The sequence below is a fragment of the Edaphobacter bradus genome (assembly GCF_025685645.1).
Lineage (GTDB): Bacteria > Acidobacteriota > Terriglobia > Terriglobales > Acidobacteriaceae > Edaphobacter > Edaphobacter bradus.
The window spans coordinates 1-56,498 of the sequence record NZ_JAGSYF010000005.1; the positions used below are offsets into that span (position 1 = coordinate 1).

At 58.3% G+C, this 56,498-nt stretch carries 55 protein-coding genes, 1 tRNA gene and 2 pseudogenes (1 of these 58 running past the window's edge); 30 read left to right on the top strand and 28 right to left on the bottom strand.

Features of this window, described 5'->3' with window-relative positions; all coding sequences use genetic code 11:
• The 4 genes from OHL16_RS17630 to OHL16_RS17645 form a co-directional block, all read right to left on the bottom strand.
• The coding region (locus OHL16_RS17630; RefSeq protein WP_263368519.1) for a hypothetical protein at positions 1–256 on the bottom strand (256 nt) is incomplete at its 3' end.
• Between the two features lie 7 nt (positions 257–263).
• Complete coding sequence (locus OHL16_RS17635) at positions 264–1,223, bottom strand: AraC family transcriptional regulator N-terminal domain-containing protein (RefSeq protein ID WP_263368520.1); 960 nt, start codon at positions 1,221–1,223, stop codon at positions 264–266.
• A 151-nt stretch (positions 1,224–1,374) separates the two neighbouring features.
• Positions 1,375–1,776: a Rid family hydrolase gene (locus OHL16_RS17640; RefSeq protein ID WP_263368521.1), complete on the bottom strand. Its 402-nt coding sequence runs from the start codon at positions 1,774–1,776 to the stop codon at positions 1,375–1,377.
• 235 nt (positions 1,777–2,011) lie between these two features.
• On the bottom strand, positions 2,012–3,028 hold the full coding sequence (locus OHL16_RS17645; protein ID WP_263368522.1) for a zinc-dependent alcohol dehydrogenase family protein: 1,017 nt from the start codon (positions 3,026–3,028) through the stop codon (positions 2,012–2,014).
• A gap of 305 nt (positions 3,029–3,333) precedes the next feature.
• On the opposite strand from OHL16_RS17645, the pseudogene OHL16_RS20395 reads away from it, so the two are divergent.
• A pseudogene (locus OHL16_RS20395) lies at positions 3,334–3,462 on the top strand (helix-turn-helix domain-containing protein); the annotation flags it as partial.
• Between the two features lie 102 nt (positions 3,463–3,564).
• On the opposite strand, the gene OHL16_RS17650 reads toward OHL16_RS20395, so the two are convergent.
• Entirely contained in the window at positions 3,565–4,593 is a 1,029-nt protein-coding gene (locus OHL16_RS17650) for a helix-turn-helix transcriptional regulator (RefSeq protein ID WP_263368523.1), read from the bottom strand.
• Positions 4,594–4,860: 267 nt separating this feature from the next.
• On the opposite strand from OHL16_RS17650, the gene OHL16_RS17655 reads away from it, so the two are divergent.
• The 10 genes from OHL16_RS17655 to OHL16_RS17700 all read left to right on the top strand — a co-directional run bounded on the left by OHL16_RS17655 (position 4,861) and on the right by OHL16_RS17700 (position 18,545).
• The gene (locus tag OHL16_RS17655) at positions 4,861–5,205 is read left to right on the top strand and encodes a hypothetical protein (protein WP_263368524.1); all 345 of its coding nucleotides are present in this window, start codon (positions 4,861–4,863) and stop codon (positions 5,203–5,205) included.
• Positions 5,205–6,437: an efflux RND transporter periplasmic adaptor subunit gene (locus tag OHL16_RS17660; RefSeq protein ID WP_263368525.1), complete on the top strand. Its 1,233-nt coding sequence runs from the start codon at positions 5,205–5,207 to the stop codon at positions 6,435–6,437. The genes OHL16_RS17655 and OHL16_RS17660 overlap by 1 nt, the downstream gene beginning before the upstream one ends.
• 38 nt (positions 6,438–6,475) lie before the next feature.
• Positions 6,476–9,688, top strand: a complete 3,213-nt coding sequence (locus OHL16_RS17665; protein WP_263368526.1) for an efflux RND transporter permease subunit — start codon at positions 6,476–6,478, stop codon at positions 9,686–9,688.
• Positions 9,681–11,123, top strand: coding sequence for an efflux transporter outer membrane subunit (locus OHL16_RS17670; RefSeq protein WP_263368527.1), 1,443 nt, complete (start codon positions 9,681–9,683; stop codon positions 11,121–11,123). The genes OHL16_RS17665 and OHL16_RS17670 overlap by 8 nt, the downstream gene beginning before the upstream one ends.
• A 29-nt stretch (positions 11,124–11,152) precedes the next feature.
• Entirely contained in the window at positions 11,153–11,809 is a 657-nt protein-coding gene (locus tag OHL16_RS17675) for an RNA polymerase sigma factor (RefSeq protein WP_263368528.1), read from the top strand.
• A gap of 75 nt (positions 11,810–11,884) precedes the next feature.
• Complete coding sequence (locus tag OHL16_RS17680) at positions 11,885–12,778, top strand: NmrA family NAD(P)-binding protein (RefSeq protein WP_263368529.1); 894 nt, start codon at positions 11,885–11,887, stop codon at positions 12,776–12,778.
• A gap of 158 nt (positions 12,779–12,936) precedes the next feature.
• Complete coding sequence (locus OHL16_RS17685) at positions 12,937–13,500, top strand: carboxymuconolactone decarboxylase family protein (RefSeq protein ID WP_263368530.1); 564 nt, start codon at positions 12,937–12,939, stop codon at positions 13,498–13,500.
• A gap of 557 nt (positions 13,501–14,057) precedes the next feature.
• Positions 14,058–15,239, top strand: coding sequence for a tRNA epoxyqueuosine(34) reductase QueG (gene queG, locus OHL16_RS17690; protein ID WP_317891098.1), 1,182 nt, complete (start codon positions 14,058–14,060; stop codon positions 15,237–15,239).
• A gap of 104 nt (positions 15,240–15,343) precedes the next feature.
• Positions 15,344–16,381: a YihY/virulence factor BrkB family protein gene (locus tag OHL16_RS17695; protein WP_317891087.1), complete on the top strand. Its 1,038-nt coding sequence runs from the start codon at positions 15,344–15,346 to the stop codon at positions 16,379–16,381.
• Positions 16,368–18,545, top strand: a complete 2,178-nt coding sequence (locus OHL16_RS17700) for a PP2C family protein-serine/threonine phosphatase (RefSeq protein ID WP_263368532.1) — start codon at positions 16,368–16,370, stop codon at positions 18,543–18,545. The genes OHL16_RS17695 and OHL16_RS17700 overlap by 14 nt, the downstream gene beginning before the upstream one ends.
• 15 nt (positions 18,546–18,560) lie before the next feature.
• Here the strand turns inward: OHL16_RS17700 and OHL16_RS17705 are convergent, their stop codons facing one another.
• The 13 genes from OHL16_RS17705 to OHL16_RS20400 all read right to left on the bottom strand — a co-directional run bounded on the left by OHL16_RS17705 (position 18,561) and on the right by OHL16_RS20400 (position 30,718).
• Complete coding sequence (locus OHL16_RS17705) at positions 18,561–19,712, bottom strand: YncE family protein (RefSeq protein WP_263368533.1); 1,152 nt, start codon at positions 19,710–19,712, stop codon at positions 18,561–18,563.
• A 290-nt stretch (positions 19,713–20,002) separates the two neighbouring features.
• A complete protein-coding gene (locus OHL16_RS17710) occupies positions 20,003–20,140 on the bottom strand; it encodes a hypothetical protein (protein ID WP_263368534.1) in 138 nt (45 codons plus the stop codon).
• Entirely contained in the window at positions 20,137–20,865 is a 729-nt protein-coding gene (locus OHL16_RS17715) for a cytochrome c biogenesis protein (RefSeq protein WP_317891088.1), read from the bottom strand. The genes OHL16_RS17710 and OHL16_RS17715 overlap by 4 nt, the downstream gene beginning before the upstream one ends.
• 64 nt (positions 20,866–20,929) lie before the next feature.
• Positions 20,930–21,619 carry a heme exporter protein CcmB gene (locus tag OHL16_RS17720; RefSeq protein ID WP_263368535.1) on the bottom strand — a complete coding sequence of 230 codons (690 nt, stop codon included), beginning with the start codon at positions 21,617–21,619 and terminating at the stop codon, positions 20,930–20,932.
• The gene (gene ybaK, locus OHL16_RS17725; RefSeq protein ID WP_263368536.1) at positions 21,616–22,116 is read right to left on the bottom strand and encodes a Cys-tRNA(Pro) deacylase; all 501 of its coding nucleotides are present in this window, start codon (positions 22,114–22,116) and stop codon (positions 21,616–21,618) included. The genes OHL16_RS17720 and ybaK overlap by 4 nt, the downstream gene beginning before the upstream one ends.
• Positions 22,113–22,835 (bottom strand): ABC transporter ATP-binding protein, encoded by a 723-nt coding sequence (locus tag OHL16_RS17730; RefSeq protein ID WP_317891089.1) that lies wholly within the window; start codon positions 22,833–22,835, stop codon positions 22,113–22,115. Before OHL16_RS17730 ends, ybaK begins: the two co-directional genes overlap by 4 nt.
• Before the next feature lie 31 nt (positions 22,836–22,866).
• Positions 22,867–23,322, bottom strand: a complete 456-nt coding sequence (locus OHL16_RS17735) for a cytochrome c maturation protein CcmE (RefSeq protein ID WP_263368537.1) — start codon at positions 23,320–23,322, stop codon at positions 22,867–22,869.
• A 429-nt stretch (positions 23,323–23,751) separates the two neighbouring features.
• Positions 23,752–24,555 carry a hypothetical protein gene (locus OHL16_RS17740; protein WP_263368538.1) on the bottom strand — a complete coding sequence of 268 codons (804 nt, stop codon included), beginning with the start codon at positions 24,553–24,555 and terminating at the stop codon, positions 23,752–23,754.
• Positions 24,556–24,659: 104 nt separating this feature from the next.
• Positions 24,660–25,172, bottom strand: coding sequence for a hypothetical protein (locus tag OHL16_RS17745; RefSeq protein ID WP_263368539.1), 513 nt, complete (start codon positions 25,170–25,172; stop codon positions 24,660–24,662).
• Positions 25,173–25,463: 291 nt separating this feature from the next.
• On the bottom strand, positions 25,464–27,383 hold the full coding sequence (gene ftsH, locus OHL16_RS17750; protein ID WP_263368540.1) for an ATP-dependent zinc metalloprotease FtsH: 1,920 nt from the start codon (positions 27,381–27,383) through the stop codon (positions 25,464–25,466).
• Positions 27,384–27,638: 255 nt separating this feature from the next.
• Positions 27,639–28,730, bottom strand: coding sequence for a tRNA lysidine(34) synthetase TilS (gene tilS / locus OHL16_RS17755; protein ID WP_263368541.1), 1,092 nt, complete (start codon positions 28,728–28,730; stop codon positions 27,639–27,641).
• 58 nt (positions 28,731–28,788) lie between these two features.
• Positions 28,789–29,997 (bottom strand): GAF domain-containing SpoIIE family protein phosphatase, encoded by a 1,209-nt coding sequence (locus OHL16_RS17760; protein WP_263368542.1) that lies wholly within the window; start codon positions 29,995–29,997, stop codon positions 28,789–28,791.
• Between the two features lie 202 nt (positions 29,998–30,199).
• Positions 30,200–30,718, bottom strand: coding sequence for a carboxypeptidase-like regulatory domain-containing protein (locus OHL16_RS20400; RefSeq protein ID WP_396127219.1), 519 nt, complete (start codon positions 30,716–30,718; stop codon positions 30,200–30,202).
• A gap of 104 nt (positions 30,719–30,822) precedes the next feature.
• Here OHL16_RS20400 and ispD point away from each other — a divergent pair, with 104 nt between their 5' ends.
• Genes ispD through ispF form a run of 3 tightly spaced genes read left to right on the top strand, consistent with a single transcriptional unit; the run spans position 30,823 to position 32,656 of the window.
• Complete coding sequence (ispD, locus tag OHL16_RS17765; RefSeq protein ID WP_263368543.1) at positions 30,823–31,551, top strand: 2-C-methyl-D-erythritol 4-phosphate cytidylyltransferase; 729 nt, start codon at positions 30,823–30,825, stop codon at positions 31,549–31,551.
• Positions 31,548–32,048 carry a GxxExxY protein gene (locus OHL16_RS17770; RefSeq protein ID WP_263368544.1) on the top strand — a complete coding sequence of 167 codons (501 nt, stop codon included), beginning with the start codon at positions 31,548–31,550 and terminating at the stop codon, positions 32,046–32,048. Before ispD ends, OHL16_RS17770 begins: the two co-directional genes overlap by 4 nt.
• The gene (ispF, locus tag OHL16_RS17775; protein WP_263368545.1) at positions 32,039–32,656 is read left to right on the top strand and encodes a 2-C-methyl-D-erythritol 2,4-cyclodiphosphate synthase; all 618 of its coding nucleotides are present in this window, start codon (positions 32,039–32,041) and stop codon (positions 32,654–32,656) included. Before OHL16_RS17770 ends, ispF begins: the two co-directional genes overlap by 10 nt.
• Positions 32,657–32,811: 155 nt before the next feature.
• On the opposite strand, the gene OHL16_RS17780 is transcribed toward ispF, so the two are convergent.
• Positions 32,812–33,519 carry an O-methyltransferase gene (locus tag OHL16_RS17780; RefSeq protein WP_263368546.1) on the bottom strand — a complete coding sequence of 236 codons (708 nt, stop codon included), beginning with the start codon at positions 33,517–33,519 and terminating at the stop codon, positions 32,812–32,814.
• Positions 33,520–33,633: 114 nt separating this feature from the next.
• Between OHL16_RS17780 and OHL16_RS17785 the strand changes: the two genes are divergently transcribed.
• The 6 genes from OHL16_RS17785 to OHL16_RS17810 all read left to right on the top strand — a co-directional run bounded on the left by OHL16_RS17785 (position 33,634) and on the right by OHL16_RS17810 (position 41,043).
• Entirely contained in the window at positions 33,634–34,749 is a 1,116-nt protein-coding gene (locus tag OHL16_RS17785) for a WD40/YVTN/BNR-like repeat-containing protein (protein WP_263368547.1), read from the top strand.
• Positions 34,746–35,051 carry a MoaD/ThiS family protein gene (locus OHL16_RS17790; RefSeq protein ID WP_263368548.1) on the top strand — a complete coding sequence of 102 codons (306 nt, stop codon included), beginning with the start codon at positions 34,746–34,748 and terminating at the stop codon, positions 35,049–35,051. The genes OHL16_RS17785 and OHL16_RS17790 overlap by 4 nt, the downstream gene beginning before the upstream one ends.
• 43 nt (positions 35,052–35,094) lie before the next feature.
• Positions 35,095–35,511: a VOC family protein gene (locus OHL16_RS17795; RefSeq protein WP_263368549.1), complete on the top strand. Its 417-nt coding sequence runs from the start codon at positions 35,095–35,097 to the stop codon at positions 35,509–35,511.
• Between the two features lie 149 nt (positions 35,512–35,660).
• Complete coding sequence (locus tag OHL16_RS17800) at positions 35,661–37,538, top strand: M14 family metallopeptidase (protein ID WP_263368550.1); 1,878 nt, start codon at positions 35,661–35,663, stop codon at positions 37,536–37,538.
• An 80-nt stretch (positions 37,539–37,618) separates the two neighbouring features.
• Entirely contained in the window at positions 37,619–39,031 is a 1,413-nt protein-coding gene (creD, locus tag OHL16_RS17805) for a cell envelope integrity protein CreD (protein ID WP_263368551.1), read from the top strand.
• A gap of 47 nt (positions 39,032–39,078) precedes the next feature.
• Complete coding sequence (locus tag OHL16_RS17810; protein WP_263368552.1) at positions 39,079–41,043, top strand: CocE/NonD family hydrolase; 1,965 nt, start codon at positions 39,079–39,081, stop codon at positions 41,041–41,043.
• Positions 41,044–41,192: 149 nt separating this feature from the next.
• On the opposite strand, the gene OHL16_RS17815 is transcribed toward OHL16_RS17810, so the two are convergent.
• The gene (locus OHL16_RS17815) at positions 41,193–43,247 is read right to left on the bottom strand and encodes a M13 family metallopeptidase (protein WP_263368553.1); all 2,055 of its coding nucleotides are present in this window, start codon (positions 43,245–43,247) and stop codon (positions 41,193–41,195) included.
• A gap of 278 nt (positions 43,248–43,525) precedes the next feature.
• On the opposite strand from OHL16_RS17815, the gene fbp reads away from it, so the two are divergent.
• From fbp to OHL16_RS17845, 6 genes are all read left to right on the top strand, one after another.
• Positions 43,526–44,533, top strand: a complete 1,008-nt coding sequence (gene fbp / locus OHL16_RS17820) for a class 1 fructose-bisphosphatase (protein WP_263368554.1) — start codon at positions 43,526–43,528, stop codon at positions 44,531–44,533.
• An 8-nt stretch (positions 44,534–44,541) separates the two neighbouring features.
• On the top strand, positions 44,542–44,799 hold the full coding sequence (locus OHL16_RS17825) for an alanyl-tRNA editing protein (RefSeq protein ID WP_263368555.1): 258 nt from the start codon (positions 44,542–44,544) through the stop codon (positions 44,797–44,799).
• Positions 44,800–44,830: 31 nt separating this feature from the next.
• Positions 44,831–45,826, top strand: coding sequence for an aldo/keto reductase (locus tag OHL16_RS17830; RefSeq protein WP_263368556.1), 996 nt, complete (start codon positions 44,831–44,833; stop codon positions 45,824–45,826).
• Positions 45,827–45,852: 26 nt separating this feature from the next.
• Positions 45,853–46,329 carry a lipocalin-like domain-containing protein gene (locus tag OHL16_RS17835; protein WP_263368557.1) on the top strand — a complete coding sequence of 159 codons (477 nt, stop codon included), beginning with the start codon at positions 45,853–45,855 and terminating at the stop codon, positions 46,327–46,329.
• Positions 46,330–46,384: 55 nt separating this feature from the next.
• Complete coding sequence (locus tag OHL16_RS17840) at positions 46,385–46,780, top strand: (R)-mandelonitrile lyase (RefSeq protein ID WP_263368558.1); 396 nt, start codon at positions 46,385–46,387, stop codon at positions 46,778–46,780.
• 198 nt (positions 46,781–46,978) lie between these two features.
• A tRNA-Ala gene (locus tag OHL16_RS17845) sits at positions 46,979–47,054 on the top strand.
• A gap of 78 nt (positions 47,055–47,132) precedes the next feature.
• Here the strand turns inward: OHL16_RS17845 and OHL16_RS17850 are convergent.
• Together OHL16_RS17850 and OHL16_RS20405 are read right to left on the bottom strand one after the other, a co-directional pair.
• Positions 47,133–47,912 (bottom strand): tyrosine-type recombinase/integrase, encoded by a 780-nt coding sequence (locus OHL16_RS17850; protein ID WP_263368559.1) that lies wholly within the window; start codon positions 47,910–47,912, stop codon positions 47,133–47,135.
• A 358-nt stretch (positions 47,913–48,270) separates the two neighbouring features.
• Positions 48,271–48,489 carry a helix-turn-helix domain-containing protein gene (locus OHL16_RS20405; protein ID WP_396127220.1) on the bottom strand — a complete coding sequence of 73 codons (219 nt, stop codon included), beginning with the start codon at positions 48,487–48,489 and terminating at the stop codon, positions 48,271–48,273.
• Between the two features lie 293 nt (positions 48,490–48,782).
• Here OHL16_RS20405 and OHL16_RS17855 point away from each other — a divergent pair, with 293 nt between their 5' ends.
• The 4 genes and pseudogenes from OHL16_RS17855 (at position 48,783) to OHL16_RS17870 (ending at position 50,486) form a co-directional block, all read left to right on the top strand.
• Positions 48,783–49,127, top strand: a complete 345-nt coding sequence (locus OHL16_RS17855; protein ID WP_263368560.1) for a LysR family transcriptional regulator — start codon at positions 48,783–48,785, stop codon at positions 49,125–49,127.
• A gap of 13 nt (positions 49,128–49,140) precedes the next feature.
• Positions 49,141–49,731, top strand: a complete 591-nt coding sequence (locus OHL16_RS17860) for a LysR family transcriptional regulator substrate-binding protein (protein WP_263368561.1) — start codon at positions 49,141–49,143, stop codon at positions 49,729–49,731.
• Positions 49,732–49,928: 197 nt separating this feature from the next.
• Positions 49,929–50,210: a hypothetical protein gene (locus tag OHL16_RS17865; protein ID WP_263368562.1), complete on the top strand. Its 282-nt coding sequence runs from the start codon at positions 49,929–49,931 to the stop codon at positions 50,208–50,210.
• A 14-nt stretch (positions 50,211–50,224) separates the two neighbouring features.
• Positions 50,225–50,486 (top strand): annotated as a pseudogene (locus OHL16_RS17870) (VirB3 family type IV secretion system protein).
• Between the two features lie 553 nt (positions 50,487–51,039).
• Here OHL16_RS17870 and OHL16_RS17875 read toward each other — a convergent pair.
• The 6 genes from OHL16_RS17875 to OHL16_RS17900 form a co-directional block, all read right to left on the bottom strand.
• Positions 51,040–51,621: an Nmad3 family putative nucleotide modification protein gene (locus OHL16_RS17875; protein WP_263368563.1), complete on the bottom strand. Its 582-nt coding sequence runs from the start codon at positions 51,619–51,621 to the stop codon at positions 51,040–51,042.
• Between the two features lie 480 nt (positions 51,622–52,101).
• Complete coding sequence (locus OHL16_RS17880) at positions 52,102–52,623, bottom strand: DUF6998 domain-containing protein (protein ID WP_263368564.1); 522 nt, start codon at positions 52,621–52,623, stop codon at positions 52,102–52,104.
• Positions 52,624–52,867: 244 nt separating this feature from the next.
• Entirely contained in the window at positions 52,868–53,284 is a 417-nt protein-coding gene (locus tag OHL16_RS17885; protein ID WP_263368565.1) for a hypothetical protein, read from the bottom strand.
• A gap of 610 nt (positions 53,285–53,894) precedes the next feature.
• Positions 53,895–54,767: an NmrA family NAD(P)-binding protein gene (locus tag OHL16_RS17890; RefSeq protein ID WP_263368566.1), complete on the bottom strand. Its 873-nt coding sequence runs from the start codon at positions 54,765–54,767 to the stop codon at positions 53,895–53,897.
• Between the two features lie 68 nt (positions 54,768–54,835).
• Complete coding sequence (locus tag OHL16_RS17895) at positions 54,836–55,735, bottom strand: SDR family NAD(P)-dependent oxidoreductase (RefSeq protein WP_263368567.1); 900 nt, start codon at positions 55,733–55,735, stop codon at positions 54,836–54,838.
• Between the two features lie 42 nt (positions 55,736–55,777).
• On the bottom strand, positions 55,778–56,498 hold the 3' portion of the coding sequence (locus tag OHL16_RS17900; RefSeq protein ID WP_263368568.1) for an SDR family oxidoreductase. The gene runs 8 nt beyond the window's last position; only the last 721 of its 729 coding nucleotides appear in the window; its start codon lies beyond the right edge, outside the window — the gene reads right to left on this strand; it ends in the stop codon at positions 55,778–55,780.

The following is a 56,498-nucleotide window of genomic DNA, read 5'->3' on the forward strand; positions in this document are numbered from 1 at the left end:
TGATCCAGGATGGGCGCACGCATTTCGCGGCCGCGCCGCCTTCGAACATGGCCAAGTCCTCAAACTGATCGCTGGCCTTCGCTAGCTCGTAAAGCTTTCCGGTTTTGCTAGCTCGTGATCTGTCGGCTTCTTTCTTGTTTTCCCGGGGCATGCCCCGGGGGAAAAATTGGTCGCCGCGTGGTGAAGCAGGCGAATGGAGCTGGCTCAGAGTGTCATAGCGGCCCACTCCTTCAATCTGTCGAAGACGGGCTTGCATGCCCAGTTCAAACGGATTGCTTTTGATACTGCAGCGGACTCATTCCTGTGAGAGCCCGGAATTGATGGTGAAGGGTTGAAACGCCCATCCTTGCTGTAGAAGCGAGTTCTTCCATGCGCAGAGGCTTTGCATAGTTCTCTCTCAGCCGCGAGATCGCTCGTGCTGTTTGTTGAACCAGATCACCGCTTGTTGCAATGGCGCGCAGTCTGCCTGCCTGCGGTGTCCGAAGAATGCGATACAGGATCTCGCGGTGAGCCAAGGGACCGAGAAACGGTATGTCCTCCGGCGTGTCGAGAAGCTCAAGCATACGCATCGCGGCACCGAGCAACCCGACGGTGGCCTCACCAACGACGAGCCCTTGACGATGCGTAGAGGGCGGCCTCTCTGGAATGTCATCCCGGCTCAGAACTTCCCGGACCGTTGGCATGTCGAGGCGAAGGAAGATTGACAGCGGCGGTGTCTTCTCCGAGGCTTCGACGATCTGGCTCTGCGCGGGTACGTCAATGGACGAGAGCAGGAACGAGGAACTGTCGCATAGGTATTCCGTTCCACCGAGCAGGATGCGCTTCCGTCCCTGGACAAAGATGCTTAGACCCGGCTCATAAGAAGCCCGGAAGCAAGGGGTTGGACTGGTCCGGTGATAGAGCGACAGTCCCGGAATCGGCGTCAGATGTTCTCCAGGCTCCTGTGCCAGCTCTCTAATTCTTTGCGCAAGGGAGCGCCTCATTTCGACCACGGCCAAATCTGGCGATCCCGCGTCTCTTTTTGGCTTCAGCATCCTTTGCCTCCCAAAAATAGCGTGACTCCAGGCAACCAAACATGTGCACGAAATCCAAGAATGAGACAGGCGATCTCTTAGTGACTCTGGGCCGCTTGAATTTGCCATTTTCACTGAATAACCTGCGCCTCTTAATTTTCTGATAATCACTGCACCAATATCTCCAGTTCCGATTACGCCAATGTTCATAGATTCTCCTTTTCCTTAGTGATAGCGGATTCCCTGATTCGTGAGTTGGCTAGTGAGCGTTCAAATTCGCGCTCAAGGATCCCAGGAACTTCCTCGCCGCGGTCCTACTCGCCGCACCCCGCCTGTGGCTCAGAGCTTGTGTGTCCAAGCCCTAGTCGCGAACGACGACCACGGCTGATACTTCGAGGAGCGCCCCCGGCACCCCGAGTTGTGTCACCCCGACGCCCGTCCAGGCCGGGTGTGGCACCCGGATCCGCGTTGCCTTTATGTCCACGAGTTCGCGCAACTGGCTATGTATGTCGCCGACGTGATAACTGTTCAGGCTCGCCACATCATCAAGCGTCGCTCCCGCTTCGTTGAGAATGGCTTCGAGCGTCGTGAAGACGTTCTCAGCCTGACTGCGAAAGTCGGGAGGAAGCCGTCCCTCGGCGTCGGCCCCGACGATGCCGGAGACGAGAATCTGGTCACCGATCCGGACTGCCGGCGAATACTGGTACGTTTCGGAGGGGGCCTTAAACGAGGGCGTTACGATGGTCGTGAACGGCTTTGGCATCGAGTTGCTCCTCTCAGGTGAGGCGCGGCTTCGCCTCGATGGAAATGTTGATTCTGCTTACGGCAATATGTGCTACCGATCGCTTGACCCAGAGCCCGATCCAGTCTGCAGCGACGTCTGATCCGGCATTCGCATGCCTCTTCACCTCTTGGCACATCCAAGTGACGGATCATGGTTCAGCTCATAGCGGTGGACAACCGCGTGCCGGGTGATGCGGACTCGAGTTGGATCGCGCTCAGTCGCCGACCTTGATCACGACCTTGCCGAAGTGGTTGGCCGATTCCAGATACGCGTAGGCTTCGCGCGCCTGATCGAAGCTGAAGACCCGATCGATCATCGGCCGAATCTTTGCGGCGGTGACGAACCGATTCAGGTCTTCGAACATCGCACGGCTACCGACGAAAATGCCCATCACGCGTGCGGATCGCATCAAGATCGACTGAACCTCAATCGCAGTTGACCAGCCGCCGACACCGCCAACGATGGCAACCGTGCCACCGGGGCGTATGGAGGCTAGCGAACGACCCAGAGTTCCGTCGCCGCCAACCTCGACGACGACATCGACACCCCGTCCGCCGGTGATCTGTCGCACCTCCTGCTGCCACTCGGGATTGTGGCGATAGTTGATCGTGTGGTCCGCTCCGAGGGAGCGCGCGCGTTCGAGCTTTTCATCACGGGAGGAGGTGATGATGGTGCGCAATCCAGCGGCTTTGGCTAGTTGGAGCGCCCATATTGAGACTCCGCCGGTTCCCAGAAGCAGCACGGTGTTGCCGGGCTTAGCGGCACCCCCAACGAAGAGAGCGTTCCACGCCGTGACGCCCGCACACGGGAGTGTCGCCGCCTCAGTGAACTCCATCCAGGAGGGAACCGAAATTAGTGTGTCTTCGGGAACGACAATTTCTTCCGCCAGCATGCCGTCAATGGCGGCACCCGGCACCCTATGGGTACTTTCAGGCGTCGGCTCGCCATCGATCCAATCGGGGTAGTAGGGGATGGCGACGTGGTCGCCGACTTTGAAGCGAGTCACTTGCGGGCCGATTGCGATCACCTCACCCGCACCATCAGCAACGGCGACGGGCGGCGGATCGCTTGGGATCGGGTAATTGCCCCAGGCAATCATTAGGTCGCGATAATTGAGGGATACCGCGCGCACGCGCACCCGGACCTCGCGCGCTGTGGGGTTTGAAACCGTGTGCTCGATGAGCTCGAGTGCATCCTGCTTTCTGCCGGAATAAATTCGATACGCTTTCATCCAAGATTCTCCTGTTTTTTTTGAGCCGCAAAGGAACGTCGGCCAATCTCAGTGCCGATCTTGTCTACGGTAACGAATGGGAGACTTATAGTAACTAGCACGCGGCGTCAATATACTTGCAGAAGCCACCATTCCTAGCTGTCATTGCGCACTATTCGAATGCGCCTTTGTCGGCGGCACACGAACTGAACCTGCGCCATAACCAGACCTGTCTACGTTGCGAACAATCGCGATGATGCACAACATATTTGCAAGGCTGGCTCGGTTACTCCTCGGACTGAGGGTCAACGAACCTTGGCACACATATCCATATTCCCTTCGTGCATGGCGAAATAGGGCTGTGCATCGGCACGACGCGCGAGACAGTCACGGGTATCTTGGGAAGCTTCCAACGTCGGCGGATTGAACATATGAGCGGCCCGGTTCTGACAATCAGAGATCGGTCGCGCTCAAGCGTTTTGCCGACATCTGAGCGCCAGATGCCCGCAGCTAAACATACGGTTCATGTCGTTCACTTCTGGCAGGGGACTATGGGCCTAGGACAAACTGGAAACCCCGGTCTCTTTCCAATCGGTTCTCCACTGCGATGGTGTGGTCCCCTCCCAGTTGCGAAAGGCACGATAGAAGGAGTTTGTGTCTTCGTAGCCCAGTTGGAAAGCCACCTCGTTGATTTGTATTCCAGGCTGGGCAAAGTATTTTCTCACTAGTTCCTGGCGTACCGCAAGGAGAAGATCCCGGAACGTGGTCCCTTCCTTAACGATGCGGCGCTGTAAAGTCCGAACGCTCAATCCGAGTTCGCGCGCAACATCCGTGATGTCGGGCCGGCCGCCGGCGAGCATCTGTTTCAAGAGCCATTTCACCTGCTCGCTCGCAGATGTTTCCTCTCGACACCCTCTCGCCTTCTTCTCCAATGCACTTTGTACCATCTCAAGGAGTTCGGCATTGTAGGTTACAAACGGGCGATCCAAATCCTGGCTGTGGAGGACGATCGCATTGCGCGCCGCGCCGAAATTGACCGGACAATTGAAATACGCTTCGTGGGTATTGCCGCGCTCGCGCCGCTGTTTCAAATCGATCCGTTTAGGCCTAATAGGAACTTTGGCTCCCCTGCGCCCCAATTCAACAAGAATGGCCAAGCACGCATCGACCAACAGGGGTGGCTCCTCCTCGGTAGCGTACAGCCATTTTTTCGAAATCACGCATTCGTCTCTTCGCTCCTGAATACGCATCTCCGCCGGCGCGCAGAGTTGATTGAATCGTGCATGCCGGGTAAGCGCGTCTCGATAATCGCGAGCATAATACGACGCCAGCGTCGCCAGCGGGAGAGCCGCAAAATCGACCTGCGAGACAAAATTCAAACCAAATGCATGATCCGGACACATTTCACCGATGCTCCGCCAAAGAGCAAAGAACTGCGCCGTAGTGAGAAGGTACGCCTCGTCTTCGTAAGCGACGAGAGGCAGATGCGCATGGTGCAACGCCGCCGCGGGTGCAAGGTCATATTTCTGAAGCTGTGTCCAGAACTGTCGGGGCACTTTGATGCGATCTGGTATCGAACAGGCCATGGGCAAACTCGCGCAATTGAAGGCACTTATGGCGTAGCCTGAACTCCATTCAGAGCTCAGTCCGCAGACCTCATTGTTGCCCTCCAGGGGTGCCTTTGTCACTCGCAAAGTGTGCCAATTTTCATGCGAAATATGCCAAGAAGCCTGCACAAATACGAAATTTAGTTCGGCATCGTTGGCAAGAACTTCGGCATGGATTGCTAGTTACGAGTGCAGACGATTTCGCCACAATCTCAAATGTCGTGCCATTTCGGAGGTGAGGACGCGATGTTGCAGGTCACGGTTCACGAAGATGGCGACTTCTGCAGGCTGGAACTTGCCGGTAGGCTCGCGGGCCCATGGGTGCTTGAAATCGAATATGCCTGGCGATCCGCATTGCACTCAGGCCGGCAGATCGAACTAGACATGAGGCAGTTGACGGGTGTCGACGATGCAGGGCGCGAGCTCTTGTTGGCCATGCATCTGGCCGGGGTGCGCCCCGTGGAGGGCGTGTGGATGAAAGGCATTGTCGAGGAGATAACGGAAGACCGGCCGATCGACGACACGATGCGGGTTTCCCGAAACAAGAGGGCCTCGAGAGATCAACGTTCCGGAAGCAGGAGAAGCAACTGATGAAAATCAATTCCTTTCTGAAACTGAAGCACCTGGCATGGGCCTCTGGTGCCCTGGTCGCGGCCATCCTGGTGAATGTAGTCACTCGTTCAGGGGCTAAGGCCTCGGTGCGGCCGTCCTCGGCGCCCGTGGTGGAGGTTGCAGCCGTTGAAGAAAAAGACGTTCCCGTTTACGGCGAATGGATCGGAACCCTTACCGGGCAGGTGAACGCTGATGTGAAAGCGCAGGTCACGGGCTACCTGCTCAAGCGGGACTATAAGGAAGGTTCCTTTGTACACAAGGGCGAACCGCTCTTCGAAATCGATCCTCGCCCATTCCGGGCCGCACTCGACCAGGCAAGGGGGCAGTTAGATCAGGCGCAAGCGCAGCTGATTCAGGATGAGGCGCAGCTCGCAACAGCGGAAGCGAACCAGATCAAGAGCCAGCTCGATGTTGAGAAGTATGCTCCCCTGGCAAAGGCTGATGCCGTCAGCCAGCAGGATTTCGACAATGCAAACCAGACTAACCTCGCGAATAAGGCGCAGGTGAAGGTGGCAGAGGCATCCATAGCTTCCGCGCACGCACAGATTCATGCCGGTCAGGCCGCAGTCGAGACCGCCAGCATCAACCTCGGTTTCACCTATGTTGTCTCTCCAATAGACGGTATTGCCGGCATCGCACAGGCACAGGTTGGTGACTTGGTCAGCACCAGCAGTGGAGTACTCACCACGGTTTCAACGGTCGATCCCATCAGGGATTATTTCAGTGTCAGCGAACAGGAATATCTTGCCCTGCAAAAGCGGTTTTCGGGTTCGGAAAAGGATCGCTGGAGGCTGCAGCTCATTCTTGCCGACGGATCCGCATATCCGCATGAAGGGGAGTTTTACTTTGCCGATCGCCAGGTGAATCAGAACACCGGTGCAATCGAATTGGCCGCTCTGTTTCCCAATCCCGCCAACGTTCTGCGTCCTGGGCAGTACGGAAAGGTGCGCGCGGTGGTTCGAACACAGCAGAATGCCCTTTTGGTTCCCCAAGCTGCAGTCACTGAGCAACAGGGCAGTTACCAGGTTGCGGTTGTGGAGCAAGACGGCCGTGTGGCCATGAGTCCGGTTCAAGTCGGAGAGCGGACGGGCACGATGTGGGTCATCCGCGAAGGGTTAAAACCGGGTGATCGAGTGGTCGTCGAAGGCCAGCAAAACTTGCCGCCGGGAACAAAGGTGCAAACCAAGCCCTTCAAGAGCAATGTCGAGTAACCGCTGACCAATAGCCAAAACGCAAAGGGAACGGAGTTATGTCCAAGTTCTTCATCAACCGGCCGATAGTCGCGATGGTTATCGCGATTCTGATGGTGATTGTCGGCGCAGTCACGATCTCGACCCTGCCGATAACGCAGTTTCCGAATATTGCACCACCCGAAATCTGGTTGCAAGCGACTTATCCCGGCGCCGATGCCAAGACCCTTGAGGACGCGGTCGCAACACCCATCGAGCAGCAGGTCAACGGCGTGGACAACATGACTTACATGTACTCGCTGAACGCGACCGCCAATCAGCAAACACAGTTGATGATCGATTTCGACCTTAAGACTGATCCCAACATGGACCTGATGCTCACGCAATCGCGCGAGCAGCTGGCAACGGGTCAGTTGCCGCCCTCGGTCAACAGTTATGGGGTCTCCGTCAAGAAGGCGGTTACCGCTCCGCTCATGATCATCGACCTTTATTCGCCACACGGAACCCATGACGGGACCTATCTATCTAACTATGCCTACATCAACCTGAATGATCCTATCGCGCGCTTGTATGGTGTGGGCCAAACCCAGGTCTTCGGTGCAGGCCAGTATGCCATGAGGCTGTGGGTGAAACCTGACCAATTGGCAAAGCTCGGCATCACAGTCGCAGACATTTCCAACGCTATTCAGGCACAAAACACAGTGAACCCAGCAGGTCAGGTTGGAGGCCAACCGGCGCCTCGCGACCAGCAGTTCACCTATGCCGTGCTGGCTCAAGGACGCCTGAAGTCGCCGGAGGAGTTCGGAAACATCATCGTGCGCGAAGCACCAAACGGTGGCATCGTTCGCGTGAAAGATGTAGCCCGGGTCGAATTGGGCACCCAGGACTATAGCATGCTCTGTCGGCTGAATGGCAAGGTGGCTGGCGGGATCGCTGTGTACCAATTGCCCGGAACGAACGCTGTTCAAACTGTGGAGGGTGTCCGAAAGCTCCTGGCCCAGATGAAGCAGCGTTTTCCCGAAGATATGGATTATGCCATAGCCCTTGATCAGACGGCCCCGGTCACAGAAGGCATGAAGGAGATTCTCTGGACGCTCGTGATCGCGATTGTGCTTGTGATCCTGGTGGTCTACCTCTTCCTCCAAGATTGGCGTGCCACGCTGATTCCATTGCTGGCGGTACCTGTTTCCCTGGTTGGAACGTTTGTTTTGTTCCCGCTCTTTGGTTTTTCGATTAACACGCTTTCGATGTTCGGGCTGGTACTCGCCATTGGCCTAGTCGTGGACGACGCGATCGTCGTTGTTGAAGGTGTGCAACGCCACATCGAAGAGGGTTTGAATCCCAAAGATGCGGCTCGTAAAGCTATGGAGGAGCTCTCCGGGCCCGTGATCGGCATTGCATTAGTTCTCTCGTCGGTCTTTGTTCCGACCGCCTTCATCCCCGGTATCACGGGAAGGTTGTATCAGCAATTCGCAATCACCATCGCCATTTCGGTGGTCCTCTCTGCCTTCAATGCCCTCACGCTTAGCCCCGCGCTCTCCGGACTCTTGCTGCGGAGAAAGAAGGAGAGCCATGGGTTATTGCAGAGGTTCTTCGACTGGTTCAATAGCCTCTTTGAACGCGTGACGGGAGGCTACGTCCACTGGTCGGGTGCGCTTCTTCGGAAGGGAGCAATGGTGCTGGTGCTGTTGGTAGCCTGTGGCGCGCTCGGGCTCTTCTTTGGCAGCCGGCTTCCATCCAGCTTTCTGCCCGACGAAGACCAAGGATATCTCTACATCAGCATGCAGCTTCCCAATGCTGCGTCACTGGAACGCACAAGCGAGGCAGCGCGACATGTGGAGCAAATACTCGCCGATACCCCTGGCGTCCAGTACACCACCAGCGTAGCTGGTTTCAGCTTGCTGAGCTTTGTTCGGACCAGCTATAACGCCTTCTTTTGGGTCAGCCTGAAACCTTGGGATGAGCGCAAGAGCCGCGTAGAACAATATCAGGCTATCAAGGCACGTCTGGATGAGGAGCTTAAGAACCTTCCAACCGGAACAGTCTTCAGCTTTTCACCGCCGGCGATCCCGGGGGTCGGCACTTCAGGAGGCGTCACATTCGTCCTTGAGGACCGCGCAGGCAGGGACGTGCAATTTCTGGCAGATAACGTAGACAAATTCCTCGCAGCGGCTCGCAGGCGCCCTGAGATCGGCACGATCTTCACCACATTCATACCCAGCGTGCCCCAAGAGTTCATTCACGTCGACCAGGAAAAAGTGCTGAAGCAAGGGGTGGCGTTGAGCGACGTCTACAACACCATTCAGGCGAATATGGGCGGCCTGTTCGTCAACTATTACAACCAATTCGGTCGAACCTGGCAGGTGTACATAGAGTCCGAAGCCCCCTACCGTTCGAATACCAATAACCTTGGACAGTTCTACGTGCGCAACAACCAGGGTGAAACGGTGCCGCTATCCGCTCTCGCATCGTTTGAGACACGCTCAGGCCCTGAGTTCACGATGCGCTACAACGAGTACCGATCCGCGCAGATTAACGCTAGCGCTGCGCCTGGCTACAGCTCGGATCAGGCGAGGGCGGCTCTCGAAGACGTCTTTAAACGGACCATGCCTCATGAGATGGGCTTCGACTACATGGGTATGTCTTACCAGGAAAAGAAGGCGGAGGAGGGAGTACCCTCGTCAGTCATCTTCGGATTCTCCCTCCTCTTCGTCTTCCTGATTCTTGCTGCGCTCTACGAAAGCTGGAGTCTACCGTTCAGCGTTCTTCTTAGCACACCAGTCGCAATATTGGGTGCCTTTGGAGTGTTGTGGCTACGTCGCGTCATCGTGGGCCTGTTCCTGCCGCCTTACATGGTTCAGATGGAGAACGATGTTTATGCGCAGATCGGGCTGGTGATGCTGATAGGGCTGGCCGCGAAGAACGCAATTCTTATTGTCGAATTTGCGAAAGAACAATTCGAGCATGGCAAGCCGCTGATCGATGCGGCGCTCGAAGGCGCACGGCTTCGACTGCGGCCCATCATGATGACCTCTTTTGCGTTCATTCTCGGCTGCGTGCCGCTCTGGACGGCGTCGGGCGCTGGCTCCGTCGCGCGCCAGATCATGGGCACGACCGTGATCGGAGGCATGACAGCGGCAAGCGTGCTCGGCATATTCACCGTGCCCGCGATCTTCTATTTGGTCGAGCGATGGTCCGCGGCGGCCCGGGCTCGTTTCGTGACCCCCGTACCGCAAGACGATGCAATCGCGGAGGGTAGTCAAGATGCTTAATAAAGTTCAGAACAGATTGAGCTCAAGACCCGGGCGGATCCTTCTCCTGTCGGCCTCGATGCTCTCCGGCTGTGCCGTGGGCCCCAACTATCATCGCCCGGCTGTGCAGACGCCTCCGGCCTTCCATGGACCTGACCAATCGCAACAGTTACAACCACAATCCGCATCGTTCGCCGATCTGCCCTGGTGGCAGGTGTTCCACGATTTTCAACTGCAGGAACTCATACGAACGGCGCTCAAACAGAACTATGATCTGCAACTGGCGGTCGAGCGGGTCAATGCCGCGAGAGCTCAAGTCGGCATCGTGCGCTCTAATGAGTTTCCGATGGTTTCACTTGACCCCACTTTCAGCGGCGGAAAGACCGACCAGAACATCAAGTCCAACATCTTTTCGCTCGCTGGCGATGTGGTATTTCAAGTCGACTTATTCGGGCGCTATCGACGCGCGACCGAAGCGGCCCGGGCACAACTTCTGGGAACCCAGGACGCACAACAAACCGTAATCCTCACCCTTGTCAGCGATGTGGCGAGCGATTACTTTCTCCTTCGCGACCTCGACCTGCAACTTCAGATCACAAAAGAAACAGTGCGAACCCAGCAAGACTCTGTCAACTTAACCCAGCTGCGCCTGCAGCACGGTGTAGCCACGACGCTGGACGTGCTTCAGGCCCGGCAAGTGCTCGACACCGCAAATGCCCAGATCCCAGATCTGGAGCGCCAAATCGGCCAGACCGAGGACGCCATCAACATTTTGCTGGGCAAGTATCCGGACAACGTTCCTCGCGGCCAGCCCCTTGGTATTGAAACTCCAGACGGCTGGACGTGGAACGAAAGCCTTCCACCGCAGTTACCCGCTGGACTACCGTCTGAGCTGCTTGAGCGCAGGCCTGACATTCGGGAGGCAGAGCAGAACCTGGTCGCTGCCAACGCAAACATCGGCGTCGCCAAAGCGATGTTTTTCCCGCAGATCTCGCTCCTCGGCTCCGGGGGCGCGGCATTCGGGCATAGCCAGTTTCCCGGATCGCATATCCCGGCCCCTCTCGGAGTTGGAACATACGCAGCAGCCGCATCGCAGCCAGTTTTTGAGGGCGGCGCACTGCGCAACAACCTGCGCTATGCCAAATCAGAAGAGCGTCAAGCTCTGATCGGCTACCAGCAGACGATTCAGCGGGCCTTCGGAGATGTCTCTGATTCTTTGATTGGCTATGACAAATATCACTCCGTCCGCGAGCGCCAGGAACGGTCCGTGAAGGATCTACAGGAATCGGTCAACGTATCGCTCATGCGCTACAAGGGCGGAACCGCCACTTATCTCTCGGTCCTTGATAGCCAACGATCTCTCTTTGCCGCCGAACTTACGTTGGCGCAGGCGCGAAACAACGAGTGCCAGAGCCTTGTCCAGCTCTATAAAGCACTGGGCGGCGGCTGGAAATAAGCGGGAGAAATCAGCCCAGAAGGAATTCGATGAGCACCCAGATCTTCAAACACTCCGTCGCGCAACACTCGCAAGTATCTGATGAGCAGCTGCTTTCCAGAGCAAGATCTGGAGACCAAGGAGCATTTGGCGAATTGTGCTTGCGGTACACCGGAATGCTCAAACAGAGAATATTGAGGATCGTCCGCAATCGCGAAGACGCGGAGGATGTTCTTCAGGAGACTTTAATGCGGGCATACCGGCACTTGGATACCTTCAGAGGTACGTGCAGCGTCTCTACCTGGATGATGACGATCGGAATCAACACCTCTCTCATGGTTCTAAGAAAACGACGAAGCATGCCGGAGGTCATTTCGGAGCAAGTCTTTGAGGACTGGCAGAGATTTGAATCACCGGAGTTTCGAGATCCCGGGCTCAATCCTGAACAACGCTACATAGCAGACCAGACGATCGACAAGTTGCGCAGCATTATGCGCCGCCTCCCAGCACACATGCGCACCGTGATAGATCTCTATTGTGTGCACGAGCTTCGCCTCAAGGACGCCGCAGCAATCCTCGGTATTACTGAAGCGACCGCGAAATCCAGAGTTCTCCGAGGGCGGAATCGACTCCGTCGTTCACTAAGCACCAGACGAATCCCTGACCGCGCAACAGTTAGGCGTCGCGAGGACCATCCACCGGTGTGAAGCAACCACGCCCTCACAGATCGACAAGCCTGGATTTCAAACTACTCAAAAACAAATAGTAAAAAGGAGATTCAAATGAACAGTTCAAGCAACCTGCTCGTGTTGGGTGCAACCGGACAAGTAGGAAAACTCGTCGCCACCAATCTAAAAAGGAGTGAAGCATATTTTTCGGTAGGGTCGCGACGGAGAGCGAATCTGGAAGAGCTGGCAAACCAATTTGGATCATCGCGATTTATCGATCTCGATGATCCACGAACTTTCGATGAGGCATTAAAAAACGTCTCCAGCATTTTTCTAATAACTGGTTATACGGTTGACATGCTTGTGCAAAGTAAGACACTAATCGATGCGGCAAGACGTAACGGCGTGAAGCATATAGTGCACCTGGGCGTATTCAGCCGAGAGCATGACTCATACCAGATCGTTTTCTCCTGGCATCAGTTGATTGAAGCATATCTTCGCGATAGCGGCATAGCGTGGACGAATCTACATCCGAATATGTTCATGCAGACTTTTCTCACCGGGTTGGTCGTCAAACCCGGTGTGTACAGCATGTTCACTTCGAAGCCGATTGAGTTTACCGCAGTGGAAGATGTAGCAGAAGCTGCAGCCGTAATTCTCATGGAAGGCCCGGAAAAACACGGTGGAAAGGACTACTGGTTTTCGGCGGACGCACTCGCTCCGGACCAAGTAGCTGAAACTCTCACTGCAGCTACCGGTCACAAGTTCACAGCAGACGTTCGTGACGTCGAAAGTTTCGCAAAAGAGGTGGGTGGGCCTGGTTCAACATACGAGTCGGGGTACGCAAAGGGCGGACCCCAATTTTTCCGCGAGGTCGAACACGGAAGAATGGCCTACATTGGAACGGTAGTGGACGATACGAAGAAAATTCTAGGTCGCGAGCCATTGTTGCTGAGGGAATGGGCAAAAGTACACGCCAATGAGTTATTGGAGATTGCGGGTAGCTAAAACTGTTGAACTATTTCCATCTCAGTTGCAGATCTGCAGAAGGCCTGCAACTGAGTAGGAAATGGCACGCGACCAATAGAAAGAACTTCTAGGTTGCGAGCCATTGTTGCTATCGGATTGGGCAAACTACACGCCAATGAGTTGTTAGAGGCTCCTGTATGAACGACATCGTCAGACCATTATCCCCGCGCATCCACCCCCTCCCCCCGGGGGAGCGCGATACCGAGTCCCGCGTGCTTGTCGATAGCATCGGCTCCAGCGCCACTGGCAACACCTTTGACACGCTGGTACGGCATCCCAACCTCCTCCGCCAATGGATGCCCTTCACCGTCGCTCTGGCGGTCAACGGGGCTCTGCCGCCCCGTCTCCGCGAGCTCGCCATCCTCCGCACAGGCTGGCTCTGCCGCGCCGAGTACGAGTGGGGACAGCACGCCGTCCTCGCGCGCAAGGTGGGTGTCTCCGACGAGGAGATCGCCCGGGTCAAGAGCGGGCCCGAGGCGGAGGGTTGGACCGAGCTGGAGGCCGCAGTGCTCCGCGCTGCCGACGAGCTACACTCCGACGCCTGCATCACCGATGAAACCTGGGCGGTGCTCGCCGCACACCTCGACGAGCGCCAGCTCATCGAGGTGCCCATGCTCGTCGGCCAGTACCACATCGTCTCCTTCACACTGAACACACTCGGCATACAGCGCGAGCCGGGCCTGGGCGGCTTCAATGGATGAAGCGGCCCGGCTCGAGTCTCATCTTGTTCGCGATTTGCATGCGGGCATCTACAACACACCTGGCTTTGAACACGCACTTCACAACGCTCGTCTCATCGAGGCTGTAAAGCGCGCTGGTGAACGAGGCGAGCCCTGACTTGACGGTGGTCATCGATCACATGGCCGATTGTCCCATCGATCGGCCGCACGAGCTTAAACAGGGAACTAGACTGCGAAGGTTCCAGTATGGGATCTGCTCTTCCACGGCCAAGATCGAGAACAGAACGTCACTAAATTCCTCATCGAATTAAGCGCCGTTATTCGGTGTCCGATATAGTGTCCGTTCAATTTCCGATTACGTGCAAGCCCATGCAGATCGCTGCAGAACGCCAGAATCCGTAACCCACTCTAGATATGTGCGTTATCGCCTCTATGCGACCCGATGCTGGAGGATGCGAAATGGGTGAAATCACATTTCGAGTCAGGTGCATTCAACCGGGCTCTGCCACCTCTCCGTAACTTCAGTTTACCCTTGAATCAGCGCGGAAGCAAAGCGCTGGAGGAGGGTCGGATTGGCGGTGGAGTGGACTCCTGAGCTTGAGCAGTGGCTGCGTGAGCAGACTGCCTTGGCGGGCTTTGACGCTGCCGGGGTCGCCCCGGTCGCGGCCCCGGAAAGCCCCTCCGAACGCCTCTCCGCGGAGCGCTTTGCTGACTGGGTTGATGCTGGCCGTGCCGGCGAGATGGAGTACCTCAAGCGGCGCGACGAGCGCGGCGTCCTGCTTCGCAGCGGAGTGCAGGTTGCGATGCCCTGGGCGCGGTCGGTCGTCGTCTGTGCAGTGAACTACAACGCCGCAGCGCCGTTGTCGATCGACCCTGCGCTCCCCGGCACAGGCTGGATCGCCCGCTATGCATGGAGCGGCAAGCAGAGCAGCGAGCGGCGCGAGGGAGCAGCGGAAGAGAGTGCGTTCGCTCCCACCGACTACCACGACGAGTTGCTGGCCCGCCTTCGACAGATCGAGCAGGCGCTGCACGAGCGCTTCGGCTGCGAGACGCGTTGCTACGTCGACACCGGGCCGCTCGTCGAGCGCACTATCGCGGAACAAGCCGGCATCGGATGGATCGGCAAGAACACATGCGTCCTCACCCAGCAGCTCGGCTCGTGGCTGCTCCTGGCGGTCATCGTTACCTCGATGCCCGTCGCGGAGAGTGTGCCGCTGCAGATTGCCGCCGACCGCTGCGGCTCCTGCACGCGCTGCATCGACGCCTGCCCCACCGGAGCCCTCGTCGCGCCGCGCGAGATGGACGCCTCTCGCTGCATCGCCTACCTCACCATCGAGAAGAAGGGCGCCATCCCCGAAGATCTCCGCGAGCCTATGGGCCGCCAGGTCTTCGGCTGCGACATCTGCCAGGATGTCTGCCCCTGGAACCGCAGCGCTCCGGTTACTCCGCGCGAGGGCATGCTGCCCCGGCCCGAACTCATGAACCCCGCTCTCGACTGGCTGGCCTCGCTCGACGAGCCCGCCTTCCGCCGTTGGTTCAAGGGCTCGCCGCTCGAGCGCACGCGCCGCAAGCGCCTTCACCGCAACGTCGCGATCGCCATGGGCAATAGCGGTGAGCAGGGCTTTCTACCGCAGTTAGACGAGTGGAGCGCCGCTGAAGACCCCATCCTCGCCGAGACGGCGCAATGGGCTGCCCGTCGGATTCGAAGCCGTGAGGAGGATTGTCAACCTGCAGCTTTGGCATCATCTCCCAAGGCGTGAAAGCCTGCCCTCGCTCTGCTAGCATCTCAGTAAGGTCGCGCGGTCCGGCGAGTCAGCCCGTCATCCCGTCATATCGTCGTGTTTTGTTTTCTATGTTTTCTATCGTGCCCCCCAATCCATCCCCCATCCAGCCGGACGCCTCGCCGGTATCGCCGAAGCAGGTTGAATCGCCGGCCTCGACAGATCTTGCTGAGTCGCCTGGGTCCAAGACCCAGTCCACTAAGGCCCGGTCCGAGGGCGAGAAAGTAAAATCCAAGTCCATTGCAGAGGTGAAGCCGGTCATCCGTGAGGCCGGCCTCGGAGTCCCGTTCGCCGAGATCATTCGTTATCTCGCGCGAACTGACGTCCACACCTACGCCTTCAGCGTTGCCGCCAATACCATCCTGTCGCTCTTTCCCTTCATCGTTCTCCTTTTAACTCTTACTCGTGCCGTCTTCCACTCCCGCGCCATGGAGCAGGTCGTCGCCGAAATGTTGAAGAGCTTCCTTCCCACGGGACAGGACTTCGTCCTGCGCAACATGCAGTTGCTCGCGCATCCCCGCAAGAGCACGCAGTTCTTCTCCCTCTTCATGCTCCTCGTCACCTCCACCGGAGTCTTTCTTCCGCTCGAGGTTGCGCTCAACAGTGTCTGGGGAGTTAAAAAGAACCGCAGTTATCTTCGCAATCAGGCCGTCTCGTTAGGTCTGGCCTTCGGCATGGGCGCGCTTGCCATGGCCTCAGTGGCCTTTACCTCCAGCGCGCGCGTTGTGCTCACCTGGGTCTTCTTTGGACACACGGAGAATATCTTCTTCGCGTTTGCGTCCTTCTGGTTCCTCCAGGTCTGCGCCGTCGCGGCCAGCATCCTTTTGTTCTTCTTTATCTACTGGATTCTCCCTAACCGCAAGGTCCCTGCGCGCGCAGTGCTACCGACGGCCATCGTCGTCGGCCTGCTCTGGGAGTTGGCCAAGGTTCTCTACATCCACGCGCTGCCGTTGCTCGACTTTCAGGGCGTCTACGGGCCGTTTTATATCTCAGTTGGATTAATGATGTGGGCGTTCCTCTCCGGCCTGCTACTGTTAGCGGGAGCCCACTTCTCGGCCACCCGCTACACCCTCAGGATGGCGCGGCAGTCCGAACTCGAGGAGAACCATGCAATCCGCTGAGTCCCCAGTCCAGCGATGGCTGAAGCAATGGTCGCCCTCCGGCCTGGCCGGCGCGGCGCTGTGGCTCGCTGCGTGGTTCTGCCTGCTCTTCGCACTGCGTCGTTTGCCGGGCGCGATAGGAACATTCTTCAGCGTCATTCAGTTCTTCGTCGGCGTTGCGCTTGCAGTCGTCGCTATTCCTCTGCTCACGCGCATTGTGCGGCGTCGCATGCTCTGGAGCCTCCGCAACAAACTCGTCGTTACGTACCTGCTCATCGGGCTAGCTCCGGTGGTGCTGTTTGTGACGCTCGTGCTCGTCTCGGCTTACGTCGCTGCAGGTCAGTTTTCGATTCACCTGGTGGACTCCCGCGTTCAGGAGGAACTGGGCCAGCTCAGCAGCGATAACGCCCACCGCACCGAACGGATTGCTCTCATCCTTCAGCAGGGCATGCTGGTTCGGAATGCCCCCAACATGGACTGGACGGTCGGGCTCGACACGCCCAATCTCAAACTGCGCCGCGAAACGTCGGCTTATCTCAACGGAGCGCCCGTCGACACAGGGAGCCACCGCGACAAGACCCCGCTCGGCCTGCCTCCGTGGGCCGCAGAGCTTGAGGGCGGGCATTTTCAAGGACTCGTCCTCGACGGCAGGGACCTATACCTGGTCGGGCTGAATCAGCAGCGGCTGAACGATGGTCGCGTGCTGAGCGTCGTCAGTAGCCTGCCCGTCGACAGCGCAATGATGGATCTGCTTTCGAAGGGGCTCGGGCACGCCCAGCTCTTCGTCGAGCGCTTCGGCTCCAGCGCAACCCCCCAGATCCAGAAGAGTGCAGAACGGAAGATTGAGCAGAAGGCCCGCGAGGCGGCCCAGCGCGACGCTCCGCTCCCTCGTGAGCTGTCCGTCGGCGGCGGCTCACAGCCTCCCGGAGTCAATCTCGCCGACGTCCAGGTACACTTTCTCTCAACGCTCGGCATGATCGACTGGGAGACCGGCGAGCACGACAGCGTTCCCATCAAAGTCGATTCGCGTCCGTCCTTGCTCTACAACCAACTCTTCGGAGCTTCGCTGGGCGGGATCGTCACTAATGTCTACCGCGTCGGTCTGCTCATCCTCTGCATCCTCTTCGGCGTCATTGAGCTTCTGGCGCTGATCATGGCCATCCGGCTGAGCCGAACGATCACAGCCTCGGTCGCAGATCTCTATGAGGCCACGCAGAAGATCGATCGCGGCGAGCTCGACCACCGTATCGGCGTCCAGCGCACGGACCAACTCGCCGAACTCAGCCGCTCCTTCAACACGATGACCGGCTCGCTCCAGCGCCTTCTCGTCGAGCAGAAGGAGAAAGAGCGGCTCCAGAACGAGATCTCCATCGCACAGGAGGTCCAGGCCAACCTCTTCCCACAGAGCATCACGAGTCTCGACACGCTGGAGCTGCACGGAGTCTGCCGCCCGGCGCGCTCCGTCAGCGGCGACTACTATGATTTCCTCGTCTTCTACGAGGAGGCGCGCAACGGCACGCCGCGCCGCGAGATCGGTCTCGGCATCGCCATCGGCGATATCAGCGGCAAGGGAATCTCCGCCGCCCTGCTCATGGCGACGCTGCACTCCGCCGTGCGCGCCTATCGCTTCGCCAGTGAAGAACTCGTCTACAGCGAGTCTGTCGTCGCTGGCCTGACGGCGAGCCGCGATGAGAACGGCCGCGACTGCGATGAACTCTTCCAGTCGCCGGGCCGCATTCTCTCGCTGCTCAACCGCCACCTGTACCGCAGCACCCAGCCCGAGAAGTACGCGACGCTCTTCCTGGCCCACTACAACGCAGCGAACGCTCAGCTCACGTACTCCAACGCCGGGCAGCTTCCGCCGCTCGTGCTGGGCCGTGACGGAACCATCCGGCGGCTCGATCGCGGAGGCACGGTTGTAGGTCTCATCGACGGCATGCAGTACGACGAGGACACCTTCACGATGAAGTCCGGAGATATTCTCGTCGCCTACTCCGACGGCGTTACGGAACCAGAGAACGACTTTGGTGAGTTCGGCGAGGAGCGCCTTATGGAGGTCGTCCGCCGCTACCGCGAGCAGCCCCTCCACATCATCTCCGCCCAGGTCATGCAGGCCCTCGATGCGTGGATCGGAGCCGACGAGCAGCCGGACGATATCACGCTCGTCCTTGCCCGCCAGGTTTAAGCGCGTTGCAAACGACTACTGCTTAATCAAAAACGACTTCACGATAATGTCGTTTGGCCCGCTTCCGGCAGGAAGCATCGTGAACAGTGTCGCTCCCAGCCTCCCCTGCGTCCGGATCACCGCCACGTCGCCGGAGTGCGCATCCGCCGCGAGCAGAAGGTGCTCATCTGCCGAAAAGGCCAGGGCGTCGGGCGCCGAGCCGGTATGGATGCTGTTTACAAGCCTTCCGTCATCGATGCTATACAGGCTGACCGAGTCGGCACCGAAGTTCGTCACCCAGAGCGCGCTGTTGTCCCTGCTCACGATCCCGCGGACCGGCTTGGTGCCGATCATGTACGTCCCGCCGACCTCGTTGGTCCAAGTCGAGATCTCAGAGATGCTGTCCGAACCGAAGTTGGAGACGAAGATCTCGCCGCCATCAGGCTTCATCGCCAGATGGACCGGCGCCGCTCCGACATCGAGAAGGGCCAACATGTGATCGGTCATCAGCGATGGGTCCTGTTTTGCCGCCCATGAGTCCGGCACGGCTGCCAGGCTGATTGCCATGGCCTGATGTCCCCCCGAACACGCTACGAATGCCTTCGAGGAGTCCGGCAGGATCACAGCGTCTGTGGCTCCCGGACACCCCGGAAAGGCCGCGCGGAGCCGCAGAATCTGCTGCGGCGCCGCATCGTACGCCCCCACCGCAAAGACCGAGACGCTACCGCTTCCGCGATTAGTTACCACCAGCGAACGCCCGTCCGGCGCGATGCGCGCCAGTCCTGGCTGCTCCCCGGTACCGGCAATAGCTATCTCGCGCCGCCTCTCAAGGTCGATCACGCTGACGTTGTTCGAGCCTGAATTCGCGACATAGGCCCGGCGTCCGGCGCCATCCACACTGATGAAGTAGGGGTCACGATGCACGGGAATCGTCGCCGCGACTCGAATGCCTTCGGCATCCAGAACTGAGACCGTACCCGATTTTGTATTGACGACATAGATCTCGTTGCGCTGCGGATTCACAGCCATGCCCGAGGGATTGTCCCCGACCCGCAGGGTGCGGTCCTGACGGAGGTTGACGAGATCCAGAACGCTGACAGTGTTCGACGCCCCATTGCTGACAAAGGCATACTCACGGTATCCCGCCGGTACATCGGGGAAGCTGTTACGACGGCAGCCTGAAATCAATAAGATAGCCGCCAGTGCCGTTAGAACTCGCAACTGGGGAAAGGATGGACGGAAGGTCAGCACTTTTGCGAGTCTATCGGCCGGAGAGGGCAGCGGCAAGTTCCTGAAAAAACTGCCCGCAACCGAAACAGGAGAAGAAAGCTGCAATTTTGCCAAAAGAGATGCGAAACCTTTTCCATTCGTCCGTGTTCACGCAGATGGTGCGAAGAGTTGCCAGATGGGGAGCTCGAGCATCATCTGTAATTCCTTCTCGGACAACGAAGCCGCTTCATGTGGCTTCGTTGATTTTTTTAATTACGCTTTGTCTTCGTCCAGGACGAGGCGATCCAGGCCAGATACGCTCCCTGCGCAATCCACACGCCCGCGTAGACGAAGACCAGATGGCGATGGCCCATGGAGCTGAAGTCGAAGAAAGTGTTCCAGGTCATTGCGAAATCTCCAGCGACGCCTCGATGGCGCGCAAGGCCTCTTCCTGCTCCGCGAGCTGCCTGCGGCGCTCAAGGGCGAAGCGGAAGACAAGGATGAAGACACCCCACATCGCCCAGCCGGCGAGGTTCCAGAGGACAGCAGGGTAGAAGCTGGGGTCGAGGCTGCCTCCGTCCCCGAAAACCGGAGCCGGATGCTGCGTGCGCCACCAGCGGATCGACATGAAGACGATGGGGACGTCGATCGCCGCGAAGACCGAGAGCACTGCGGCGAGAGTTCCCGTCTGACCGGCCATGGAGAAGCGGCGGACGAGAAGATAGCTGACGTAGAGCAGCCAGAGGAGGAGTTCTGATGTGAGCCGGGCATCCCAAGCCCACCAGATTCCCCAGGCGGGCTTGCCCCAGAGCATGCCGCTCGCGAGGCAGACTCCGACGTAGAGGACAGTCACTTCTGCGGAGGCGACGGCGAGTGCATCGGCGGTGAGGGCCTTCAACGGATCGCGGCGCCGCCAGAAGAGAAAGGCGAGCGAAGCGAAGAAGTTTACGTAAGGGAAGACGAGGCCGAGGATGGCGTGAGGCAGATGGTAGTAGAAGATGCGCTGCACGTCGCCCATCGTCGCCTCGGTCGGGACGAGGAAGATGGCCTCGCGGAAGCCGACGACGAGAACCGCGACGGTTGCGAGGAACCACAACCAGGCGGCGTTGCGGAGAGCGGATGAGCGGGCCACGATGGGTCTATTTTAGCGCGAAAGCCGACGTTTTGCGTTTTATGGTCAAGCCGTCGAGTGGTCGTTATTCGGCGTTGAGAACGGTCTCGAAGAGCAGGATGCAGACGGTGGTGTAAATGACGTCGTATCCGGCCAGTTGGGTGATCCAGGTCCGGATGTAGATCGGGTCGAGTTCTGCGGTGATGACGCCGGTTGTGGCCTGCACCATCATCAGGATTGCGGGCAGCGAGATAGGCAGCAGGATGAGAGGTAGCAGGAGCTCGCGGTTGCGGGCGCGCAGGCCGAGCGCGGCGAAGAAGGTTCCGTTGACCACCAATGCCCACGTGCCGAGCGGCAGAATGATAGCGAGAAGCCACGCGTTGCCGAGGACGTGGAGGTTGAAGAAGACGATGAAGATGGGCGCCAGAACCGCTTCGACGATGAGGACGAAGAACATGTTCGCGAGCGCCTTGCCGAGGAAGAGGGCAGAGGCGGCAGAGGGCGCCATGCGCTGGGCCTCGAGGACCTGATTGCGCTGCTCGCGCGTCCACGACTGGTTGAGGGCTGTAATGGAGGCGAAGAGCAGGCCCACCCAGAGGATTCCTCCGGAGATCTGGCGCGTCGTCGTCGGATAGCCCGCGGGATCGAAGGCGATGGAGAAGACGACGACGACCAGCAGCACGAAGAAGAGCATGCCGTTGACGGAGTCGCGCGAACGCCATTCGAGACGGAGGTCTTTGCGCAGGTGCTGGAGGATCTGCGAGAGGTACTTCATTCGTGCACCGCAGCTTTGGTAAGGTCGGCGAGCGTGGCCTCGGCGGCGCGGAGATAGTCTGCGGGGCTGAGAATGAGCTGGAGGCCGCGAAGGCCGGCGGAGACGCTGATGACGTCGAAGAGTTCAATGGTCTCGTCGGCGAAGGCAGGGAAGGGCTTGCGCGCCCCCATGACTGTGACTCCACCGCGGACGTAGCCGGTGAGCGGTTCGACGTCTTTGAGTGATGCCAGTTCGATTTTTTTTACTCCGGCTGCTTTGGCGAGTTTCTTCAGATCGAGCTCGGCGTCGCCGGGGATGACAGCGAACAGGTGCGCGCCATCGTTGGTCTGGGTGAGCAGGGTCTTGAAGACCTGCTCGGGAGGGAGGCCGATCTTGCGGGCGACGGAGATGGCGGTCAGGTCTTCTGGATCAACCTCGTAGACGCGTAGTTCGTAGGTGATTTTGAGGGAGTCAAGGAGGCGCGCGGCGTTGGTCTTAGCTGGTGCAGATGCCTTCATGCGGCGGTCTCGGCTATCTCGACGATCTGACCCTGGCGCATGGTGAGAGTTCGGTCGGCGAGTGGCTCGGCGAGCGTCGCCTGGTGGGTGGTGAGGATGATGGTGCGTTGGCCTCCGCCGGCGACGGGCCAGGTGCGGAAGTCGGCGAGGAGCTCGACCATGTGTTTTGCGCTGGCGGCGTCGAGGTTGGAGAAGGGCTCGTCGAGGAGGAGAAGCTCGGGATCGGTCTGGAGGACTCGTGCGAGAGAGGCGCGCTGGCGCATGCCCTGCGAGTATTGGCCTACGGGACGACGCAGCGAAGGATCGAGGCCGACGGCGCGGAGGGCCATCTCGGGCGAGCCGACGCAGGCGCAACTGTTGCCTCGATGCAGGGAGGCGAAGTAGGTGAGGTTCTCCATGGCAGTGAGTTCGTCGTAGAGCATGGGCGCGTGGCTCATGTAGGCGATACGGCGGCGCTGGCTGCGCGGCGTTTCGCCGAAGACAGTCGCAGTGCCGCGCGTAGGTGCGATGAGCCCGGCGATGATGCGCAGGAGAGTCGATTTGCCCGCGCCGTTTTCGCCGAGGATGACGGTGCACGATCCCGGCGCGACGCAGGCGGTGACGTTACGCAGCGCGGCGAAGGTGCCATAGATCTTGGAGACGGATTCGACAGAGACGCAGATGGGCTGTGCAGCGGTGAAGGAGGCACTGCTGCGAGTTGTTGCTTCCGTCTGCATCATGGTCGTCCGTTTGTGGCGCGGCGGATTTATTTTATCGGGCTGCGGGCAGCGCTGTTGCCGCTGTCGTCGTCGCGGGCTGCTGATTCGGCACGGGTGCGTACTTGGAGGCGCACTTGGCCTGGATCTCAGTGGCGTGGAAGACTCCGTCGCGGCCGAAGGTTCCGACGGCGAGGGCCTGTGCGTCGTCCTTGAAGGTGTCGGGCGGCGGCTCGGTGCCCTGATAGCTGACCTGAAGATGGTGACCCTGCTCGAGAAGATCAAAGGTCGCGTTGGTTCCTACGCGGTGGATGCTGCCGGGAGCTACGTTGCCTGCTACGCGAAGGTGCCGGACGTAGGCTTTGTTCCCCATGCCCTGAAGCTCACTGATGGTGACGTAGTAGCTCTTGTTGTCGCGGACGCCGGTGTAGGCCAGATAGCCGACCGTGGCGAGGATGAGGATAGTGGCGGCGATGATCTTGAGCGAGTTCTTCGGATCGGCGTTCGACATGGGCGTTTCCAACGTCAAGTGTAATGCGTTTGGTTGGAGTTTGACAGGAGGGGCACCCCCTCCCCCGGGGGATTTTATGTAAAGTATTCATTGCATTGGATTTAGGTTTGGACTTATTATGTAAAATATTCCATCTAAAGGGTTTAATTGCCAAAATATTCAAAAGAAATGAGTTATGGGTGAAAAGGAAAGCCCCGGTTGCGCCGGGGCTCTCCTTCTTTGTGTGTCTGGTTTTATTTTAGCGGATTGAGGGAAACTACTCTGCCACTAGGAAGTGGTTTATTTTTATGGGGTTGACTGGTTTGGGGGCTTGACAGGATTTTCTGTGGAAATCGGACAGCCGACCAGACGAAGATTTCGATACGGCTTAGGCCCCGATAGCCTGTCGGGATGCTCCGTGACGACGCCGCCACCACTGATTGCCGGGAGTTAGTTCCTGCGCATAGCCATCGACACATCCTGCCGTAGGGTGAAATCAAGCAGGGTCTCACTCGGCACCTTCACTTGGTCTCCCTTTGTGATTATCTCCGACCCAGCACCCGCCGCCGCACCAGCGCCCGCCCCGATCGCTGCACCCTGGCCGCCGCCAGCGACGGCGCCGATGATCGATCCGAGAGCTGCTCCGCCGATGGTTCTCTTTGCAGTGCTCGCCCCGCGCGACTTGCCGGTCACTTCATATTCTCCCGTCACAACCGGTACTGTCAGCCCGTTCACGACAATTCCCGTGAGCTCCAACCGCAGCTGCGATCTACCGGTAAACGTCCCTGATTCTCTCGACTCCGCCAGCCGGCCATATACGTCGGCCCCCTTAGGGACTACAACCTTACCGTCGGCCATCAGCGGTTCTTCGAGCGAAGCCTTGAATCGATCCCCAATCTGGTTCTTCGTGGAATCGATGGCATCGATGGTACGTACTGAAATCTGCGTTCCTGCCGGGATAGTGATGTACGCCGGTGTCGCCAGTGGCTTGGGTTCGTCGGGAAGCGAGCTCTTCGGCTCGGCCGGCATGTCACTCGCGCCCCTTTCGGAATCAAACCTGAGCAAAGTAATGTCAGCGAGGTTGTACTTCTGCACCGATGAGCCTACCTGGAAGCTGATCTCATTCTCCGTGCCACCTAAGAACTTGCCCTTAATCAGGCTTCCATTCTTCAGCTCTAAAGAATCGGCCCACGCAATCGAGGCCCACAAGCACAGCGCTATGACTGATCTGCAATTTCGCTTAAACTTCATCATCGCCACTCCTTTGCAACGTTCATGCTTACTTCCATCGGTTTGGGTCGATGCCTGGCATTGAGCAAGATTCCTGGTATCTGCTGCACTAACTTTCTGAAGCTGCTCTAAGGTTGTACCAAAGGAACCTGTGAGGCCAGCTGCACGTCAATCAGCGCGACCAGCCGCCGGTCCATCTGGAAAAATAGAGCGGTTTTCTTGCCGGATATCACCTTACCAAATATCGGCATGTACTTGAGACGCAGCTGCGCTGCTGCCTGATCGACTTCAATCGCCTTGCGCATAAGACTGGTGGCCTGATCGTCGGTGAGCGTGTTGTAGCTGGCAGCATATTCCTTGAGAGCCGCATACTTCGCGTCGTTAATCTTGACCAATTCTGCGGTGTACTGATCGTAGAGGGGCCAGAATTTCTCCGCCTCGTTGTCAGTGAGTTGGAGATTGGCAGCGATGATTTGTTTTTTCTGGGAGCGAATGTCCTTCCTGAGTAAGTCGATATCCTGGTCCGTCGTGCTCTGAGCGGAGTTGCCCGAGGGCGTTTGCGACGAATTTTGACCGAGCGAGCTGGTGGTCAAAATCACAATTGTTGCCATGCTGATCGATAGAAGACTCTTGCTGATCACAGAACTCTCCTCCTCTGTCGGGCAAATTCAAGTGGAATGGCGATCGCAGCGGGGGGCCGGTGAATTGAAACGGTAGAGAAAGTCATGTGAGCGCGGGTGCCTGCTAAGCCGCAAACGTGCCAGCAGGAATTTCCTCCTCTCACTCAACGTCCATGAAAACGTTGGATGCCAAACGCGGGGAACTGTCACACCGACAGCGTGAACTTTCGTACGAAATGAGCCGATCCGGAGGCAGCAAAAAGGAGAGGCAGCCACGGGGGCTGCCTCTCCTTCGATGCTGGGTTGAAAGGTTTATGCGGGTGAAGGCTGGCCTTCGCCGAAGCCGGGCTTGCGGCCGCCTTCGGGCTTGAGGATCTTCTGGGCTTCGCCACCTGAGCCAGAGTCAACGCCTGCGAGCGCGGACTTGATGGGCGGGAGTTCCTTGCCTTCGATGATCAGCTTGATCTCGGCTGCGTCCAGGGTCTCGCGATCCAGCAGGGCCGCTGCGAGGCGGTGCATGATCTCCTGGTTGGAGTTGAGCAGGTTGTAGGCCGACTGGTAGGCAGTGTCGACGAAGCTGCGGACCTCGATGTCGATCTGCTTGGCGGTCTCTTCGGAGAAGTCGCGGTGCTGTGCGATCTCGCGGCCGAGGAAGATCTGCTCCTCCTTCTTGCCGTAGGTCATGGGACCGAGCCCGCTCATGCCGAACTCGCAGACCATCTTACGGGCGAGCTCGGTGATGCGCTCGATGTCGTTGCCGGCGCCGGTGGTCATCTTGCCGAGGAAGATCTCTTCGGCGCAGCGCCCGCCCATGAGTGTCGCGAGACGGGTCTCGAGATACTCCTTGGTGACGGTGTGCTGGTCTTCCTCGGGGAGGTAGACAGTGACGCCGAGGGCCATACCGCGGGGGATGATGGTGACCTTGTGGAGCGGGTCGGAGTGCTCGCGCAGCGCAGAGACGAGCGTGTGACCGGCCTCGTGATAGGCGGTGACGCGCTTCTCTTCGTCGGTGAGGAGCATGGACTTGCGCTCGGCACCCATCATGACCTTGTCCTTGGCTACTTCAAAGTCGTACATGTGGACCGACTTTCTGTTGTAGCGGGCGGCGGTGAGTGCGGCCTCGTTGACCATGTTGGCGAGGTCGGCTCCGGAGAAGCCCGGGGTTCCACGAGCCAGCACGTTGAGGTCAACGTCTTCGGCCATCGGGACCTTTTTGGAGTGGACCTTGAGGACCTCTTCACGGCCACGGATGTCGGGTCTGTCGACGACGACGCGGCGATCAAATCTTCCCGGCCGAAGGAGGGCAGGGTCGAGGACGTCGGGCCGGTTGGTGGCAGCGACGAGAATGACTCCGTCGTTGGACTCGAAGCCGTCCATCTCGACGAGGAGCTGGTTGAGCGTCTGCTCGCGCTCGTCGTGTCCGCCGCCGAGGCCTGCGCCACGGTGACGTCCTACGGCGTCGATCTCATCGATGAAGATGATGCAGGGGGCGTTCTTCTTGCCCTGCTCGAAGAGGTCGCGGACGCGCGAGGCGCCGACGCCGACGAACATCTCGACGAAGTCCGAGCCGGAGATGGAGAAGAAGGGAACGTTGGCCTCGCCGGCTACTGCGCGGGCAAGAAGGGTCTTGCCTGTTCCCGGAGGTCCGACGAGCAGGACGCCCTTGGGGATGCGTCCGCCGAGGCGCTGGAACTTCTGGGCTTCACGAAGGAACTCGATGATCTCTTTGAGCTCTTCCTTGGCCTCGTCAACACCGGCGACGTCCTTGAAGGTGATCTTCTTCTGCTGCATGGAGAGGAGGCGGGCGCGCGACTTGCCGAAGCTCATAGCCTTGTTTCCGCCGGACTGCATCTGGCGCAGGAGGAAGAACCAGAGGCCGAGGAGCAGAGCGAAGGGCGCGAGCTGGATGAGGAAGCCGAGCCACGCGTTCGAGTTCTGGTCCTTGATATTGATGTTGACGCCGTGGTCGCGGAGCGTCTTGTACATGTCCGGGTAGTTGGCCGGTATGGTGGTATGGAACTGGGTCTTGTCGTCGCGGTACTTCCCGGTGACCTCAGTGCCATTGACCGTGATCTCGGCGATCTTGCCCTGGTCGGCGTCGCCAAGCATCTGCGTCAGGCTGATGGCCTTCTCCTGATTGGAGCCGGTTCCCTTGACGACGAACTGCCAAAGGAAGACGAGGCAGGCGATCATGAAGACCCAGATCAGAATTTGTTTGACGGTTGAGTTCAAGCCTATTTCCTCATTTTTCTGGCCCCAGCCGCCGAGTGCTCTGTTTGGCGATTGTAGGGCCCCGGCCCACCGGAGCCTCCGGAGAGCCTACTTCATTAGACGATAGCGATAAAGGAAACGTTCCGGGAATACCGACGGTGATGCCCGGCATCTCGGAAACGGTCCTACCCCGTCAGGTAATAAGATTCTACTCTTTTGCCGGAAGATGCAGGGGGGCATTCGATGGGCATCGCTGCAACTAAGGGGTGAGGGGACTTATTCGGGATTCGCGGACTGCTTCTCGCGGTAGAGACGGATTTCGCGTGGGGAGCGGTCGGCGCGGAGGCCGTTGGCGAGGTGCAGGGAGGCCCCGGTGCGGGCGGCGACGGTGGGGAGGGTGAGAAATCCACAGAGGGCGAGGAGGCGTGAGGTCTCGTCGAAGCTGAGACGAGAGCCCAACTGACGGGCGGCGGCGCGGAGGATGCGGCGGCGGAGTGCGGGGTCGAGCGGGCGGAGGCGCTCGATCTCGATGGAGAGGGAGGAGTGGCCAGGAGCGGTGGAGACGCTGCGGCCTCCTCCGCGGACGGGCTTGCCGGGGAGGAGGAGCTGAGGGAGGACGCGCGAGAGCTCGGCCTGCCAGCGGGACTCCTCTTCGCGGGCGAGCTCGGCGAGGTTGGCGAGGGTCTGGTCGATGGAGGGGTTGAAGGTGCGGAGCTGGGGGAGGAGTTCGTGGCGGACGCGGTTGCGGGTGTAGGTGGTGTCGGCGTTGGTGGAGTCGTCGCGCCAGGGCTGATTGAGGGCGTGGAGGTAAGCTTCGATCTCGGTGCGGCGGGTCTGGAGGAGGGGGCGGAGGATCTTGCCGGGGCGTTGATTGGGGGTGTTGATGTGGATGATGGGGTGGATGGCGGCGAGGCCCTCGGTCCATGCACCGCGGAGGAGCTTGAGGAGGACGGTCTCGGCCTGGTCGTCGAGGGTGTGGGCGGTGAGGATGGTGTCGGCGTGGCCGGAGGCGATGAGGGAGCGGAAGAAGTCGTAGCGGACGGTGCGGGCGGCCTCTTCGAGGGTCTCGCGGGCCTGGGAGGCGCGGGCGGGGATGTCGGCGCGGTGGATGTGGAGTGGGATGTCGAACTGAATGCAGAGGTCTTCGACGAAGGCGAGGTCGGCGTCGGACTCGGTGTCGGGGCGGATGCCGTGGTGGACGTGCGCGGCAGAGAGGCCTACGCCGAGGGATTCGCGGGGCGCGGTGTTGGCGGCGTGGATGGCTAGCAGGAGGGCGACGGAGTCGGCTCCGCCGGAGATGGCGACGCAGAGGCGATCGCCGGGGTGGATGTGGTCGCGGTTGAAGGCGAGTGTGGGCTGAGATGGCATCGAGATTCCATCTTAGCGGCGGAGCGTCGCGTTGTGTCGGCTTGGGCGCAGCCCCGGCTTACCCGAGCATCCTGATCGCGATGACGGTCGCGTCGTCGTGCAAACCGTAGCCGTTTACGAAGGAACGTACGTCTGCCAGGAGGCTCTCGGAAGAAGCTTCTGGCTGCAGGAGATGTTCCTGCAGGCGGCGCTGGCCGTACTCTTCCTCTTCAGGGTTTGCGGCTTCCGTGATGCCGTCGCTGTAGAACACGAGACGGGAGCCCGGCGTGAATTCCACTTCTACTTCGGAGAAGTCTCCCGGTCCCAGGCCGAGCGGCATTCCTACATCTGTGCTCAGGAACCGTGCCTCCTGGCCGCGGATCAGGAGCGGCTGAAGATGGCCCGCATTTGCGAAGGTCAACCTGCGGTTTGCCGGATCCAGTATGGCGTACACCATGGTCACGTAGCGTGCGGGCGGGAAGTCTTCGACGAGCATCCGGTTGAGTCGCCGGAGCAAGTCACTGGGTGTGCAGCCGTTTCCTGCGAGCGAGCGAAGGATTCCGCGGGCGGCCGACATCAAAAGCGCGGCCGCTGTGCCCTTGCCCGAGACATCGGCCAGAACGAGCCCCCAGAGGCCGTCCTTCAGGGGGATGAAGTCGTACCAGTCGCCGCCGACCGCTCCGGCGGGAATGCACAGGCCGCAGACAGCAAAGCCGGGTATGTAGGGCGAGCTCCTGGGAAAGAGAGCCTGCTGGATGCTGCGGGCTTCGAGTGCTTCGGAGGTCATCTGCTCACGTTCGTGCTGCGCTTGCTGGAAGATCCGCGCGTTCTGCACTGCGACGGCGATGTGGCTGCAGAGAGCCTGCAGGATCTTCAACTGTTTGGGCGGGAAGGCGTTCAGGTCCGGATGGGAAGCGGTGAAGACGCCGATCAACCGATCCTCTACCAGCAGAGGGACGGCGACTTCGGAGAGCGTGGACCCACCGCAAGAGATATAGTACGGGTCTTTGCGGACATCGGGGGCGTAGCGCATCTGCCCGGTGGCCGCAACGTAGCCGACCATGCCTTCCTTGCCGTACCTCAGACAATATCCTTTGCCGTGCACCGGGCAGCCGCGGACACCGGCGTGTACGAGCTCCCCGCGTTCCTGCTCGTAGAGAAAGACATTCGCCTCTACGAGGCCGAAAGAGCAGGCTACTTCGTTCACGATGCGGTCGATAAGCTGATCCAGGTTGAGAAGCGAGCTGATCCTTTGGGAGGCCTTCTGCAGCCGAAGAAGGTCGTCCATCAGTTCTCGGTGCGGTGAGGTGGCGACAGGTGTCGCCATCGGCGGGATACCCATGAACACCCCCGAGGCCAAGATACAGGCCTAGCAGGATAGATGTGCTCAGCGCTCCCTGGACTCATTTTCTTTATGGGGGAGGCAAGGGGTCCCGGCCGTTTGTGGAGTGGTTGAAAAGCATCTTGTATATTCGGCCTCTTCGAGGGTTTCACGGGTAGAGGCGGCTCGGGCGGGCCAGGCGTTTGTGGAGTTTGAGGGGCGGGAGTGGGTTGAGAGGCAGGGTCGATGTCAGTGAGGCATCAAGGAGTTCGATAGGTCTGGGCAACGGAGTGACTTCGACGCACGCTGTACAGTTAAACAGAGTAAGAACGATATTTCTCTTCATCGAGGTTACGTCGGTGAGACGAATTGATTCTTTATAGATGGAGAAACCTGGAGAACTCGCCTTCAGAATGTAGTCACCGGATGGAGCCTCGATGGTGAACTGGCCATTTTGATCGGCGGTAGTGTGAAGGATCGTGCCATCCGGACCTTCAAGGCTGATGGCGGCTTTCGGTACGTCTGCACCGCTGGAGTCGGTTATGAACCCGAAGATAACTGGTTTTCCGGGTAGGGAGGATTGGGGAAGTGCGTGTATCCCAGTGATTCCGAGAACCAATGCGAGTGCAAACCCGCGAGATAGCTTACATGCATTGGAACTGCATCGATTAAGGATGGCGAATCGCATCACGTCCCTCGCGGCGCATCGATGATAGCGCAAGGTGCATAGTAGGTTCGAATGCAAAGTGGAGCAGTCTTCAAGATGCTCACAATCTTGTATATTCGGTGGTTATGCGAGTTTTTGTGATTCTCCCGGCGGCGGGGATTGGAACCCGGATGGCCGCAGGCGGCGTGACTCCGGCTGCGCCCAAGCAGTTTCTTGAAATTGGCGGAGTTCCGGTGCTGATCCGGTCGCTGCGAGCGTTCCTGGCGGTGCCGCGTGTTGATGCGGTGTGTGTTGCTGTGCGTGGGGCGGAGCGGGAACGCGTTGAGGCGCAGATTGCGGAGTTCAAACTGGGCGCACGTGTGCATCTGGTAGAGGGAGGCGACCATAGGCAGGAGTCGGTGGGCAACGCGATGGCCGCACTGGAGTGCGACGACGACGATATCGTGCTGGTTCATGACGCGGTGCGGCCGCTGATCGATCCTGCGACGATTGAACGGACGATCGATGCGGTGGCGAGGCACGGTGCGGCTATTGTGGGTGTTCCGGCGGTCGATACGATCAAGCAGGTCGATCGGACTGCCGACGGCGCGATCATCACGGCGACGATTCCGCGAGAGAGGATTGTGCTGGCACAGACTCCGCAGGGGGCGCGCGTGGGGCTGATGCGGCGGGCGTTTATGGAGGCGGAGACTGATGGGTTCGCCGGGACCGATGAGGCGAGTCTGCTGGAGCGGGCGGGGATCGAGGTGACGGTGGTTCCGGGGTCGGCGAGGAACTTCAAGATCACGCAGCCGGGAGATATTGAACTGGCGGAGTTTTACCTTGGACGGGCGACCGCGGATTTACGCGGATGAGCACGGATGAAAGACAAAAAATGAATGAAAAGCAAGACGCGGGTTACGGGCAGGAATTTCGTGGATTGCACTCAGAGATAACCGAAAAAATCATTGGGGTTTTCTTTGAGGTTTATAAGGAGCTTGGCGGCGGATTTCTGGAGAGTGTTTATCAGGAAGCGTTGAGGATCGCTCTTGTTCAAACGGGATTTAACGTCGCCGCTGAAGTTCCGGTACCAGTTCATTTTCGAGGAGAAGTTGCAGGGAATTTTCGTGCTGATTTGGTTGTGAACGACTGTGTCCTTCTTGAGTTGAAGGCGATTTCAGTTTTTGATCGAGAACATGAAGGGCAGATTCTTCACTATCTGCGAGCGACGAAGCTGGAAGTCGGCCTACTATTGAACTTTGGCCCCAGACCGCAGTTCAGGCGGTTCATACTGGAGAACGACAAGAAGCAAATCCGTGTTCGTCCGCGAGAATCCGCGGTCGAGATGGTGAGGAATCAAGAATGGGGATGAGGATTGGTTACGGGTTTGACTCGCACGCCTTTAAGCCGGGCGTTCCTCTGGTGATCGGCGGGCTGAAGATAGAGCATCCGGAGGGGCTGGCTGGGCACTCGGATGGCGATGTGCTGCTGCATGCGATTACGGATGCGCTGCTGGGAGCGGTCTCGGCGGGGGACATCGGGACGTTCTTTCCGCCAAGCGACCCGCGGTGGAAGGGCGCGGAGTCGCATGTGTTTCTGCAAACTGCGCTCGAAGAAGTGGCGACGGCTGGATACAGGATTGTGAACGTCGACACAGTGCTGGTGCTGGCGCAGCCGAAGATTGTGCCGATTGCCGGTGAGCTACGCGAGCGCGTGGCCGAGCTGCTGGGAGTGAAGCCGGGCGAAGTCGGCATCAAGGCCAAGACGCCCGAGGGGCTGGGGCAGGACCATGTTGCGGTGGCGCATGCCACGGTGCTGCTGGAGAGCCTGGGGATCAACGATCCTGCGGCGCGGATGGTTGCAGTGGCCGATGTGGAAGACGAGATCAATCAGGTGGTGAAGGGACTGGTGGATGCGCCACGGGATATCTCGGCGCTGGGACGAAAGACGCCGGCCTTCAATACGGATGATCTGACGTAAGAACAGGGAATAGGGCCTAGGGAATAGGGAATAGGACCGGTGCAGGTTCTGTCGGCGTTTCCCTACATCCATGAAGCAGATCCCTCCACTCCCCCTCGACTCCGCTCGGGGTTCGGTCGGGATGACAAATGTGACAGGTATTCGGAGGCAGGTCGCTAGCCTTTTACGAGTGCGATTGTGAAGCCGTCGTATTTTTTGCTTCCGACGGTCTGGAGCGCGGTTGCTTCGACACGGGGTTCGGCCCCCAGCTTTTCGAAGAGGCGGCGCGTACCCTGAACGTCGGGGTCAGGATCGTCGGGGTTGAGGATGGCGCCTTCGCGGATGACGTTATCGGTGATGATGACGGTGCCGGGGTGGGAGAGGCGCAGGGCCCAATCGTGATAGTTGGCGTTGTTGGCCTTGTCGGCGTCAATGAAGATGAGGTCGAAGGGGCCGGCGTCCTCAATTTCGTGAAGGTGCGCGAGCAGATCGAGCGCGGGGCCGACGCGCTGCTCGACGAGAGAGGTGAGGCCTGCGCGCTCGATGTTTTTGGCGGCGACCTCGGCGTGCTTGGGGAGGATCTCCAAGGTGATGAGCTTTCCGTTGGGCGGGAGTGCGCGGGCGAGCCAGATGGTACTGTAGCCACCGAGGGTTCCGACCTCGAGAATTGTTTTCGCTCCGCTGATCTTTGCCAACAGATACAGAAATTTCCCCTGGCTTGGAGTGACGTCGATGGATGGGAGTCCGTCGCGGGCGTTGGCGGCGAGTGCTTCTTCAAGAACAGGGTCGGGAGGGATGAGATTGCTGTCGATGTATTGGTCGACGGCGGTCCAAAGGGCCTGGGCTGGGTCTGGGGTTGGGGCTGGACTTGGGGCTGGGCTCATGTCGAAAGACGGCCTTTCTGTGACGAGTTGCACCACGCAATCGTCGGCACACATTTTTACTCCAGATAAGGGGTTTGAGGAATAGGATACGGACGGAACTGAGAGGAGGCAGGGATGAGCAAGGTGCGCGTGTTGGTTGGGACGAAGAAGGGTGCGTTTGTGCTGACCTCAGATGGGAAGCGGGAGAAGTGGGAGGTGAGCGGGCCGCACTTTGCGGGCTGGGAGATTTACCACATGAAGGGCTCGCCGGTGAATCCTGAGCGGCTGTATGCGTCGCAAACGAGCGGGTGGTTTGGGCAGGTCGTGCAGCGCTCTGATGATGGCGGCAAGACGTGGGAGACGGTGGGGAACAAGTTTGCGTATGACGGCGTTCCTGGGACGCACCAGTGGTACGACGGGACGCCGCATCCGTGGGAGTTCAAGCGGGTATGGCATTTTGAGCCGTCGTTGACGGAGGCGGAGACGGTGTATGCGGGGGCAGAGGATGCGGCGCTATTCGTCTCGAAGGATGGCGGGCAGAACTGGGAGGAGTTGTCTGGGCTGCGCGGGCATGGCTCAGGACCTCACTGGGCGCCGGGCGCTGGTGGGATGTGCCTGCACACGATCATTCTGGATCCGAAGGATGCGAAGCGGATGTATATTGCGATCTCGGCGGCGGGGGCGTTTCGCACGGATGATGGCGGCGCGACGTGGAAGCCGATCAATCGGGGGCTAAGGTCGGAGCACATTCCCGATCCGACGGCGGAGGTGGGGCATTGCGTGCACCACATTGCGATGCATCCTTCGCGGCCTGGGGTGCTGTTCATGCAGAAGCACTGGGACGTGATGCGCAGCGACGATGCGGGGGATACGTGGAGAGAAGTGAGCGGGAACCTGCCGACGGACTTCGGGTTCGCGATCGATGTGCATGCGCATGAGCCGGAGACGATTTATGTGGTTCCGATCAAGAGCGATGGCGAGCACTTTCCTCCGGAGGGGAAGCTGCGGGTGTATCGCAGCCGTTCGGGAGGAAATGAGTGGGAGGCGCTGACGAAGGGGCTTCCGCAGAAGGACTGCTATGTGAATGTTCTGCGCGATGCGATGGCAGTGGACACGCTCGACAAGTGTGGGGTGTATTTCGGCACGACGGGAGGCCAGGTGTATGCATCATCGGATTGCGGCGATAGCTGGATGCCGATTGTGCGGGATCTGCCGGCGGTGTTCTCGGTTGAGGTGCAGACGCTGCGATGAACTGTGAGATTCGAGTGGAGTTGCCGCAGCATCTGCGGACGCTGGCGGGGGTGCGCGGCGAGGTGACGCTCGAAATTGCGGGGCCAGTGACTGTGCGTTCGGTGCTGGATGCTGTGGAGGCACGGTATCCGATGCTTTGCGGGACGATTCGGGATCATGTGACGCAGGAGCGGCGGGCGTTTCTGCGGTTCTTTGCTTGTGGGCTGGATCTATCGCATGATTCGGTGGACGCTCCTTTGCCGGAGCCGGTGATGAAGGGTGAGGAGCCGCTGATTGTGTTGGGTGCGATTGCAGGCGGGTGATTGGGCAAGCTGATGTTGAATTTCGCTCGAAGGAGAAAACGCGATGGTTGTGAATACGTATTTGGCTTTCAGCGGGAATTGTAAAGAGGCCTTTCAGTTTTATGAGAAGGCGCTGGGCGGGAAGATCAAGTTCATGATGACTCATGGAGAGTCGCCAATGGCGGACAGAACGCCGCCGGATTTTAAGGACAAGATAATGCACGCGACTCTGGACACGCCGGGCGGTTTGATCATGGGAGCAGATCATCCGCAGGGACGGACGACGAAGCCGTCGGGATTCTGTGTATCGGTGACAGTGAAGGATGCAGCGGAGGCGGAGAAGATCTTCAAGACGATCTCGGATGGCGGGCAAGTGCAGATGGCCTTTCAGAAGACGTTTTGGTCGCCGGGATTCGGGATGTGTGTCGATAAGTTCGAAGTGCCGTGGATGGTGAATACCGAAGGTCCCGCACAGTCCTAGAACCGGTCTCGTATTCCGGTTGTTTATGAGACCGGTTCGAGCGTCTGCTGCTCGTGGATGCAATTGCGGGTGGTATAGATGAATTGATTCGTTACGCGTAGGGCGAGGTGCTAGGGTGGTGGCACAGGATTTTTCTCGCTGGAGCTGCGATGCGGATTGGTTTGGGTTTGTTGATGGGAGTGGTGTGCGTAGGGTCGTCGTTTGGGCAGACGGTGGCTCGGCCTCCATTGATGCAGGCTCCGAAGGTGGCGGAGTGTGCGGTGAAGGATTCGTGGGCTACTCCGGCGGAGAAGACTTGCTACGGGACGACTCCGGATTATGCGGAGACGATGGCATATCTCGCGAGAGTGCAGGCTGCGGCGGCGGAGCAGGTGAAGATTGAGCCGTTCGGGAAGACGGGCGAGGGACGGGATCTCGACATTGTGATTGTGTCGCGGGATGGAGTGTTTGATCCAGCGGCGGTTCACGCGGCGAAGCGGCCGATTGTGCTGGTGCAGAACTCGATTCATGCGGGCGAGATGGATGGTAAAGATGCGTGTCTGGCGCTACTGCGGGATATGGTGATTTCGAAGACGAAGGCGGCGCTGCTGGAGCGCGCGGTGTTTGTGTTTATCCCGATGTATAACGCCGATGGGCATGAGCGCAGGAGCCCATATAACCGCATCAACCAGGATGGGCCGGCGGAGATGGGCTGGCGCGGGAATGGGACGAACCTGAACCTGAATCGCGATTATCTGAAGGCGGACGCACCGGAGACGCGGGCGTTTATGGCGATGTTTCATCGCTGGCTGCCGGACTTTTTTGTCGACGACCATGTGACGGATGGTGCGGATTATCAGTACGACGTGACGTTCACGATTGACGACGGGCCGAATGTTCCGTCGGCTACCGCGAAGTGGGTGGATGAGGTGGCGACGCCGGAGCTGGAGAAGTATGTGGATGCGCATGGGCATCTGGCGTTTCCGACATACGTGACTCTGATGAATGACAGTGATCCGGCGGAGGGTCTGGGGTTCAATGACGATCCGCCGCGGTTTTCTACGGGGTACATGATTCTTGAGGGCCGGCCGGCGATGCTGGTTGAGCTGCACATGCTGAAGGATTACAGGACGCGAGTGACGGGGAATTACGAGATTCTTGCGGGCCTGGTGGAGATGATGAATCGCGATGCGGACAAGGTGATTGCGTTGAACGCGGCGGCGGATAAGGAGGCTGCGGAGATGGGCGCGCATCCGCTGAACAATGTGAAGTATCCGCTGGCGCTGGGTTGGAGCGGGCAGACGACGCCGGTGCTGTTTCGCGGATATAAGTTCACGCGGCAGTTGAGCGAGGTCTCAGGTGCGATGTGGGTGAAGTATGCGGAGGAGCCTTGGAATGTGTCGCTGCCGATACAGACAGGGTTCAGGGTGACGGCGGAGACAACGCTGCCGGCGGCGTACATTATTCCGGCGCAGTGGACGAAGGTGATTGATGTGCTTGCGGCGCATCAGGTGGAGATTGCGCGGACGACGGCGGAGTGGTCGGGTGATGTGGAGACGTATCGGTGCGCGGGGATGGCGTGGCAGGGGCCTCCGTTCGAGGGGAGGCATCCGACGTTCAATGGCGAGACGATGCATGATGCGGGGAAGTTTGGGAGCTGTGTGGCTGTGCGGGAGAAGATGAGCTTTCCAGCGGGGTCGGCTGTGGTGCGGCTGAATCAGCGGCTGTCGAAAGTAGTAGTGGAGTGGCTGGAGCCGGCGGGGCCGGATTCGGCGCTGCAGTGGGGGTTCTTCGACGCGATCTTCGAGCAGAAGGAGTATGGCGAGGCGTATGTCCTCGAAGAGTTGGCGCGGGAGATGATGGCGAAGGACCCGAAGTTGAAGGCGGAGTTTGAGAAGAAGGTGGCGAGCGACCCGGCGTTTGCAGGGAGTTCTTATGCGCGGCTGAACTTCTTCTATGAGCGGTCGCCGTGGTTTGCGGCGAATCGGGTGGGGCTTTATCCGGTGGGGCGGCTGGGGAGAGTGGATGGGGTTCCGGTAGGGAATTAGGTACTGTTGGAACATTCTTGTTGCCCGACTCTGGTTTGCGATTAGACTTCGGACACTGCGGCTGCGAGGAGATGGATGCGATGGGCAGGCTGGTTCCGAAGATGTTTGCTGTTGGTTTTCTGACTCTGATCATTTTGATTGCATTGGGCGCGGTGTACGGCGTTATCGAGAGCCGTCAGGCCTACAGGGATCAGGCTGTTCACAGTATCTCGGCGAGTTATGCTGGGCCGCAGACGATTGTGGGGCCGATCTTTGTGCAGCCTTATTCGCAGCTGACTCAGGATGTAACGGTTGGCAACGACGGAAAGCCAAAGGTGACTTCGTCGACGGTGGAGGCAAGCTATATTGTATTTCCGCAGACGTTGACGCTGCTGGGAAGAATGGTTCCAACGCAGCGCTACCACGGACTTTACCGAGTCTCGGTATATGAGATGCAGACTAAGCTGACGGGCGAGATTGAGGTTCCAGAGCTTCGGTTTGAAGGCAAGGTCACTTATGGAACGCCCTATCTTGCGATGTCCGTGAGCGATGTGCGGGGGATTGTGGGGCGGCCAGCGGTGGCGGCCAATGGGCAGGCTTTGCGGATATTCCAGGGGGGTACGCTTCCGAGCAGAGTGGCGAGCGACAGCGGGACAAAGCAGGGCTCAGAGGGTTGGCAACCGAACTTGCAGATGCCTCTGCCGGGGGCCGTGCGTGGAGCGTATGCGAAGTATAGTTTCTCGCTTGATATGTCGCTGGCGGGTACGCAAAACCTCGCTGTAGCTCCGGTGGCCGCGACCAACCATATCGAGATCAACTCGACGTGGCCGTCCCCCTTGTTTGAAGGGCAATTTTTGCCTCGAGACCGTGAGGTTAGCAAAAGCGGCTTTCAGGCGGCGTGGGACGTGTCATCCCTTGCCTCAGCAACACAGCGGCAGATTGCGGAACGAACTGATGGAGTCGATACGCTTTCCGTCGACCTGATCAGTCCTATCGATCCTTATAAGCTCTCTGATCGAGCTGTGAAATATGGAATTCTCTTTATCCTGCTGACGTTTGGAGGATTCTTTGTCTTCGAGATCATGAAGCAGCTTCCGATTCATCCGATTCAATATCTGCTTGTCGGATTTGGGCTGACGATCTTCTTTCTGCTGTTGATCAGCCTGAGCGAGCATATTGCATTTCCGGCGGCGTACTTTCTGGCGAGCCTGGCATGTATTGGACTGTTGACCTTCTATCTCACCTATGTGCTCCATAGCCTGATGCGGGGTCTTGGCTTTGGCTCAATGCTGACGCTCCTCTATGCCACGATTTACGGGCTGCTCATCTCGGAGGACAATGCGCTTGTGCTGGGGTCAATGATGCTGTTTGTGATCCTGGCGGCGGTGATGTTTGTAACTCGCAAGGTGGACTGGTACCGAGGTGCGGCGGAGCTTATTTCATCGAGAACGCCGCCACCGCCCGTACCTGTTCAGCCTCCTTCCATTCCTCCTGCTCAGAGGGCCGAAGGCTGAGTTAGACTGCGGTACATCCATTCCATTTTCTTTTTGAAAGGTGATTCATGAGGGTAACGCTTCGTGTTGCGGTTTGTTCGCTTGTAGCGAGTGCGGTTGGTGTTTGGGCGCAGGCTCCGACGACTACTTCAGATGACTTCGTAAGGACGCACTATGCGAAGTATGAGTATCGGATTCCGATGAGGGATGGGGCGAAGATGTTTGCGGCTGTGTATGTGCCGAAGGCGGGGGCGTTCAAGGATGCAGGGCCGTATCCGTTTCTGATGACGAAGACTCCTTATAGCTGCGGGCCTTATGGGGTGGATAAGTTCCCGGCGCGGGTGGGGCCGAGCCAGGAGTTGATGGAGTCGGGCTACATCTTTGTTTGCGAGGATGCTCGCGGGCGTTATGCGAGCGAGGGTGTGTTTCAGGAGATGAATCCGCATATCGACGAGAAGAAGTCGAACAAGGATGTGGACGAGTCGAGCGATATGTATGACACGGTGGAATTCCTGCTGAAGAATGTGCCGAACAATAACGGCAAGGTGGGGATTACGGGGATCAGCTATCCGGGGTTCTATACGTCTGCGAGCATTATTGATTCGCATCCGGCGATCAAGGCGGCGAGTCCGCAGGCTCCGATGACGGACCTGTTCTTCAATGACGATGGTTACCACGGCGGCGCCTTTATGCTGGGGGCGAACTATGGGTTCTATCGTGGGTTCAAGCCGCAGAAGAATCCGGTGATTCCCGTGGGCGGGCCTGGCGGGTTCGGGCGCGCGCCTTCTAGTACGGAGAATCCTGATACGTATGCGACGCTGCTGGCGGCTGGGCCGACGGGGAATCTGGATAGGGGCAAAGAGTACCTGAATGGGGAGAACTGGCTGTTCCATGACCAGTTGACGCATACGACGTACGACGACTACTGGGACAAGCGCGATCTGTCACGGCATATGAAGAATGTGCACGCGGCGACGATGGAGGTCGGCGGGTGGTTTGATGCGGAGGACCTGTCGGGGCCGTTCAAGACGTTCCATGCGATCGACAAGTTCAACCCCGGTGCAGTGAACACGATCGTGATCGGGCCGTGGACGCATGGAGGCTGGTCGCGTACCGACGGCGACAGGTTGGGCGATGTGACGTTCAATGCGAAGACTTCGCTGTTTTATCGCGAGAAGATCGAGTACCCGTTCTTCGAGTACTACCTGAAAGGCGTTGGCGTCGATGCGAAAGGCAACAACGGTGCGCCGCTGCCCAAGGCTTATGTCTTTGAGACGGGAACCAATGTCTGGAAGACGTATGATGCGTGGCCTCCGAAGACGGCGGTGACGAAGACTCTCTACTTCCATGCTGGAGGCGGGCTGAGTTTTGAGGCTCCGACGGAGAAGGCGGGCGTGGACGAGTATGTGAGCGATCCGGCGCATCCAGTGCCGTTTGTGGGGTATCCGACGGACACGGTGCCGCAGCGGTATATGGACGACGATCAGAGGTTCGCGGCGACGAGGCCGGATGTGCTGGTGTATGAGTCGGAGCCGTTGACGGAGGACGTGACGATAGCGGGACCGGTGCGGCCGAAACTGAAGATTGCTTCGACTGGGACGGACTCGGACTTTGTGGTGAAGCTGATCGATGTGTATCCGTATGACTATCCGAACCCGCCGGGAACGGATGCGGGGAACAAGCGGATTGTGAGCGCGGCTCCGGTGGTGATGGGCGGGTATCAGCAGCTGGTGCGCGGAGAGCCGATGCGGGCGAAGTTCCGCGACAGCTGGGAGAAGCCGGCTCCGCTGACGCCGGGCAAGATGGTCAGCTTGAATGGCGAGATGCCGGACATCAACCACACCTTCCGCGCCGGGCACCGCATCATGGTGCAGGTGCAGAGCTCGTGGTTCCCGCTGGTGGACCGCAACCCGCAGACGTTTGTCGATATTCCGCTGGCGAAGCCGGAGCAGTTTGTGAAGGCGACGGAGAGCGTGTATCGGAGTGCCGATGCCGCGAGCGGAGTTGAGGTGCTGGTGCTGCCGCAGCCGTAGTTTGTTCACATGTTGCGTCAGTGAGCAACGGGCATACCTCAGCGGCTAAAGCCGCAATCGAGATTGGCAAGCCGTTCCCTTAACAAAGCTACAACGCGAAGAAAGCGGCAGGAGGCTGGTGCCTCTGCCGCTTTTCTTTTTTGCCTGCGCTACCAGATGCGGATGCGGTCGGTGCGGGGAAGGTAGAGCTTGTCGGTGGGGTTGATGTCGAAGGCGGCGTACCAGCCGTCGTTGTTGCGGACGGTATCGGCGCGGAACTGTCCGGGGGAGTGCGGGTCGGTGAGAACCTGCTGACGCAAGGCGTTCTCACGAACCTTTGCACCCCAATTCTGACCGAAGGCGATGAAGAACTGCTGATCGCCGGTGAAGCCGTCGAGCTTGGGCGCGGGCGCTCCCTTGAGCGAGGCGTGGAAGCCGTCGAAGGCCGCGGTGAGGCCGGCAAGGTCGGCGATGTTTTCTGCGAGGGTCTGGCGGCCGTTGAGGGCCAGGTCGGGGAAGGGCGTGTAGGTGTCGTACTGCGCGGCGAGCGTGGCGGTGACGGCGTTGAAGTGTGCGAGGTCCTCAGGAGTCCACCAGTTGCGGACGCGGCCCTTGGAGTCGAAGGCGGCGCCTTCGGTGTCGAAGGTGTGCGAGATCTCGTGGCCGATGATGGTGCCGATGCCGCCGTAGTTGCTGGCGGCGGGAGCCTGAGGATCGAAGAAGGGCGGCTCAAGGATGGCGGCGGGGAAGTTGAGGGCATTGTGGAGCGGCAGGTTGACGGCGTTGACGGTCTGAGGCGTCATCGTCCACTCACCGCGATCGACAGCGGTGCCGAGGCGCGAGAGCTCATAGTGGTAGTCGAAGAGGCTACCGCGCCAGAGGTTTCCGAAGAGGTCGTCGGGCCTGACCTCGTAGCCAGCGTAGGAGCGCCAGTGATCGGTGTAGCCAATGCTGACGCGGAGCGTGCCGAGCTTGGTGAGGGCCTCGGCCTTGGTGGCGGGAGCCATCCAGGTGACGGCTTCGAGACGCTGGCGGAAGGCGGCGATGAGGTTGGCGACGAGGGCCTGCGCCTGAGCTTTAGCCTCGGGGGGGAAGTACTTCTGCGCGTAGATCTGGCCTACGGCGTCGCCCAGCCAGCCGTTGACGATGAGGACAGCGCGCTGGTTTCGCGGGCGCTGCTGTGGAACTCCGGCGAGGACTTTGCCGGTGAAGCTGAAGCGCTCGTCGGCGAAGGCGGAGGAGATGCCAGTGGCATAGGTCTCCATGAGATGGAAGGCGAGGTAGTCCTTCCATGTATCGATTGGAGTGGCGGCGACGAGCGCGGCCTCGCCGGTGAAGGCTGAGGGCTGCCAGACGATGAAGGAGGGTTGATGCTCGAGGCCGGCGGCGCGGAGGTACTCCTTCCACTCGAGGCCGGGGGCCTTGGATTCAAAGTCGGTGAGGGTCCAGGTGTTGTTGGCCTTTTCGATGTTCTCGCTTTCGGCGAGCGAGATGTGCTTCTCGGCGATGGCGTGCTCGAGCGCGATGACGCGAGTTGCGCGCATCTCGGGCTGATCGAAGCCGGCGAGCTTGAACATGGCGGCGATGTGCGCCTGGTACTTTGCGCGAATGTCCTTCATGCGCTCGCTGTCGGTGAGATAGTAAGCGCGGTCGGGGAGGGCGATCCCGCCTTGAAGAAGGTAGGCGGTGTAGTGGTCGGAGTCATTGAAGCTCGGCGCGACCCAGAGGCCGAAAGGGTTCATGGTGTGGAAGTTGGTGTTGTTAAGGGCGTCGACGTCGGCGCGGAGGGTGAGGCCGAGTGCGCGGGCGAGCTCGTGCTGGTTGTGGATGGAGTCGATCTCAGCGAGATGCTGCTTGAGCTGTTTGAGGCCGTTCTTTTCAATGGCCGCCTCGTCCATGTAGGAGTGATAGAGGTCTGCGATGCGGCGTGCGTCGGTGCCGGGAGAGGGATTGGACTGGTCGGCCTGCTCGATGATGGCGGCGGTGCGCTTCTCGCTGCGGTCAGCAAGAATATTGAAGACGCCGAGACTCGCGCGGTCGGCGGGGAGATCAGTGTTCTTGATCCAGGAGCCGTTGGCGTAGTGATAGAAATCGTCGCCGGGCCGGACGCTGGTGTCGATGCTGGAGATGGCGATGCCGTGCTGGGCGGGGGCTGTCTGGGCCTGAGTTGCGACGAAGGGGAGAGCCAGAAAGAGGGTGAGGAGGGAGGTGGCGATTCGATTCATCAGCGAGGAGGCTCCGTTTACTAATTTACGTGTAGCGAGTTGCGACGTGATGTGCGCAGATGAGGGTACATGATGGAAGGGGAGGATTTGAATTGCAGGGCGGAAAAGAGCGGATTGTGTGACGAGATGTTGAGCTCCCCGGGGTGTCGTTTCTTAGAGTTAGCGTATGAAGGCGGCGCGGCGATTGTGCGTTATTCGGGTAGGTGGATTGGATTTCGCACAGGTGATACGCTTCGGGCGTAGGCCCCCTGAAGATTTCACGAAGGAGTAGATTGGCCATGGCGATGATTACGACGGTGCAGCAGCATATTCTGCAGCAGCAGCAGGAGACGCTGAAGTCTACGGGACGTGAGGCGACGGGGACCTTCAGCTGGTTGCTGAGCGGTATTACGCTGGCGACGAAGATGGTGGAGGCGAAGATTCGCTCCGCCGGTTTGGACGATGTGCTGGGCGCGGCGGGCGCGGAGAATGTGCAGGGCGAACAGCAGCAGAAGCTGGATGTGTATGCGAATCAGGCCCTGCTGCACTGTCTGGGGTTGCGCGACAGCGTGGCTGCGCTGGTGAGCGAAGAGGACGAAAAGCCGGTGACGTTCAATCGCGATCCGGAGGCAGGGAAGTACATCATCGTCTTCGATCCGCTGGATGGCTCGAGCAACATCGATGTGAATGTGAATGTCGGCACGATCTTCAGCATTCTGCGACGGCTTCCGCCGGAGCATGGGACGCTGGAGGAGTCGATTTTGCAGCAGGGCTTCCGGCAGGTGGCTGCGGGGTATGTGGTGTATGGGCCTTCGACGGTGCTGGTGTACACGACAGGCAATGGCGTGTTCGCGTTTACGCTCGATCCGAAGATTGGCGCCTTTGTCCTGAGCAGCGAGCGCATGCGGATGCCGGAGCAGGGAAGCTACTATTCGGTGAATGAGGCGAATGCAGCCGGGTGGCCCGAGGAGTTTCGGACGTACATCACGAAGCTGCGAGAGGGTGAGCTGGGCAAGGAGTACAGCTCGCGCTATATCGGCAGCCTGGTTGCGGACTTTCATCGCACGCTGTTGAAGGGTGGTGTGTTTCTGTATCCGCCGACGACGAAGCAGCCCAAAGGCAAGCTGCGTCTGCTGTATGAGGCGAATCCGCTGGCGTTTATCGCGGAGCAGGCCGGCGGCGTTGCGACCAACGGCGTGAGCAGAGTGCTGGATATCAAGCCAGAGGGAATCCATCAGCGTACGCCGTTCTGTGTGGGAAGCCCGCGAGAGATGGAGTTACTGGCGGCGACGGTTGGGGGCAGGTGAGCGCGAGGATGGAGAAGGAGTTTACCGCAGTAGTGACGGACATCCATGAGCAGTCGCGCGTCGGCGGCAAGCAGCTGTGGCAGGTGACGCTGGACCGGAGCAGGTTTGCGGAAGGCGATGCGGGGACGCTTGAGGCTGTGGCGCGGAGCGGTGCGCGGCTCGTGGTTCCGGTGGTCGGAGTCGAAGTGGATGCGACGGGTGAGGTGCATCATCTGATCGAGAAGCCTTTAATGGCAGGGACAGAGGTGAGAGGCCGCGTCCGGTGAGTTCGGTCCCAACCTACTGATAGGTGAAACTATGCAGAAGCGCAAATTGGGAAACAGCAATCTGGAAGTCTCGGCCATCGGCCTCGGCTGCATGGGAATGAGCGGGTCCTACGGCCTGCCGAAAGACAAGCAGGAGATGACCTTTCTTCTCCGTGCCGCCGTGGAGCGAGGCATCACATTCTTCGATACCGCCGAGGTCTACGGCCCGTTCCTGAACGAAGAGCTTGTGGGTGAAGCCCTCGCTCCGTTCCGCGGGCAGGTGGTCATCGCAACCAAGTTCGGGTGGGAAGCCAACCCCAACGATGGCGGCAAGTGGACGGCCTTGAACAGCCGGCCCGAGCACATCAAGCAGGTCGCCGAAGCCTCACTCAAACGGCTCAAAACCGACGTAATCGATCTGTTCTACCAACATCGTGTCGATCTGAACGTGCCGATCGAAGACGTAGCGGGAGCGGTGAAGGAACTAATCCAGGAAGGCAAAGTAAAGCACTTCGGTCTTTCTGAAGCAGGAGCGCAGACCATCCGCCGCGCACATGCAGTTCAGCCGGTGACTGCACTTCAGAGCGAGTACTCGCTCTGGTGGAGGCAGCCTGAAGAGACGGTGCTGCCAACGCTCGAAGAACTCGGGATCGGATTCGTTCCATTCAGCCCTCTTGGTAAAGGCTTCCTCACGGGCAAGATCAACGCAGATACGAAGTTCGATAGTACGGACTTCCGCAACACCGTCCCCCGCCTTAACCCAGAGAATCGTAAAGCGAACCAGCCGTTGGTTGATCTGCTCAGTACATTCGCGGAACAAAAGAAGGCGACACCTGCTCAGATCGCGCTCGCCTGGCTGCTTGCAAAGAAGCCGCGGATCGTTCCGATCCCGGGCACAACGAAGCTGCATCGCCTGGAAGAAAACCTCGGAGCGGTGAATGTCGAGCTTACAGCGGAAGATCTCCGCGCCATCGAAAGTGCCTCCTCAAACATCAAGTTCGAAGGGGCTCGGTATTCGGAATTTCATGAACAGCTGACAGGCAGGTAAGCGGCAGCCGACGGGAGGAATCAAGCGTGAAAGCACTTGCGTTTTGGACGCTGGCATTTGTTGTCGCGCTCACCGGACTTTCGGTCGCACAGTCCGCAGAAAAGCAAGACGCAGGCCCTGGTTCTGCACGGGAGAAATTGATCGGAGCGTGGCGTCTGGTCTCGATGGAAGAACCAGGGCCGGACGGCAAAGTGACTCGCATCACCGATCGCAAAGGCATACTGATATACACGCGTGATGGCCACATGTCCGTACAGGTTATGCTCCCTAAGTCGGAGTCTGGCGTGTCCAATGACTACGTCCAGAACGGGTATGAGGCTTCCTTCGGTGGTTACGACGTGAACGAAGTGGCACATACGGTCACGCATCACGTCCAGGGATCGGTTACGCGGGGACTTGTGGGTAAAGACCTTCCGCGCGTGTACCAGTTTTCTGACGTGTACCTGATACTGAAATCGGCTCGGCCAGACGAACACTGGTCGGTTACATGGGAACATTACTGACAGATCCGCAAATGCCGTTCGTTGGTTTGAGTCGCCGAGGAGGAGAGAACAAGCAATGGAGATCAAGAGAAGTGGCTCGCAGCCTTCGGGCAAAGGACCAGCAGATTGGTTCACTGGCACTGTCCGCATCGACCCGCTGTTTGACGCGCCCGATCCTGCGCGCGTTGTTGGCGCCAACGTCACCTTCGAACCCGGTGCGCGTACCGCATGGCATACCCATCCTCTCGGTCAAACCCTGATTGTCACGTCCGGCTGCGGCCGGGCGCAGCGCTCGGGTGGTCCAATTGAGGAGATCCGGCCGGGGGATATGATCTGGTTTGCTCCGGGAGAGAAGCATTGGCACGGGGCGGCGCCAACGACGGCGATGACACATCTCGCCATTCAGGAAAAGCTGAATGGCAAAACCGTCGATTGGATGGAGCAGGTGAGCGATGTGCAATATGGAGCATAAATACTCTTCGCGGGTTGTGTTTGCATTGTGTGTGGCATACACGAATGTGTGTATGTGACTCAAGTGTTGTAATCCATGAGCGTCCTCCGAGGGGTGCACTTTTAACGGCTGCTAACCCCTACCCAGGCGAGTTTGAGCGGAGGGCGTCTTGCTGGTACACTCAGAGATGTTGTTTGACGCTGGATTTGCGTCAGGTGGGGGGCTGTAGCTCAGTTGGGAGAGCGCCTCGTTCGCAACGAGGAGGTCAGCGGTTCGATCCCGCTCAGCTCCACCAAGTAAATCAACGACTTGGAAGTGGAATTTTGGGTTCAATGAGAGAGAAATAAGCAGCATGGGTCCAATTTGGGTCCATTTACGCTGCGCTCTCTTTCTTAACCAATACGAGAGATGCGATCTTCTCTCCTGCCTCTCGTTTTTCATCGCCCACTGTTTGTGCGTATGTCGCAAGCGTCATCTCCGCTGTGGAGTGCCGCATTAGTTCCATACTCACTCGTAGGCTCACTCCACTGGACAGGAGCAGGGAAGCATAGCTCCTTCGAAGAGTGTGCCAGCTTAGCTTCGGCTTGCTGATGCGTGCGGCCTCTATTGCAGGGAAGACATTCCTGCGCCAGAGGGTTCCAGGCCAGAGTGGTTGTCCACCGAAGTGAAAATCAGAGGCAAACACCCATTGCTCAGGCTTGTTGTATTTCGACTTCAGCTTCCAAGCCTTCAGTGCATCGATGACCTGTGGAGGCAAGGGAAGGGGACGACGAGAGGAGTCTGTTTTCGGTGGGCCCTCCACGCCATCAACGTAAGACCGACGAACATGCAGAAGTGCACGATCGAGGTCCACATCTCCCCACTTGAGTCCGAAGATTTCTCCTCGTCTCATTCCCATCACGGCTGCAATGAGGACCGCCGTTCGTACAGGCTCAACTCCCTCTAGCTGCTTAAGGATTGCAGCAATCTCGACAGGTTCGAGAATGGACGGGTCAGTTGCCCGTTTCCTAACCTGCCGGACATTAGCGATGGGGTTTGTTGGATGCAGCTCATGACGCATGGCGTGTCTAAAGGCTGCTCCGAAAACTTCTCTAACCTTGGCCTTTGAACCGTTGGCCAGAGATAAAGTCTTCAGCCAATCCTCGACTGCCACAGCCTTCACCTGTCTGAGCGGCAAGTTCCCCCACTTCGGCAGGATGTAGTTGGCGAAGGTGTAAAGATAGGCCTTGCGCGGCTTGGTAGCCTTGCCGGAGTCTTCGCCCAGTTCATGCTGCTTGAGTGCTCTACAAGTTCATTGACTGTTAGTTTGGTTGGCTCTGGAGCTGCCAGGGACTGTTCCATACAGACCGTTGCCTTCTTCTGGGCCTGCGTCTTGGTGAGTTCCTTCACGCTGCCCAGAATTCGCTTCCGGCGTACCCCTGCTGCTCGCCAACGATAGACCCATACGTGGGGTCCATTAGCTCTGTGCTCGATTGTCAAAGAGCCTTGCTGATAGCGTTCACGCTTAAGATTCATGCGACCGTCCTTTCGGGTTGGGCAGCATGACCGACACCATCAGTGTAACTCCCAGACTCCAGCCACATTACGAGTTGGGAAAGCGAAAAGACGATCTTTAGGGAACTCAGGCGACGATGAGGTACCTTTCCCTCGCGTGCCCACTTCAGCAATGTCACAGGATGTATGCGTACGATTCCGGCAGCCTCGCGAGCCGTCAACCATTGACTTTTCATAGCCACCTCGTTTGGGCGACGGGCTTCATCCAACGAAAGAACAGTCACGATACCATCGCTTGCCGCCAGAGTGAGGCCTCTCAAGAGCAAAGTCCAATACTTCCTATCAATGTCGCTAAAGCTTGTATCTATGGCTAAAGCAAAATTGGCCCTGCTATGTCATGGGTGTGGCTACCTTTTGGTTCCTAATTGACTCTCACGCTCGTTCTGAAAGCATATACGTGCTGGAAATCTTGGCAACAAAGTGTACTTAATCGACGATCTGAAATGACAGCCAGCGGAGACATAAGGCCATGTCAGATTCACTCGAATTGCGACTTTTGAAGTACATTGTTGCCGTCGCTGAAACGAACAATTTCACACGCGTTGCCGAACGACTCTTCCTTGCACAACCCTCTCTCAGCAAACAGATACGAGATCTCGAATCCGCGATAGGTTTTCCAATCTTCGCTCGCGATAGAAACGGTGTGAGAATCACGCCTGCCGGGGAGATGGTATTGGCTTATGCCAAAGAAGCGCTCAAAGCGCGCCAAGAGTTAGTAGCGATGGCGCACGCAGTTCACTACGGTCAGGTGTCTCCACTGCGAGTGGGTTTTTCGTCCTTTGTGAGATCCCAACCTTCTTCAATCGTTTGGTGACAACTACCAAAAAATGTTTCCAAAAAGCCGTCTCCGATTAGCGAGCGGGAAGCGGGTTCAACTTCTTGAACGACTCGCTCAATATTCGCTGGATTGCGCCCTTCTCCCTATGCCCATTGGCGAAGAGCCTTTCCATGTTCAGCAGATTTCGCAATCGCCTTTAGTTATCTGCATGCGAGCTGATGATCCACTTTCGTTCGCCAGCTGTCTTGATCTGGAAGAGATAGCCTCACGACTCACGATATTTCGAGATCCGGAACTCCAGCCGGCCGCCCACCGTCGTCTAGAGGAGATGTTCAATGAGTTAGGAGTTCCGATCAACCTCACGTGCTCCGCGAGCACTCCTGCCGATCTTCAATGGATGGTCAAGTCCGGTTACGGACTGGCCTTGATTGATCAAACTACGTCTCTGGAAGCGGGCCTAATAACTAAGCCTATCGCTGGAGTCAATTGGACAGCCGATACCGCATTTGTCATTCACAATCGGGCCGATCATATTGCGCTACCTTTTTTGGAGCGATCCCTGGCAAAACAGTGGACTGATCCTAAACGCAAAAGACGCTCAATTAGTGTTCAACCCGAACAGTTGAAGCTGCTGGCCTGATTCCCATAGAAGCAAGGTATCGCGATATAGAGAGGAAGTCTTGGACGCAATGCATAATCGACTTTAACTTCCAAAGCATCACGGCGAATCACTCAAGCCGTTCGGAGGTTGAAATGTCTTTAGCCAATCGTCCTTGCTGTTCGGATTCAGCCAAACGTCAAGCGCTCATAATTTGCCGTCCGACGAAAATCATCCGTATGAGCGCACCGGGATTGCTGTTTCTAACAAGTAGTCTCTTGGCGCACGCTCAAGGAACCATGGACTTCTCCGGAGCCACGACGTTGATGCAGACGTTCAAGACTTTTGCCATGTATGCAGGCGCTGTCATCTGCCTCGGTGGCTTGATCTTCGCTGGAATCCGGATGATGAGCGGCCGCCTCTCTGAGGCCGTTCCCGGTCTCTTCGGCGCGCTGTTCGGTGCTGGAGTTCTCGGCTGGGGAGCTGGCTGGATCGGCTCTCTGACCGGACAGTCGATGTAGGAGGTGCATCGACTATGACTCGGCGAGGAGAACCGCAGGCAATCAATCAAGCGCTGAATCGTCCCCGAGCAAAGCTCGGATTGGACCTCACAGCATGGATGGCGATCGTATTCCTGCATTGCGGTTTTCCTCGTTGGGCTTCGTCTCGTGGCGATGATGGCATTTCCGACGCTTGCGGTTGGCGCATGGCTGACCATCCGGAAACACCCGAAGATGTTTCAACTCTGGGGCCTGAGCCTGGGCCAGAAGAGCTACTATGACCCGCGCAAACACTGAGCACGCAAAAATACGTTCCGTGGTTCGCCAAGGCTGGCGCAGCGTGCAGCATTGTCCCGATTGCACGCTTCATCAACGACCACATCTTTGCGCTGAAAGGCGGCGGATACGGATGCCTGTTCACTCTCTCCGGAGTCGTGCTCGACATCCCGATGATCTAGCCGCCGATAACCTTCCCGGTCTGCCGGTACCTGCCACTGGATCACTCCTCTGAAACGCGCCAGGCTCCCAGAATTCCGCGGTCGTCGGCAGAAACCGGAAAGCTGGCGCAGAGCCGACTTTCGGTTAGTAATCGGCCTTCGATAAGTACATCGGAGATATATAGCACGACTACCTTGGAAGTCCGTGCTTGTGCGCCAAGGCCCGCGCGCGCCATTCAGAAACAGATCTCTCTGGCTGACAAACAGTGCAACTAACTGAGCGACCGCATAAATCTGGCTGCACTCTCTACATGATCGGAGTCGATCCATCTAGTTGGGCATCGCTGAAAACTGAGCTTGCCATCAAACGCGCCGAATATCTTTTGCATTTCCGGCGAGAGCACCTTCAGCGGCTAGCCCTTTCGATTGCGTCCCATCACGCTGATGCGCACCGCCTTTTTGAGTAGTCGGCTTCGTTCTGAACCCTTGACCAATACAAGCTCATCTCTTTGGCGCGCGAAGACCTGCTGGTGGCGTACATGAAAGTTCTTTGCAAAGAACGTGCGCGTCAGTTCGTCGCCGAAGCTATCCGGTCTCCCTGCCGCCAAAACTTCAAAGTACCCGATTAGATAAAGTGCCGGCTCCGATCTGTGGTCCCAGCCTTCAAGACCGCAATAAAAAATCAGCATGTCGCCCTTTTTCACATGACGCAGACCGGCTTTGGGAGGGGGCGGGTCCCCATACGTAAATGACACGAATTCTGGATCGAAGTGTATCGGTTGGCTGGCCATCGCCGTGCGGCGACCTTCCGGAAAATACTCGACAAGCTTCCGGTTGTTGAGGCCCGCCGTGTTTCCGTAAGTGCGCTCATCAACACCGAGTTTTTCGAAGTTGTCAGGGATCGGGATGAATTCGAAAGAACCGTCTCTGAATAACGGCCCCTGTATGCCCCCTGAGCCGCTGTCGATCCCAACTCTGAGCATCGCGATTTTCATCGGTTCAGCACCCGCACCTTGCCGAGCGGCCTCTTTTCACAATAGGAAGAGATTTTGGGAGATGCTTATTTTTCTCGGCCCATGTTAGCAGGCGCTGAACCTCAGTTTGTATAGGTTCCGGAAGGTTTTGCGACAGCACAGCACGCACGTGCTTTTCTACAAACATGTATCTGAATAGGTCTGGCGCCCACGCCTCTAAAGCTGGACCGGCCTCGTCAAAGCGGTAAGAAATCGAAGCCTAAACGGGGCCCCTTCGCCGTGGCCCCCAATTCATGCGGTCCGATTCCAATCCAGTTCACCTTTCGAGCGATATCTTCGTGGCCGCGGTCAGGACGACTTCCGCCAACTCCAATCACGGCATCAAAGCCCCATCCACGTACCTTACCCATGCAGTCGTTAACGCCGAAGACTCCAGAGTCGTCGGGATCGCCCCTATGGGTCCTCTTGTATAGCAGCGTCTTCAAGGATGCTTTCACGGAGCTATTCCCCTCTGATTTCAGGCTGCTGAGGTCGCAGCCAGCGAAGTTTTCCGATCGCCTTGAGCTTGCTGACGCCAAGCTGTCCGCGTTCATTTCTCGCCTTCGAACCTGGGGCAGCGAGAGCCGCGATCACTGCTGCGCGTTCCGCCTCGTGCATCTCTATGGCGTCGAAGTTCTCGTCGAGAAGAACAACGAGTACGGCATCCCACTCCTTCGTCACATCTATGGATCCAATGCGCTGTCCTGGCTTGCAGTTCGGCAGGATGCAGCGGTCCTTTATCTGCAGGCGGCGAGGCGAGTTTCCGTTTAGTTCGATGGCATCGTATCCCTCGGTGCGGGCCGGAGCCAGTTGCAAGCTAAGAAGACGGGCTGCTTCGTATTCAGCCACTTCTCCAGTAATTCCGAGAGGCTTACCTGTCGAAGCATAGTATTCCTGCGCCAGTCTCTTGGCTTGGCAAAGAATGTCCATTACACGATCATTCTGCGTCATTAATTCGTCCCTGATTGTCAGAACAGAAAGCATAACACCTGACCGAGCAATATCGACGCACTCCTTGAGACTCCTTCTGCGATGACGATGCGATTCGTATCGGGAAACGGGCTTCTCGGAAGTGACCGCAGAAGTGCCGCATAAAGTATGGGTCAAAGGCAGAGGCTATGGTGGTAGGCATGGGGCAAAAGGCAAAGGCGAAAATCAAAAGGGGTGCAGAAAGGACACAAAATCGTGCCCCTTTTGTGTCCTAATATCCTGACGTCCCTGTGCTGATTCAAGAAAGCCCCACAAGACCGACATTATCTGCGTTCTCGACATTCTTCTGCGCACCTGTTGCGAACACCAAAGACATCACAACTGCCTGAGCGGCATGTTTCGCCGGTGTAATCGCTTGTGTATAGACATCTAATGTTGACCGCAATGACGAATGGCGCAACAACTCTTGCATCACCTTGAATTCCGTTCCAACACTACGAAACGCCAGGGGGAGCTCATTCGATTGCTGTCTGCTCTTCCAGGGAGAACTGCCTAAAACGATGGGGGTGTGAAACGCCAACTCGCTAGCTCCGCAATTCAGGCCATCAACTGTTGGATACAAGGGCAATGCACTCATTGAGCTTGAGTTGATTGCAGTCTTGAGGGATTCGTAAGGGAAACTCGCTTGTCGTCGGCAATGAGATAAAGACTTCAATGGGCTCCTGAGCCATCCTAGCTTCATGTCGGTCATACTGCGTTGTAATCGGAAGAGGGAACTCTTATTCAGCGCCAACTTGGGTCCAACTTGGGTCCAATCTGGGTCCAATAAGGACTTCTACCGATTGTTTTCGGTTCGAAACTGTTGTGTTTGACATGTCTAAATTATTGAAAATGCGTGTTATAGCGTTTTCGCAACGAGGAGGTTCGCCGGTTTCGATCCCGGCCAGCTCCACCATAAATTCAACAAATAGAAGAAGTTCCTGCTTGGGTCGAGGAACTTGACTTCTTTCCTAGAGGGGAAGGAGGTCTAGGGTTCGAGGCCCAACTGAATTGTTGATTTGCAATGAGATCGCGTTGTTATGGGATGCTAGGCCCCGATTTGGGTCCATTTAAGCCCGAAATCTCTTACCTACCGGAAGTTCCAATTCTTCATAAGTTGGATCAGTACCATTCCCTTTCAAGGAAAGTGTTTCTCGAAATGAGTTTCCATGAGTGCCTTGGCGAATTTGCGTCAATCGAGGTCTGCCACTGCCCAAACTTCCGTGTTGCCGACAGACCTCCCAGAACCCTGTCAATGAGTGACTCGTCCTGAAAGTCGTCGACGATCATTTCCGTCCCCTGACCTCTGCAACCAGAGATTCCAAAACCGATTCCAGCCGTGTGGTGCCCTTTCGGCTCTTTGCCGCGCCGAATTCAAAGTCGATCCATCCCTCGTTGAAGCCGTCGATCATTCGCATACGAGGCATTGGGTTTTTCATGCCCTGCGAGCGGAACAGTGATTCCCAGGTGTCGCGAGGAACGGATTCTGCCCGGACGGCCCGGCCAAGCGCGAGACTGAATCCCGCTGCGATGTCGTTTGCCGAATAGCGCTGCGGACCCTCCAATTCCACAATGCGAGAGCCCGACCATGTTTCGTTCAGGAGCTCTGCGGTCACCTGTGCAATATCTGCCGTAGCCACCATCGGAATGGCATGGTCGAGGGGCTGGAGAAAGCTGCGGATCACACCTGCACGCGCGGACTCCACATCCCATGCCGCGTTTTCCATGAACCATGCGGCGCGCAGGAAGGCAACAGGAACCGATGTCGACTGGAGCATTTGCTCGGTGAGCATCGAATTATTCAACAGATTCGGCTCGGTTACGTGCGCTCCGACAGTGGAGAGGAAGACGATCTTCCTGGGCCGCGCCGACTCGATGGCGTGCCGGATCGCCGCTGCGGCGTGCTTGGTCTGCGGAAAGCCCGGCTCAGGGTCAAAGTTGGGCGGAGTCATCAGAAACACGCCATCGGTATTGTCAAACGCCGTGGCCAGCGCGACATGATCTTCGACGGTCGCCGTTGCCACGTCACAACCCAGAGGAGCCCAATGCCGGCCTTTTTCTTCGCTCCGTACAACCGCACGAATCTTGTGACCTTGGGCAATAAGATGCCGGGCGACAGCTCCGCCCACCTTTCCGGTTATGCCAGTAATTGCAAACATGTATTCCTCCAAAGGCAGGCGTTGCCAGCCTGAACGTCAGATGTGAATTGTTGTTAAGGGTTGGGGACTCAGACGAGCTTGGCGGGATGGAGAAGATCCGCAAAGCCGAGGCGGCGCACAAATTCGGCACGGATGCGATCCAGCACAGTCGTCACAACCTCTGATCCATCCTGGGCAGGATCGACAGTGACACGAAACGGCCGCTTACCGAAAGGGGCGTTCACGATGCTCACGACAGCGCCTGCGACGGCGGAGACATCGGCGTCCGGTGGCACTGTACCCGTGAGAGCTTTGAGCGCCTGCTCCTCAAACCCGGCATAGGGACCATCCTGATACTCACGCATGCGCACCTTGTCGTCAGGGGTGCCAGAGTGCGCAAAGTGGTTCGTGCCAGTGGTAAATGCGCCAGGGATCACGATTGAGGTCTCGACACCCCACCGGGCGAGCTCTTTCGCGTAGCTGACCGCCAGTGCGTCCATAGCTGCCTTGGCAGCGAAGTACGGAGCAAGGTAAGGCGGAACACCACCATTGGTACTGCTGCTGCCAACCCAGATCACCAGCCCTTGTTTCTGCTTTCGAAGTTGCGGAAGTGCGGCACGGTTAACGCGCTGCGTGCTCAGGACGTTCACGTCATACAAATGGGCAAGTTGCTCTGAGGTGAATGCCTCGGTGGGACCGAAGACCATGTGCCCAGCGTTGTGAACAACGACGTCCAGCCGGCCATTCTCTCGAACGATCTGTGCGATGGCGGCATCAGCCGAGTCCTGCGACTGTACATCAAGCTCAACCGTTCGCAGATCAACCTGGTTCTCCTGCGCGAACCGGTTCGCCGCTTCCACTTGCGATGCGTTGCGTCCTTTGGTGGCTCTCATGCTGGCGTATACGACATGTCCGGCCTTTGCGAGCGCGCGTGCTGCAAGCGCACCAAATCCACTCGATGCTCCCGTAATAACAATCACTTTTTTCATGGTTACGCTCCCATCTTCTGATGTGTTGTTTTCACACGCCGATCAGGCAAACCCGCCATTTGTGCGCAGAATCTGAGCATTGACCCAGCCACCATCCGGCCCAGCGAGGAATGAAACAACATTCGCAATGTCCTCGGGTTGACCAAGGCGCTCGAGGGGCGGGAGCTTCGAAAGCTGCTCGATCTGATACGGTGTCTTCCCGTTCAGGAATAAGTCTGTGCCCGTCGGTCCAGGCGCCACCGCGTTCACCGTGATATTGCGTCCGCGCAGCTCGTTCGCAAGAACAGGCACCATACCCTCGACGCCGGCTTTCGACGCGATATAGGGTCCATACGTCGGAAATGATTTCGCGAGCACACTGCTGGAGAAGGCAATAATGCGTCCACCCTCCGCTACGTTCTGTGCAGCCTGCGCAAGCACCAGAAACGTGCCGCGAAGGTTGATGGCGATCACCTTGTCGAAGGTATCGACGTCTCCTTTCGTGATCTGCGAGAGCGGCATGATTCCTGCGTTGTTGACGACTACATCCACGCGGCCGAATGATTCGATCGTCTTCTTGAACAGCTGTTCGACCTCTTCCGGTTGGCTCACGTCTGCCTTGACCGCCAATGCTTCTCCATCTGCGTCACGAATCTCGTTCACAACCTCTTGGGCCTGAGCGCCATTGCCCGCGTAGTTCACGACAACGGCAAACCCATCCGACGCCAGCCGCTTCGCGATGCTGCGCCCGATGCCACGAGATGCTCCGGTTACGATTGCTGTC

Bases quoted from the DNA above. Each gene is read 5' to 3' on its own strand.
- OHL16_RS17635 (WP_263368520.1), bottom strand. From the start codon at position 1,223: ATGAACATTGGCGTAATCGGAACTGGAGATATTGGTGCAGTGATTATC.
- OHL16_RS17640 (WP_263368521.1), bottom strand. From the start codon at position 1,776: ATGCCAAAGCCGTTCACGACCATCGTAACGCCCTCGTTTAAGGCCCCC.
- OHL16_RS17645 (WP_263368522.1), bottom strand. From the start codon at position 3,028: ATGAAAGCGTATCGAATTTATTCCGGCAGAAAGCAGGATGCACTCGAG.
- OHL16_RS17650 (WP_263368523.1), bottom strand. From the start codon at position 4,593: ATGGCCTGTTCGATACCAGATCGCATCAAAGTGCCCCGACAGTTCTGG.
- OHL16_RS17655 (WP_263368524.1), top strand. From the start codon at position 4,861: ATGTTGCAGGTCACGGTTCACGAAGATGGCGACTTCTGCAGGCTGGAA.
- OHL16_RS17660 (WP_263368525.1), top strand. From the start codon at position 5,205: ATGAAAATCAATTCCTTTCTGAAACTGAAGCACCTGGCATGGGCCTCT.
- OHL16_RS17665 (WP_263368526.1), top strand. From the start codon at position 6,476: ATGTCCAAGTTCTTCATCAACCGGCCGATAGTCGCGATGGTTATCGCG.
- OHL16_RS17670 (WP_263368527.1), top strand. From the start codon at position 9,681: ATGCTTAATAAAGTTCAGAACAGATTGAGCTCAAGACCCGGGCGGATC.
- OHL16_RS17675 (WP_263368528.1), top strand. From the start codon at position 11,153: ATGAGCACCCAGATCTTCAAACACTCCGTCGCGCAACACTCGCAAGTA.
- OHL16_RS17680 (WP_263368529.1), top strand. From the start codon at position 11,885: ATGAACAGTTCAAGCAACCTGCTCGTGTTGGGTGCAACCGGACAAGTA.
- OHL16_RS17685 (WP_263368530.1), top strand. From the start codon at position 12,937: ATGAACGACATCGTCAGACCATTATCCCCGCGCATCCACCCCCTCCCC.
- OHL16_RS17700 (WP_263368532.1), top strand. From the start codon at position 16,368: ATGCAATCCGCTGAGTCCCCAGTCCAGCGATGGCTGAAGCAATGGTCG.
- OHL16_RS17710 (WP_263368534.1), bottom strand. From the start codon at position 20,140: ATGACCTGGAACACTTTCTTCGACTTCAGCTCCATGGGCCATCGCCAT.
- OHL16_RS17720 (WP_263368535.1), bottom strand. From the start codon at position 21,619: ATGAAGTACCTCTCGCAGATCCTCCAGCACCTGCGCAAAGACCTCCGT.
- ybaK (WP_263368536.1), bottom strand. From the start codon at position 22,116: ATGAAGGCATCTGCACCAGCTAAGACCAACGCCGCGCGCCTCCTTGAC.
- OHL16_RS17730 (WP_317891089.1), bottom strand. From the start codon at position 22,835: ATGATGCAGACGGAAGCAACAACTCGCAGCAGTGCCTCCTTCACCGCT.
- OHL16_RS17735 (WP_263368537.1), bottom strand. From the start codon at position 23,322: ATGTCGAACGCCGATCCGAAGAACTCGCTCAAGATCATCGCCGCCACT.
- OHL16_RS17740 (WP_263368538.1), bottom strand. From the start codon at position 24,555: ATGATGAAGTTTAAGCGAAATTGCAGATCAGTCATAGCGCTGTGCTTG.
- tilS (WP_263368541.1), bottom strand. From the start codon at position 28,730: ATGCCATCTCAGCCCACACTCGCCTTCAACCGCGACCACATCCACCCC.
- OHL16_RS17760 (WP_263368542.1), bottom strand. From the start codon at position 29,997: ATGGACGACCTTCTTCGGCTGCAGAAGGCCTCCCAAAGGATCAGCTCG.
- OHL16_RS20400 (WP_396127219.1), bottom strand. From the start codon at position 30,718: ATGCGATTCGCCATCCTTAATCGATGCAGTTCCAATGCATGTAAGCTA.
- ispD (WP_263368543.1), top strand. From the start codon at position 30,823: ATGCGAGTTTTTGTGATTCTCCCGGCGGCGGGGATTGGAACCCGGATG.
- OHL16_RS17770 (WP_263368544.1), top strand. From the start codon at position 31,548: ATGAGCACGGATGAAAGACAAAAAATGAATGAAAAGCAAGACGCGGGT.
- ispF (WP_263368545.1), top strand. From the start codon at position 32,039: ATGGGGATGAGGATTGGTTACGGGTTTGACTCGCACGCCTTTAAGCCG.
- OHL16_RS17780 (WP_263368546.1), bottom strand. From the start codon at position 33,519: ATGAGCCCAGCCCCAAGTCCAGCCCCAACCCCAGACCCAGCCCAGGCC.
- OHL16_RS17785 (WP_263368547.1), top strand. From the start codon at position 33,634: ATGAGCAAGGTGCGCGTGTTGGTTGGGACGAAGAAGGGTGCGTTTGTG.
- OHL16_RS17790 (WP_263368548.1), top strand. From the start codon at position 34,746: ATGAACTGTGAGATTCGAGTGGAGTTGCCGCAGCATCTGCGGACGCTG.
- OHL16_RS17795 (WP_263368549.1), top strand. From the start codon at position 35,095: ATGGTTGTGAATACGTATTTGGCTTTCAGCGGGAATTGTAAAGAGGCC.
- OHL16_RS17800 (WP_263368550.1), top strand. From the start codon at position 35,661: ATGCGGATTGGTTTGGGTTTGTTGATGGGAGTGGTGTGCGTAGGGTCG.
- creD (WP_263368551.1), top strand. From the start codon at position 37,619: ATGGGCAGGCTGGTTCCGAAGATGTTTGCTGTTGGTTTTCTGACTCTG.
- OHL16_RS17810 (WP_263368552.1), top strand. From the start codon at position 39,079: ATGAGGGTAACGCTTCGTGTTGCGGTTTGTTCGCTTGTAGCGAGTGCG.
- OHL16_RS17815 (WP_263368553.1), bottom strand. From the start codon at position 43,247: ATGAATCGAATCGCCACCTCCCTCCTCACCCTCTTTCTGGCTCTCCCC.
- fbp (WP_263368554.1), top strand. From the start codon at position 43,526: ATGGCGATGATTACGACGGTGCAGCAGCATATTCTGCAGCAGCAGCAG.
- OHL16_RS17825 (WP_263368555.1), top strand. From the start codon at position 44,542: ATGGAGAAGGAGTTTACCGCAGTAGTGACGGACATCCATGAGCAGTCG.
- OHL16_RS17830 (WP_263368556.1), top strand. From the start codon at position 44,831: ATGCAGAAGCGCAAATTGGGAAACAGCAATCTGGAAGTCTCGGCCATC.
- OHL16_RS17840 (WP_263368558.1), top strand. From the start codon at position 46,385: ATGGAGATCAAGAGAAGTGGCTCGCAGCCTTCGGGCAAAGGACCAGCA.
- OHL16_RS20405 (WP_396127220.1), bottom strand. From the start codon at position 48,489: ATGAAAAGTCAATGGTTGACGGCTCGCGAGGCTGCCGGAATCGTACGC.
- OHL16_RS17855 (WP_263368560.1), top strand. From the start codon at position 48,783: ATGTCAGATTCACTCGAATTGCGACTTTTGAAGTACATTGTTGCCGTC.
- OHL16_RS17860 (WP_263368561.1), top strand. From the start codon at position 49,141: ATGTTTCCAAAAAGCCGTCTCCGATTAGCGAGCGGGAAGCGGGTTCAA.
- OHL16_RS17865 (WP_263368562.1), top strand. From the start codon at position 49,929: ATGAGCGCACCGGGATTGCTGTTTCTAACAAGTAGTCTCTTGGCGCAC.
- OHL16_RS17875 (WP_263368563.1), bottom strand. From the start codon at position 51,621: ATGAAAATCGCGATGCTCAGAGTTGGGATCGACAGCGGCTCAGGGGGC.
- OHL16_RS17880 (WP_263368564.1), bottom strand. From the start codon at position 52,623: ATGCTTTCTGTTCTGACAATCAGGGACGAATTAATGACGCAGAATGAT.
- OHL16_RS17890 (WP_263368566.1), bottom strand. From the start codon at position 54,767: ATGTTTGCAATTACTGGCATAACCGGAAAGGTGGGCGGAGCTGTCGCC.
- OHL16_RS17895 (WP_263368567.1), bottom strand. From the start codon at position 55,735: ATGAAAAAAGTGATTGTTATTACGGGAGCATCGAGTGGATTTGGTGCG.